Source organism: Sedimenticola hydrogenitrophicus (assembly GCF_025175675.1).
In the GTDB taxonomy this organism is placed as follows: Bacteria; Pseudomonadota; Gammaproteobacteria; order Chromatiales; family Chromatiaceae; genus Sedimenticola; species Sedimenticola hydrogenitrophicus.
This window is the reverse complement of record NZ_JANIOA010000003.1, coordinates 115,343-161,601: the sequence shown is the minus strand read 5'-3', so window position 1 is coordinate 161,601 and position 46,259 is coordinate 115,343. Positions and strand designations below refer to the sequence as shown.

The 46,259-nt window shown below is 63.4% G+C and carries 46 protein-coding genes (1 of these 46 cut by a window edge); 19 read left to right on the top strand and 27 right to left on the bottom strand.

Going from position 1 to position 46,259, the window contains the following annotated elements:
* Positions 1-166: 166 nt before the first annotated feature.
* Positions 167-379 carry a hypothetical protein gene (locus NPX02_RS03500; RefSeq protein ID WP_260291827.1) on the bottom strand — a complete coding sequence of 71 codons (213 nt, stop codon included), beginning with the start codon at positions 377-379 and terminating at the stop codon, positions 167-169.
* Positions 380-701: 322 nt separating this feature from the next.
* Between NPX02_RS03500 and NPX02_RS03495 the strand changes: the two genes are divergently transcribed.
* The 3 genes from NPX02_RS03495 to NPX02_RS03485 are packed head-to-tail and all read left to right on the top strand — an operon-like array spanning position 702 to position 3,020.
* On the top strand, positions 702-995 hold the full coding sequence (locus NPX02_RS03495) for a PepSY domain-containing protein (RefSeq protein WP_260291826.1): 294 nt from the start codon (positions 702-704) through the stop codon (positions 993-995).
* Between the two features lie 34 nt (positions 996-1,029).
* On the top strand, positions 1,030-1,698 hold the full coding sequence (locus tag NPX02_RS03490; protein ID WP_260291825.1) for a response regulator transcription factor: 669 nt from the start codon (positions 1,030-1,032) through the stop codon (positions 1,696-1,698).
* Positions 1,695-3,020 carry a sensor histidine kinase gene (locus NPX02_RS03485; protein ID WP_260291824.1) on the top strand — a complete coding sequence of 442 codons (1,326 nt, stop codon included), beginning with the start codon at positions 1,695-1,697 and terminating at the stop codon, positions 3,018-3,020. The genes NPX02_RS03490 and NPX02_RS03485 overlap by 4 nt, the downstream gene beginning before the upstream one ends.
* Before the next feature lie 105 nt (positions 3,021-3,125).
* On the opposite strand, the gene NPX02_RS03480 is transcribed toward NPX02_RS03485, so the two are convergent.
* Complete coding sequence (locus NPX02_RS03480) at positions 3,126-3,386, bottom strand: WGR domain-containing protein (protein WP_260291823.1); 261 nt, start codon at positions 3,384-3,386, stop codon at positions 3,126-3,128.
* Between the two features lie 174 nt (positions 3,387-3,560).
* Between NPX02_RS03480 and NPX02_RS03475 the strand changes: the two genes are divergently transcribed.
* Positions 3,561-4,124, top strand: a complete 564-nt coding sequence (locus NPX02_RS03475) for an EF-hand domain-containing protein (protein WP_260291822.1) — start codon at positions 3,561-3,563, stop codon at positions 4,122-4,124.
* A gap of 101 nt (positions 4,125-4,225) precedes the next feature.
* Here NPX02_RS03475 and NPX02_RS03470 read toward each other — a convergent pair whose 3' ends face one another.
* A complete protein-coding gene (locus NPX02_RS03470) occupies positions 4,226-4,912 on the bottom strand; it encodes a c-type cytochrome (protein ID WP_260291821.1) in 687 nt (228 codons plus the stop codon).
* 66 nt (positions 4,913-4,978) lie between these two features.
* Between NPX02_RS03470 and NPX02_RS03465 the strand changes: the two genes are divergently transcribed.
* Together NPX02_RS03465 and NPX02_RS03460 are read left to right on the top strand one after the other, a co-directional pair.
* Positions 4,979-5,239 (top strand): hypothetical protein, encoded by a 261-nt coding sequence (locus tag NPX02_RS03465; RefSeq protein ID WP_260291820.1) that lies wholly within the window; start codon positions 4,979-4,981, stop codon positions 5,237-5,239.
* Complete coding sequence (locus NPX02_RS03460; RefSeq protein ID WP_260291819.1) at positions 5,236-6,687, top strand: class I adenylate-forming enzyme family protein; 1,452 nt, start codon at positions 5,236-5,238, stop codon at positions 6,685-6,687. The genes NPX02_RS03465 and NPX02_RS03460 overlap by 4 nt, the downstream gene beginning before the upstream one ends.
* Positions 6,688-6,878: 191 nt before the next feature.
* On the opposite strand, the gene NPX02_RS03455 is transcribed toward NPX02_RS03460, so the two are convergent.
* The 8 genes from NPX02_RS03455 to NPX02_RS03420 form a co-directional block, all read right to left on the bottom strand.
* Entirely contained in the window at positions 6,879-7,148 is a 270-nt protein-coding gene (locus NPX02_RS03455) for a lipoyl domain-containing protein (protein WP_260291818.1), read from the bottom strand.
* Positions 7,145-7,522 (bottom strand): tautomerase family protein, encoded by a 378-nt coding sequence (locus tag NPX02_RS03450; RefSeq protein WP_260291817.1) that lies wholly within the window; start codon positions 7,520-7,522, stop codon positions 7,145-7,147. Before NPX02_RS03450 ends, NPX02_RS03455 begins: the two co-directional genes overlap by 4 nt.
* A gap of 7 nt (positions 7,523-7,529) precedes the next feature.
* Positions 7,530-8,528, bottom strand: coding sequence for a D-cysteine desulfhydrase family protein (locus tag NPX02_RS03445; protein ID WP_260291816.1), 999 nt, complete (start codon positions 8,526-8,528; stop codon positions 7,530-7,532).
* Positions 8,529-8,554: 26 nt separating this feature from the next.
* Positions 8,555-9,616 carry an o-succinylbenzoate synthase gene (menC, locus tag NPX02_RS03440; RefSeq protein WP_260291815.1) on the bottom strand — a complete coding sequence of 354 codons (1,062 nt, stop codon included), beginning with the start codon at positions 9,614-9,616 and terminating at the stop codon, positions 8,555-8,557.
* On the bottom strand, positions 9,616-10,485 hold the full coding sequence (locus NPX02_RS03435) for a 1,4-dihydroxy-2-naphthoate polyprenyltransferase (protein WP_260291814.1): 870 nt from the start codon (positions 10,483-10,485) through the stop codon (positions 9,616-9,618). The genes menC and NPX02_RS03435 overlap by 1 nt, the downstream gene beginning before the upstream one ends.
* An 18-nt stretch (positions 10,486-10,503) precedes the next feature.
* On the bottom strand, positions 10,504-11,334 hold the full coding sequence (gene menB / locus NPX02_RS03430; protein ID WP_260291813.1) for a 1,4-dihydroxy-2-naphthoyl-CoA synthase: 831 nt from the start codon (positions 11,332-11,334) through the stop codon (positions 10,504-10,506).
* Positions 11,335-11,635: 301 nt separating this feature from the next.
* Entirely contained in the window at positions 11,636-13,360 is a 1,725-nt protein-coding gene (gene menD, locus NPX02_RS03425; RefSeq protein ID WP_260291812.1) for a 2-succinyl-5-enolpyruvyl-6-hydroxy-3-cyclohexene-1-carboxylic-acid synthase, read from the bottom strand.
* Positions 13,353-14,750, bottom strand: a complete 1,398-nt coding sequence (locus NPX02_RS03420) for an isochorismate synthase (protein ID WP_260291811.1) — start codon at positions 14,748-14,750, stop codon at positions 13,353-13,355. Before NPX02_RS03420 ends, menD begins: the two co-directional genes overlap by 8 nt.
* A 365-nt stretch (positions 14,751-15,115) precedes the next feature.
* On the opposite strand from NPX02_RS03420, the gene NPX02_RS03415 reads away from it, so the two are divergent.
* From NPX02_RS03415 to NPX02_RS03400, 4 genes are all read left to right on the top strand, one after another.
* Complete coding sequence (locus tag NPX02_RS03415; protein ID WP_260291810.1) at positions 15,116-15,721, top strand: c-type cytochrome; 606 nt, start codon at positions 15,116-15,118, stop codon at positions 15,719-15,721.
* A 482-nt stretch (positions 15,722-16,203) separates the two neighbouring features.
* Positions 16,204-16,851 carry a thiol:disulfide interchange protein DsbA/DsbL gene (locus NPX02_RS03410; RefSeq protein ID WP_260291809.1) on the top strand — a complete coding sequence of 216 codons (648 nt, stop codon included), beginning with the start codon at positions 16,204-16,206 and terminating at the stop codon, positions 16,849-16,851.
* A 28-nt stretch (positions 16,852-16,879) separates the two neighbouring features.
* Positions 16,880-17,650, top strand: coding sequence for an endonuclease/exonuclease/phosphatase family protein (locus tag NPX02_RS03405; RefSeq protein ID WP_260291808.1), 771 nt, complete (start codon positions 16,880-16,882; stop codon positions 17,648-17,650).
* A 3-nt stretch (positions 17,651-17,653) separates the two neighbouring features.
* On the top strand, positions 17,654-19,219 hold the full coding sequence (locus tag NPX02_RS03400; protein WP_260291806.1) for a GGDEF domain-containing protein: 1,566 nt from the start codon (positions 17,654-17,656) through the stop codon (positions 19,217-19,219).
* A gap of 351 nt (positions 19,220-19,570) precedes the next feature.
* Here the strand turns inward: NPX02_RS03400 and NPX02_RS03395 are convergent, their stop codons facing one another.
* The gene (locus NPX02_RS03395; protein WP_260291805.1) at positions 19,571-20,155 is read right to left on the bottom strand and encodes a hypothetical protein; all 585 of its coding nucleotides are present in this window, start codon (positions 20,153-20,155) and stop codon (positions 19,571-19,573) included.
* 127 nt (positions 20,156-20,282) lie between these two features.
* On the opposite strand from NPX02_RS03395, the gene NPX02_RS03390 reads away from it, so the two are divergent.
* The 5 genes from NPX02_RS03390 to yidD are packed head-to-tail and all read left to right on the top strand — an operon-like array spanning position 20,283 to position 23,485.
* Positions 20,283-21,158, top strand: a complete 876-nt coding sequence (locus NPX02_RS03390) for a metal ABC transporter solute-binding protein, Zn/Mn family (RefSeq protein ID WP_260291804.1) — start codon at positions 20,283-20,285, stop codon at positions 21,156-21,158.
* The gene (locus NPX02_RS03385; protein ID WP_260291802.1) at positions 21,155-21,886 is read left to right on the top strand and encodes a metal ABC transporter ATP-binding protein; all 732 of its coding nucleotides are present in this window, start codon (positions 21,155-21,157) and stop codon (positions 21,884-21,886) included. Before NPX02_RS03390 ends, NPX02_RS03385 begins: the two co-directional genes overlap by 4 nt.
* Positions 21,887-21,898: 12 nt before the next feature.
* A complete protein-coding gene (locus NPX02_RS03380) occupies positions 21,899-22,753 on the top strand; it encodes a metal ABC transporter permease (protein ID WP_260291801.1) in 855 nt (284 codons plus the stop codon).
* A complete protein-coding gene (locus NPX02_RS03375) occupies positions 22,750-23,217 on the top strand; it encodes a transcriptional repressor (protein WP_260291799.1) in 468 nt (155 codons plus the stop codon). Before NPX02_RS03380 ends, NPX02_RS03375 begins: the two co-directional genes overlap by 4 nt.
* A gap of 34 nt (positions 23,218-23,251) precedes the next feature.
* Positions 23,252-23,485: a membrane protein insertion efficiency factor YidD gene (gene yidD, locus NPX02_RS03370; RefSeq protein ID WP_260291798.1), complete on the top strand. Its 234-nt coding sequence runs from the start codon at positions 23,252-23,254 to the stop codon at positions 23,483-23,485.
* 129 nt (positions 23,486-23,614) lie between these two features.
* Here yidD and NPX02_RS03365 read toward each other — a convergent pair whose 3' ends face one another.
* The gene (locus NPX02_RS03365) at positions 23,615-25,060 is read right to left on the bottom strand and encodes a glyceraldehyde-3-phosphate dehydrogenase (protein ID WP_260291796.1); all 1,446 of its coding nucleotides are present in this window, start codon (positions 25,058-25,060) and stop codon (positions 23,615-23,617) included.
* A gap of 306 nt (positions 25,061-25,366) precedes the next feature.
* Here NPX02_RS03365 and NPX02_RS03360 point away from each other — a divergent pair, with 306 nt between their 5' ends.
* Complete coding sequence (locus NPX02_RS03360) at positions 25,367-25,792, top strand: hypothetical protein (protein WP_260291795.1); 426 nt, start codon at positions 25,367-25,369, stop codon at positions 25,790-25,792.
* Positions 25,793-25,851: 59 nt separating this feature from the next.
* On the opposite strand, the gene phbB is transcribed toward NPX02_RS03360, so the two are convergent.
* The gene (gene phbB, locus NPX02_RS03355) at positions 25,852-26,574 is read right to left on the bottom strand and encodes an acetoacetyl-CoA reductase (RefSeq protein ID WP_260291794.1); all 723 of its coding nucleotides are present in this window, start codon (positions 26,572-26,574) and stop codon (positions 25,852-25,854) included.
* Between the two features lie 356 nt (positions 26,575-26,930).
* On the opposite strand from phbB, the gene NPX02_RS03350 reads away from it, so the two are divergent.
* The gene (locus NPX02_RS03350) at positions 26,931-27,623 is read left to right on the top strand and encodes a hypothetical protein (protein WP_260291793.1); all 693 of its coding nucleotides are present in this window, start codon (positions 26,931-26,933) and stop codon (positions 27,621-27,623) included.
* 249 nt (positions 27,624-27,872) lie between these two features.
* Here the strand turns inward: NPX02_RS03350 and NPX02_RS03345 are convergent, their stop codons facing one another.
* From NPX02_RS03345 to NPX02_RS03330, 4 genes are all read right to left on the bottom strand, one after another.
* Positions 27,873-28,571: an exonuclease domain-containing protein gene (locus tag NPX02_RS03345; protein ID WP_260291792.1), complete on the bottom strand. Its 699-nt coding sequence runs from the start codon at positions 28,569-28,571 to the stop codon at positions 27,873-27,875.
* A 3-nt stretch (positions 28,572-28,574) separates the two neighbouring features.
* Positions 28,575-30,431, bottom strand: coding sequence for a putative nucleotidyltransferase substrate binding domain-containing protein (locus NPX02_RS03340; protein ID WP_260291791.1), 1,857 nt, complete (start codon positions 30,429-30,431; stop codon positions 28,575-28,577).
* Positions 30,432-30,502: 71 nt separating this feature from the next.
* A complete protein-coding gene (locus tag NPX02_RS03335) occupies positions 30,503-32,248 on the bottom strand; it encodes a sodium:solute symporter family protein (protein ID WP_260291790.1) in 1,746 nt (581 codons plus the stop codon).
* 15 nt (positions 32,249-32,263) lie between these two features.
* Positions 32,264-32,527, bottom strand: coding sequence for a DUF4212 domain-containing protein (locus NPX02_RS03330; protein ID WP_260291789.1), 264 nt, complete (start codon positions 32,525-32,527; stop codon positions 32,264-32,266).
* Positions 32,528-32,892: 365 nt separating this feature from the next.
* Here NPX02_RS03330 and NPX02_RS03325 point away from each other — a divergent pair, with 365 nt between their 5' ends.
* Entirely contained in the window at positions 32,893-33,987 is a 1,095-nt protein-coding gene (locus NPX02_RS03325) for an SO_0444 family Cu/Zn efflux transporter (protein ID WP_260291788.1), read from the top strand.
* A gap of 161 nt (positions 33,988-34,148) precedes the next feature.
* Entirely contained in the window at positions 34,149-35,192 is a 1,044-nt protein-coding gene (locus NPX02_RS03320; RefSeq protein ID WP_260291787.1) for a GDP-D-glucose phosphorylase 1 family protein, read from the top strand.
* A gap of 406 nt (positions 35,193-35,598) precedes the next feature.
* On the opposite strand, the gene NPX02_RS03315 is transcribed toward NPX02_RS03320, so the two are convergent.
* The 9 genes from NPX02_RS03315 to NPX02_RS03275 all read right to left on the bottom strand — a co-directional run.
* Positions 35,599-36,939, bottom strand: coding sequence for a sigma-54-dependent transcriptional regulator (locus tag NPX02_RS03315; protein ID WP_260291786.1), 1,341 nt, complete (start codon positions 36,937-36,939; stop codon positions 35,599-35,601).
* Entirely contained in the window at positions 36,936-38,804 is a 1,869-nt protein-coding gene (locus tag NPX02_RS03310) for a sensor histidine kinase (protein ID WP_260291785.1), read from the bottom strand. Before NPX02_RS03310 ends, NPX02_RS03315 begins: the two co-directional genes overlap by 4 nt.
* A 244-nt stretch (positions 38,805-39,048) precedes the next feature.
* Positions 39,049-39,774 carry an ABC transporter ATP-binding protein gene (locus NPX02_RS03305; RefSeq protein WP_260291784.1) on the bottom strand — a complete coding sequence of 242 codons (726 nt, stop codon included), beginning with the start codon at positions 39,772-39,774 and terminating at the stop codon, positions 39,049-39,051.
* 126 nt (positions 39,775-39,900) lie between these two features.
* Complete coding sequence (locus NPX02_RS03300) at positions 39,901-40,662, bottom strand: ABC transporter ATP-binding protein (protein ID WP_260291783.1); 762 nt, start codon at positions 40,660-40,662, stop codon at positions 39,901-39,903.
* Positions 40,663-40,664: 2 nt separating this feature from the next.
* Positions 40,665-41,648 (bottom strand): branched-chain amino acid ABC transporter permease, encoded by a 984-nt coding sequence (locus tag NPX02_RS03295; protein ID WP_260291782.1) that lies wholly within the window; start codon positions 41,646-41,648, stop codon positions 40,665-40,667.
* Positions 41,649-41,670: 22 nt separating this feature from the next.
* The gene (locus NPX02_RS03290) at positions 41,671-42,537 is read right to left on the bottom strand and encodes a branched-chain amino acid ABC transporter permease (protein WP_260291781.1); all 867 of its coding nucleotides are present in this window, start codon (positions 42,535-42,537) and stop codon (positions 41,671-41,673) included.
* A gap of 83 nt (positions 42,538-42,620) precedes the next feature.
* A complete protein-coding gene (locus NPX02_RS03285) occupies positions 42,621-43,832 on the bottom strand; it encodes an ABC transporter substrate-binding protein (RefSeq protein ID WP_260291780.1) in 1,212 nt (403 codons plus the stop codon).
* Between the two features lie 399 nt (positions 43,833-44,231).
* Positions 44,232-45,794, bottom strand: coding sequence for a benzoate-CoA ligase family protein (locus NPX02_RS03280; RefSeq protein WP_260291779.1), 1,563 nt, complete (start codon positions 45,792-45,794; stop codon positions 44,232-44,234).
* Positions 45,795-46,085: 291 nt separating this feature from the next.
* A protein-coding gene (locus tag NPX02_RS03275) for a substrate-binding periplasmic protein (protein WP_260291777.1) crosses the window boundary here: on the bottom strand, positions 46,086-46,259 show its 3' portion. Its footprint extends 615 nt past the window's final position; 174 of the gene's 789 nt are visible here — the last part of the coding sequence; its start codon lies off the right edge, out of view; the stop codon is at positions 46,086-46,088.

The window sequence follows — 46,259 nt, the reverse complement described above, 5'->3', positions numbered from 1 at the left end:
GCTGGAGTCGTGCCTGTGCCTCACGATCGTTGATGCAGCCACCCCGGGCAACCGCGGAGAGTTGCCCCGGCGCCCGCCTCGGTATTGCCCGTCCACCCGGAATTCCGACTGGCCGGGGACATTACCGGCCAGCCGTCGGTTGTGGCTGAAGGACCGAACTTCGGAATCAGCGGTGATAGGAGGCCAGCTCCACCGGTTTGTGGCGCTGAATGATCTCGGTGACCTCGCTCTCTATATCATCCGGGATCATGACCTTGAGTTCGGTATGCTCGCTGTCGGCAAACATCTTCTCCCGGTCGATGCCGCTGGCCAGCAGGTCGTCCATGGTGTTGCGGATCGACTCCATGGAGGTGAATGCACCGGTAATTGTGGTTGTCATGGTTTGGCTCCTTCTCGGGGTGAGAGGGCTACATCATCGTGCTACATCGTCGGGTGATGTGCTCCGGGGTTGATCGGGGAATGCCTTATACCTTAAGTCTAGCACTCTGTCAGGGTACTCGGTGGCGCCCGGCGGGGCGGCAAGGTCGGCCGCGATAGTATCCGCTTTACCTGGAAGTAGAACCCTGCGACCCGGGCACATTTCAGCTTCAGTTCATCTTCCCCGCGTAGCCTGTATCCAGCCGGCGGGAAATCCCTCGGAAACCGGGGTGCCTGAATGAAGATTGTCTTGAGCCGGCCTTGGGTGCAGGATAAGGGTTACCATGAAAAGACATTATTTACTGCTTGTTGCGCTGCTGGTGCCGCTGCTGGTAATGGCCGAGCGTGACCACGAACGGGCGCGGGCGCTGCTGGAGTCGGGCGAGATCCTGTCGCTGGAACAGATCCTGGCCAATGTTCGCGCCGAGTATCCGGGAAGGCCGCTGGAGGTCAAGCTGGAACAGAAAAAGGGTGCCCTGATCTACGAAATCGAACTGCTGGATGACGACGGCAAGGTGTGGGAACTGAAGCTGGATGCGGTAACTGGGGAACTGCTGAAACGCGAGCGGGAAGATTAGTGCTCCGTAATTATCACATTGACGGAGCACTAGGATGCGCCTGCTGCTAGTGGAGGATGACGCCGAACTGGTGGCCCGGCTGAAGCCGGCCCTGAAGCGGGCCGGCTTTGCCGTGGATGTGGCGGATAACGGGGTCGATGGCGAATTCATGGGCGAGGTGGAACCCTACGACGTGGCGGTGCTCGACCTGGGACTGCCGCAGCGCCCCGGTCTGGAGGTGCTGGCCCACTGGCGGGCGCGGGAAAACCCGCTGCCGGTGCTGGTGCTGACGGCCCGGGATGCCTGGCATGAGCGGGTGGACGGCTTCCGCGCGGGGGCGGATGACTACCTGGGCAAACCGTTCCACGCGGAGGAGCTGGTGGCCCGATTGCTGGCGCTGGTGCGCCGCAGTGCCGGACAGCCCGCCCACGAACTGAAGCAGGGCGGGCTGCAGCTGGATGAGGACCACCAGCGGGTGATACTGGCCGATGGCCGCGCGGTGGAGCTGACCGGCACCGAGTTCCGGCTGTTGCGTTATTTCATGCTGCATCCCGGCCGCATCCTCTCCAAAACCCGACTCACCGAGCATGTCTACGAACAGAATTTTGATCGGGACAGCAACCTGATCGAGGTCTACATCCGGCGCCTGCGCGAACGCATCGGCCGGGAGCGCATCGAGACCCGACGCGGCCAGGGTTACCTGTTCCGGGGAGATGACGATTGAACTCCCTGGGTCAGCAGTTGCGTCTGGGGCTGGCTGTCGGCCTGCTGCTGTTGTTCGGGCTGGTCTGGTGGGGGGGGATCCAGGCGATCCACAGCCTGACGGAGTATTTCGTCGCCTCCCGACTGGAGCACGACGCCGAGTCGGTGCTGGCGGCAATGCGGCTGGATGACTCCGGCCGACCTCAGGTGCGCTGGCGGCGCGTCGATGCCATCTACAATCAGCCGCTCTCCGGTCACTACTACCAGATCAACTTCCGGGACGGCGAACAGGTCGCATCCCGCTCCCAGTGGGATCAGCGGCTGGAGATTCCCGCCTTCGATCCCGGCGCGCGGGGGCAGTGGCGCATGCCGGGGCCGGCGGGCCAGGAACTGCTGGTCTGGGCCGCCGGTTACAACAAGCAGGGGAAGATCTTCTCCATCGCGGTGGCGGAGGATATGACGCCGCTCAACCAGCAGCTGACGCGGTTCGAGTGGCTGTTCGTTGGGCTGATCCTGGGCGGAGCCCTGCTGCTGTTCGCCGGACAACAGCTGATCGTGCGTGCGGCCCTGGTCAGGCTGGAACGGGTGCGGGAGGAGATGGCGCGGCTGGAGCGGGGGGAGGTCAGGGCACTGACCACCCAGGTGCCGGCCGAGGTGGCGCCGCTGGTGGTACAGTTCAATCATCTGCTGGAACTGTTTCAGCAGCGCCTGGAACACTCGCGCAAGGGGCTGGGCAACCTGTCACACGCCTTCAAGGGACCGATCAATCTGCTGCAGCAGCAACTGGAGAGCGATGAGCTGGTGGCCCATCCGGAGCTGAAGGCCGCCATGCAGCAACAGCTCTCGCGCATCCGCCAGCTGATGGAAAGGGAGATGAAGCGGGCACGTCTGGCCGGTTCCGGGATTTCCGGCGGGCATTTCAATGCCGGCCGGGAGATGCCTGCGCTGTTACGCGTGCTGCGACAGATTTACCATGAAAAGCAGTTAGCCATTGAGACCAGGGTTCCGGAGGTGGGTCAGCTTGCGGTGGATCGGGAAGATATGCTGGAGCTGTTGGGTAACCTGCTGGATAACGCCTGCAAGTGGGCCCGGGGCCGGGTGCGCTGTGTCATCGCTCAGCACGATGCGGTGGTGATTGAGGTGGAAGATGACGGTCCTGGTGTATCAGCGGAGGCGCTGGCCCGGCTGACGGGGCGCGGGGTGCGGATCGACGAGTCGATGGACGGGCACGGTCTCGGGCTGGCCATCACCAAGGACATGGTGCAGCTCTATGGCGGCGAGATCGAGTTTATGCCGGCGCCGGAACTGGGCGGGCTCAAGGTCCGGGTCACTCTGCCGCTGTGATCGGCACGTCGTCCGCGCCCGGCTGTCATCTGGTTTGGGGCATCCGCGTGGGCACAAAAAACGTGCCACCCTACAAACAACAAACTGCCTAATTGCCTGATACGGCTAACTGCCTGACTCGCGCGGGGCGCCCTCGCGAAACACCACCCGGTAACCGCGCTTCAGCTGCATATCGCGTCGTTTGATCAGGGTGCGCTCGGCCTCTTCACGCCCCTCGAAGTGCTCCTTGGTCACCTGTCCACGGGTACCCTGAATGCCCGTCTCACGCACCAGACTCCAACCACCCAGCAGATCGGGCTGCAGGTGCAGGTGGTAATAGCGGAGCGGCTGCTCCGGTGAGTGCAGGGTCTGCATGTAGATGCGCATAGCGGCTGAGTTCGGCTGGCTGTGGGTTGGGTGATCGTTTGGGTGAGCCCTTTTGTAGAGCATTTGGCCGAATATTTACAGTTTTTTCAAGCTACGCGGTGATTTTCAGCCTGGTTTCAGCTGCCGGGATTACTCTTTTAATCAGGGAAAGGCAGCAGATTGAAGGAGAAGATCATGAAAACCCACAAACGCACACTGTTACTCAGCTTGGCGATCGGCGCCCTGTTGGCCGCCGGCAGCCTGCTCGCGGTCCCACCCGGACCAATCCCCTTCGCCACCTATGACAGCAACGGCGATGGCCGGGTGAGTACCGACGAGTTTTATACGGCGCGCAATGCCCGCATCGGCGAACGGGCCAAGGAGGGACGGTTGATGAGGAACTTGGGCAATGCGCCGGCCTTTGAGGCGTTTGACGGCGACCGCGACGGCTATCTCAGCGAAAACGAGTTGCTGAAAGGCCAGCTCTCCCAGACGCGGCAGCAGCAGCTGAACCGGCCGATGGCCCCCATGGGGGGTGCCAACCGGCAGGCGGCGGGCTTTGCCGAATTCGACAGCAATGGAGACGGTGTGGTAACGGCGGAAGAGTTTGCCCGGACCCGTGCCGCCCGCCAGGGTGAGAAGGCCGCGCAGGGCTCTCCCATGCGTAATGCCGGGGCGGCGCCCAGCTTCGAATCGTTCGATGCCAACGGCGACGGTCGCCTGACGCCCGACGAATTTGTACCGGGGCGGCGTTTCTGAGCGATTGTAGGGGCAACCCCCTGTGGTTGCCCGGTGTTCCCGGGACTCGGCAATCCGGGCAGGCACGGGGGCCTGCCCCTACGGGGTGGTGATGGATGATTTCAGTCGTCCATCACCGAAAGGTAGGCGAAGATATCGGTCAGCTCCTGGTCGGTGAACTCGTCCAGCAACTCACTATCGGGCGAGTCCTCGTCATGGATTCGCCGTTTGCTGCGCAGCTGTTCCACCTGGCGCCACAGGTAGCTGGTGTACTGGCCGGCCAGCATCGGCACCGCCTTCTTGTGGTCGCCCCAGCCCTCTTGGCCGTGGCAGGTGTCGCACTCCTTGTTGTAGATCTTGCCACCCCGTTCGATATCCCCTTCCGCCTTGGGAATCTGCATGATCATTTTCGATTCGAGCAGGCGGGCGTAGGCGTCAAAGTCGGGGGAGTTCTCATCCATCGGCGAAAGCCGGTTCTTGAGGGTGATTTCGGACAGGTAACGGGCTATATCGTAGATGTCCGATTCCGGCATCTGCCGATCATCGATATACTCCACCATCGCCAGGTTCTTGCGCTTGCGATCGCGGAACAGGCGCAACTGGTTTATGGTGAACTCGATCGGCTGTGAGGCAATGCGGGGATACTCACCCTCCTTGCCACCCTGTCCGAATTCGCCATGACAGCCGGCGCACAGTTCGTTGATCTCCTCGGCATTGTCGGGATCATAATCGAAGGTTTGTGCCTGCAGTGGATTGGCCAGGCAGAACAGCAAGACTGAAAACAGGGTCAAAGTGCTTGGAGGAAACATGGACATCGACATCTCGAACAAATGGTTGGGAAACAGACGGGTTCAGTAACCCGGAATTTCGCCGTATTGGAACAGAAAACAGGTTGCAGCTCTTTTGATCTTGGTCAAAGTAGCGTATTTTTCCCGATTTTGTTGGCGATGTACCAGTTAGGTGATGCCCGAGGAACGGTGCTTTTCCAAGGGGTGGATTTGGCTGCGATCTTCGCGGCGAAGCCGCGCCCACGGGTGATTAACCAAAATAAATCAACACCAATAAATAACTGGGACAGCGCCATTTTATCACTATTGAATGCCCCTTGCCGCCGCCATCACGGACCGCCACAGTGACCGATTTCCCCTCCCCGGGCGGCTGGCTTGTCGCCGCCAGCGAACGCCATCCCCGAGCCCCGGCACTGGCAGGCGTTTGTGCGCGTGACTATGGACAGCTTGTCGCCGAGGCGGACGCGTTGGGCGCCCGGCTGGCCGCGCGGGGCGTCTGCCGTGGCCAGGTGGTGGCGGCGCAGTGTCCCTCGGCCGAGGCGCTGGCCGGACTGCTCTATGCCGCCCTGCATCTGGGCGTGACCCTGTTGCCGCTGGACCCGGCCATGGAGCCGGCCCGCCGCGAGCGATTGCTGGCCGGTGTCGGCTGTGACTTTCTGGTGAGTCATCAACCCCCGACGGCTCCCGGGATGGGCTGGATTGTGCCACACGAGCTGTTCGCCGCGCCCCCGGCGGGGGTGGCCCCAGCCGGGGTGAACCCGCTGGGTGGGCGTCCCTTAAGTGGTGACCAGATCCAACTGATCATCGCCACCAGCGGTACCACCGGCGAGCCCAAGGGCGTGATGCTGAGTGCGGCCAACCTGGCCGCTGGCGTGGCCGCATCGGAACGGCGCCTGGGTTTGGGCGCGGCCGACTGCTGGCTCGCCTGTCTGCCGCTGTTTCATATCGGCGGCCTGTCGATTCTGCTGCGCTGTCTCGCCGCCGGTGCGCGGGTGCTGTTGCAGGAGGGATTCGATGCGGCCGAGGTGTGGCGACAACTCGCCGCCGGCGCGGTGACCCACCTGTCGCTGGTGCCGGCCATGCTGGAGCGGCTGCTGAGCCAGGCCGACCGTCCGCCACCGCCGGCGCTCAGGGTGGTGCTGATCGGCGGCGGGCCGCTCTCCCGTTCACTGGCGCAACGCGCCCATGCCGCCGGCTGGCCGCTCTGTGTCAGCTACGGCATGAGCGAGACCGCCTCCCAGTTCGCTACCGACTGCTCCCCGGAGGCGGGCATCACGCCCGGTCTGGTGGGCCGGCCGCTGGACGGCTACCAGGTGTCGATCGGCAGCGGCGGGCGTATCCGGGTACGCGGTCCGGCGGTGATGCGCGGCTACGCCAATCCGGCGGGGACGTCGGGCCTGGGGCTGGAGCGGGGCTGGTTCGAGACCGGTGATCTGGGGCGTCTGGACGGGCAGGGGCGGTTGACCGTGATCGGCCGCGCCGACGACCTGCTGGTCAGCGGCGGCAAGAACATTCATCCGTCCGAGGTCGAGGAGCGGTTGCTGGCCTGTCCCGGGGTGACGGCGGTGGGTGTCACCGGTCGAGTGGACCCGGTGTGGGGGGTTACCCTGGTGGCGCTGTTCAGCGGTGAGATGGCGGCCGCGGCGCTGGCCGAGTGGTCCCGCGAGCACCTGCCCGGCCACCTGCGGCCGCGGGAGTTTCTGCCGATTGAGCAACTGCCGCGCAATGCCATGGGCAAGCTCTCCCGGGCGGCGCTGCGGGAGCTGCTGGAGCGGTACCCCCTGGTCTGTAAGTGATTGGCCGGCAAGGCAGGGTCGTAGGATGCGGTGAGTGAAACGAACCGCATCAAGGCGACTGCCGTTTCCATAAAGGCTTGGTGCGGTTCGCAGGCTCACCGGCACCCTACGTCAAGGTCGCGATCTGGTAGACAGGCCGGCAGACGCATCCCTCCCTCGCGAAACTGATCCGGGTTCCCAGCCGCTTCACTTCACTCCGCCTGCAGGGTCAGCAGCAACGTGCCTGCGGTCACCTCGTCGCCCGGTTCGACATGCAGGGCGCTGACCCGGTCGGCACGCGGGGCGGGAATCTCCAGGGTGGTTTTGTCGGTCTCCAGGGAGACGATCGGGTCATCGCACCGGACCCGGTCGCCCGGATTCACCAGGATGTCGCTCACCAGCAACGCTCCGTCGGCGCAGGCGCCACAACTCTCCCAGCACTCCGGCAGCACCGGCAGGCGGACCTCGACTGGATCGCTCATGCCGTTTGCCCGCGCGCATTGGCCGGCCGCCCCTTGATACCCCAGTTCTCCAGCGCCGGTTCCTGGATCAGGATCATCACGTCCCGGGCTTCGATACCGGCGGCCTGCTGCAGGTTGTCGGTGATCTGTCGGTACAGGGCCGCCTTCTGTTCCGCCGAGCGCCCGGGGAAGGCCGCCAGCTCCACGGTGAGAAAATTCTGCGAGCAGCCCTGGGGATGGAACAGGTACTCCGGGGCGATCTCCACCAGTCGCTGATTGCGGCTGGCCTCCGGCACCCCGAGGGCATTGACCGTGGCGGCATGCACGGCGTCCATGATGGCGCGCAGATGGTGGGCGGGACGGCCCGCCCGCAGGGTGATGGTGACTATCGGCATAGCGATCTCAAGGTTGTGATTCGAGCAGGGCGTCGGCATAGGGAAACAGCGTGGGAGCCCCGCCGGTGTGCCAGAACAGCAGCGTGTCGTCCGGGCCGAAGGTCCGATCATCGATCAGCCGCAGCAGCCCACCCATGGCGCGGCCGGTATAGACCGGGTCGAGCAGGATCCCCTCGGTGCGGGCCAGCAGACCGATGGCGTTACGCTCCGCCTCTCCCACAATGCCGTAGCCCTGGCCGGTAAACCGCTCCTGGAGGGAGATGGTCTCATCATCAAAACGCTGATCGATACCGAACAGGGCCGCGGTCTGGTTGGTCAGGTCGAGCAGCTGCTCGCGATATGGGGCGTCGGCCTCCTCCTCCTTGTCGATACGGATGCCGATCACTTGGCAGTTCAACCCCGCCTGGTGGGCGCCGACGATCAACCCGGCCTGGGTGCCGCCGGAGCTGGAGGCGAACAGCATGTGGCTGATCCGCTGATCCAGGTTGTCCAGCTGGGTCTTCAGTTCGGCGGCGGCATGCACGTAGCCGAGGGCGCCGGTGGCGCTGGAGCCGCCGTAGGGGATGATATAGGGGGTACGCCCCGCGGCGCGCAGCCGGTCGGCGATCTGCGGCATCTGCTCGCCCTTGCGCTGTTTGCCAGCCCAGTGGATACGGGCACCGAGCAGCCGGTCCAGCAGCAGATTGCCCTGCGCGGTTGGCGGCGCCTCCCCGCCCAGCACCAGATGACACTCCAGGCCGGAGGCGGCCGCGGCGGTCTGGCGGCAGTGGTTGGATTGCGTGGCCCCGCCGGTGATCAGGGTGTCGCAGCCCGCGGCGATGGCCGCGCCGACCAGGTATTCCAGCTTGCGGGTCTTGTTGCCCCCCAGGGCCAGCCCGCTCTGGTCGTCCCGTTTCATCAGGATGCGCGGCCCGCCAAGGTGTTGAGAGAGTCGCTGCAGATTCATCAGCGGCGTGGGGAAAAAACCAAGGGATGCCCGGGGGTGCTGATCCAGTAGTGAATGCATCTGTGCCATCTCCTCTGTTGTGCCGGTTACGCCTTCAGTATAAAACCAGTTCCCGGTTCTGACCCAAGTGTCACATGGCCGTTGATGATGACCGGCGCGGCGCCCAGATCGCGGGCGAACCAGTCGGCGGTGGCCAGGCCGTGCACTGCCGGCGTGGTCAGTGCGTCCGCCGCGGCGGCCAGATGCAGCAGTGGCCAGAGGCCGGCGCTGCTCTCCAGGGTACTGGTGACGACGCAGGCGCTGCCTTGCCGATGCGCTTGGCGGATGAGTTCCAGCGCGGCCAGCGGCCCGCCCAGGCAGGCGGGCTTGATGATCAGGCGCCTGACCGGGAGCGGCGGCAGCCGCTGCCCGGCCTGGAGATACCCGGGCAGGGATTCGTCCAGCGCCAGATCGAAGCGGGCCAGGGCCTGCAGTTCATTGAGGATTTCACATTGCGGATCGCGCAATGGCTCCTCCAGGGATTCGATCGGCAGGTGATTCAGCCGCTCGATCAGCTGCCGGGTTTCGTCCGCCCGCCAGGCGCGGTTGGCATCCATGCGCAGCCGGACGCCGGCCGGGAGCCGTTCACAGAGCTGCTCCAGCAGCGGCAGTTCAACCGCCATCGGGGCGCTGCCCAACTTCAGTTTGAGGATGTTGAAGCCGGCGGCAATGGCCGCCGCCACTCGCTCGCCCGACGATTCGTTGAGGGCGCCGAGGGCGGCGTTGAGCCGCACCGTGTGCCCCGGTTCCCCACCCAGCAGCCGATACAGCGGCAGACCCTGCTGTTTCCCCTGCAGATCCAGCAATGCGGTCTCCAGGCCACAACGGGCGGCGGGGTGGCCGGACCCCGGGGAGAGGGTCCGGCACGCCGGCTCGGGGGAGAGGCCGATCATCCTGGGGAGCCGCTCCTCCAGCCAGGCGCGGCTCTCGGGGGCGGTCTCGGTGCCGGCGGCCGGCAGCGGGGCGGCATCGCCGTAGCCGCAGCGACCGGAGCGGTCGCGGATGCGTACCAGCCAGCCCCGGCGCTCGGTCAGGTGGCCGGTGGCGGAGATCCAGGGAGTCGCAAAGGGGAGCCGATAGGCCATCAGCTCGGCAGAGACAATCCGCATCAGAGCAACAGCCCGAGACTCAGCAGCACGCCGTAGGCCAGTTGCAGTTTGGCGGTATCGGCGAGGATGGCGTTGAACACCCGCCCCGGCGGCTCCCGGCTGAAACGTTGCAGCAGCCAGAGGGCAAACGGCAGGCAGAGCACCACCAGCCAGCTGCCGTCGAAGCGGTTGTTGAACGCCACCGGCAGGGCAAAGGGCAGGATCAGCAGCAGTACGTAGAGCTGGCGCGCCCGCTCCCGGCCCAGGTAGTGGACCAGGGTCAGTTTGGCCGCCCGTTCGTCGGTCTCCAGGTCGCGGTAGTTGTTCACCAGCAGCACCGCGGCGGCGAGCAGGCCGATGGCGGTGGCACAGAACAGGGTCTCCAGGGAGAGGCTGCCGGTCTGCAGGTAGTAGCTGCCGCCGACCGCCAGCAGGCCGAAGAAGATGAACACGAACAGCTCGCCGCCGGCGCTGTAGGCGATGGGGCGCGGGCCGCCGGTATAGGCGTAGCCGGCCAGCAGGGAGAGCAGGCCGATGATCACGATCGGCCAGCCGCCGACCCAGGCGAGGTAGATGCCGAGGGCGAAGGCGCCGGCGAAGCTCAGCAGGGCCGCCCGTTTCACCTGGCGGGCGCTGAACCAGCCCTGGGCGGTGGCCCGCTCCGGGCCGAGGCGATCGGGGGTGTCGGCGCCGCGCTCGAAATCGGCGGCGTCGTTATACAGGTTGGTACCGATCTGGATCAGCATTGCCGCCAGCAGGGCCGTCAGCGCCGGCAGCCACAGCAGCCGGCCCAGCTCGGCCCAGGCCAGGGCGCTGCCCACCAGCACCGGCACCACCGAGATACCCAGGGTCTTGGGGCGGACGGCGAGCAGCCACTGTTGTATCTGCATATCGAGTGCGTACCTGGATCAGGGGCGGCGCGGGAATTTGTTGAAATCGGCCGGCCGCTTCTCCACGAAGGCGTCGCGCCCCTCCTGGGCCTCGGGGGTCAGGTAGAACAGCCCGGTGGCGTTGCCCGCCAGCTCCTGGATACCGGCCAGGCCGTCGGTCTCGGCATTGAACGAGGCCTTGAGCATGCGCAGGGCGGTGGGGGAGAGCTGCAGCATCTCGCGACACCACTGCACGGTCTCCTCCTCCAGTCGGTCCAGCGGCACCACGGTGTTGACCAGCCCCATCTCCAGCGCCTGTTGGGCGTCGTACTGGCGGCACAGGAACCAGATCTCCTTGGCCTTCTTCATACCCACGGTGCGGGCCAGCAGGCCGGCCCCGAGACCACCGTCGAAGCTGCCCACGCGTGGGCCGGTCTGGCCGAAGCGGGCGTTGTCGGCGGCGATGCTGAGGTCGCAGATCAGGTGCAGCACCTGGCCACCGCCGATGGCGTAGCCGGCCACCATGGCCACCACCGGTTTCGGCAGGGTGCGTATCTGGCGCTGCAGCTCCAGCACGTTCAGGTGCTCGACCCCGCTGCTGTCCCGATAGCCGCCGTCACCACGGACGGTCTGGTCGCCGCCGGAGCAGAACGCCCGCTCGCCCGCGCCGGTGAGGATGATGGCGCCGATGCCGGGGTCCAGGTGGGCGTGACGGAAGGCCTGGATCAGCTCCATCACCGTCTCCGGGCGGAAGGCGTTGTGCACCCGGGGCCGGTTGATGGTGATCCTGGCGATCCCCTCGGCCTGGTGATAGAGGATGTCGCTGTATGCCGTCCCCTCGGGAACCTGCCATTCGATGCTGCTGGCCATGACTACTCCACTGGTCTGATCACTGTAGCCGGGCATTTTAAACAAAACGCCGCGGGTGAGTATAAATAATGCCCATTGGTATCGTTCGTCGGAGCTAAGCCGTACCCGGTCCAACGCTTTGGGTATAGGGCGCCCCGTGGGCGCCGTCGGCGGGTACGGCCCGCCTTCTGGGTGGTGCCGAGGTGACGCGGGAACAGCGCGACCGCGCCTGTCCAAACCACGGATTCACACGGATGGACACAGATGGGTTCACCTTCCAGCCAGGCACGTGTAGGCTCGTTCGCACGGCCGACCACTGCACCTATTCGGCAAGGGCCTCGGCCACGGCCTGGCGGTAGTGGCGGTGGCGGGCGATGCTGAACTCCCGCTCGATCATCACCTCGATCAGCTGTGGTCCGCCGGCATCGATCGCCTGCTCCAGCGCCGGCTGGAAGGCCGACTGGCGGGTCACCCGCTGATAAGCCAACCCGTAGAGCGCCGCGCTGTGTTGGAAATCCAAATGGGTGGCGGTATTCCAGTAACGCTGGTAACTCCCCAGCGTCGCCTGGGGCAGGTAGCCGAAGATGCCGCCACCGCCGTTGTTGAGCAGGATGATCACCAGGTCCCGACCGGCCGCCGCCAGCAGCCCGTTCATGTCGTGGTAGAAGGCGAGATCCCCCAGCAGCGCGACCGCCAACGGATGGTCGCCCTCGGCCAGGCCGATGAAGGTGGAGAGGTTGCCGTCGATGCCGCTCACTCCGCGGTTGGCGTGGATATGCAGGCGTTTCGCCGCCGCGCCGCTCCAGCTGTCCAGTTGGCGGATCGGCATGGAGTTGCCGCTGAACAGCAGGCTGCCGTCGGGCAGGCGTTCCAGCAGCTGCCGGATCAGGCAGCCCTCGAACGGTCGGTCGTCACGGGTCTCCGCCGACATCCGCTGTTGACTGATCCGCTCGAACCGCCGGAACCGCTCCCGCCAATCGGCCGGGCCCGGTGTAGGGGCACGGGCGCCAAGGGCGGTGCACAGCAGGGCCGGGTCGGCCGCCAGGGTGAGTTCGGTGTGGGGCGCGGCAACCGGCCACTGCCGGTAGGGATCGCACAGGATCACCGGGGCGTCGCTGCTCTCCATGTGCCGTAGCAGCGGCTTGGAGACCGGCAGGGCGCCGAAGCGCAGGATCCAGCGGGGTTTCAGGGTCGCGCCGCCAGCATCGGGAAAGGCATCGAGAAAGGCGTCGTAGCGACAGATCAGTGCCGTTTGGTCGTGCCTGCCGAAGCGCAGGTTGCTCAGGGGGTCGGCGAGGATTGGGCACTGCAGTTGTGCCGCCAGCCGGGTCACGGCCGCGGCGAAGGGGGCGCCCAGATCCGTGGCGCCACAGATGATCAACCCCGGTTGTCCGGAGATCAGGGCCAGGGCCGCCTCCAGCAGGTCCGTTTCAGGCACCGGCCGCGGCCGTTGGGCCGCTGTTACCGCCGTTGGGAGCGGCAGTTCGACCGGCGATTCGGGGAGCAGCGGCTCGCGCAACGGCAGGTTGATCTGCACCGGCCCGGGGCGCGGCTGCAGCGCCTGCCGGGTGGCGCGGCCGCCCAGCTGCCGCAGCCGCTCCCTGGCATCGGCATCGGCATCGGCCGGGCCGGGATCGTGGAAGGCGCGCAGGTGGCTGCCGAACAGCCGTTGCTGGTCGGTGGTCTGGTTGGCGCCCCAGCCGTGCAGTTCGGGGGGGCGGTCGGCGCTCAGCAGGATTAGCGGGATGTTGCTGTGGCTCGCCTCGATTACCGCCGGATACCAGTGGGCGGGGGCGCTGCCGGAGGTGGCGATCAGGATCACCGGGCGGCCGCCGCCGCGGGCCAGTCCCAGGGCCAGGAAGGCGGCGCAACGCTCATCCACCTGCACGCTGATCTCAATGGCCGGGTGGGCGTCACAGGCCAGCACCAGCGGGGTGGAACGGGAGCCGGGAGAGATCACCGCCCGGGTTACCCCGGCGCCGGCCAGGCCGTCGATCAGCGCGTAGGCCCACAGCAGGTTGCCGGCTCCCGGGCGCTGCTCAGGCATGCTCCAGCGCCTCCAGCATGGTGCCGAACTTCAGCTCGGTCTCCTGGAATTCGGCGATCGGACAGGATTCGCTGGTCACCCCGGCCCCGGCAAAGAGCTCGGCGCGCTCACCGTTCAGCAGGGCACAGCGCAGCAGCACCGCCAGCTCGCCATCGCCCTGATGATCCAGCCAGCCGGCCGCGCCGGTGTACCATCCCCGGGCCGCGTTCTGGTGATCGCTCAACCAGCGCCCGGCATTGGCACTGGGGAAGCCGCTCACGGCCGCGGTCGGGTGCAGGTCATCGGCAATGCGCAGCAGGGTGGCGTCACCTCGCAGCTCGCCGTTGATGCCGGTCCAGAGGTGCTGCAGTTTGCGCAAGCGTTTCAGGGTGGGGTGGGGCGGGGCGCTCAGGTCGGCGCAGTGGGCCTTGAGACTGGCCAGGATGCCTTGCACCACCAGGGCGTGTTCGTGACGGGATTTGCGATCGTTCAGCAGTTGCCGCCCCAGTTGAAGGTCCTCGCCCCGCTCTTGGGCGCGGCGGATGGTACCGCCGATGGCGTCGCAGCTGATCAACCGCTGCTTGCGGCTAATCAGCCGTTCCGGGGTGGCCGCCGCAAACGTGCTGCCGTCCAGGCGGATCGAGAACAGCAGGCTGCTGGGATAGAGGTCATCCAGCGAGGCCATCAGGCGAGACGGATCGAGCGGGTGCTCGGCACGTACGCTGATGCGCCGGAACGGTACCACCTTGTCCAGGCTGCCCTGGCGGATCTGCTGGGTCGCCTCACTGACCTGGAGTAGCCATTCATCATCGGAGGGCATGGTGCCGGTCCGGGAGATCCGGTTGCGGTCGGAATGGGGCTGCGGGTCCCGCAGCAGGGCGTCGGTCAGCTCCTGCAACAGATGCCGGCTGCGCAGCCGGGCGCGCTGCCGGGAGCCGTGACAGAAGCTGAAGGTCAGTGCGCAACGGTCGGGGGTCTGGTGCAGCAGCAGTTCGGGGAAGAAGATGGCGGCATTCGGCAGCCCGGACCAATTCTGTCGCATCGGATCATCCGGGTCGAAGGCAAACCCGGTAAAGGCGGTGGCGCGGAACCCCGATTCATCCGGATCCACATGGTGCCAGGCGGCACGCTGCTGTTCGAACTGATCGGACAGCCGGCGCAGTCGCTGTTCACCGGTGGCGGTGAGGCGCCGCGCTTCACCGATGCCGAGCAGATAGCGTTGCCGGCTCGGCTCGCCCCAGTAAAACCAGTTGCCATTCAACGGCGGCAGTCGATGCAGGTGCAACTCCGGGGTTGCCAGGGTGATGCTGACCAGTCTCCCTGCTGGCCCATCTGTTGTCGACGATAGCGCGGCCAGGGCGCTTTCGAGGCGGCCCAGTATCGTCTGGATCGGTGATGGCCGATGGGGCATGTGGCTTTGCCACCTCATGGTGTGAATGGACAGGGCTGATCATACTGCATTGCGCTGGCGTGAGGCATTTCATCAGCTGTTGTTTTTGCTGCATATGACAATTATCAAGCGGCATGATCGATTATCGAAAGTCGCTGGCCGGCCGCCCCAATGCATGGCGGTTGCGCATGCTTTTTATGGGTTTGCATAAGCCTGGTGAATTTGACCCGGTGCGGCGGCATCTGGTATACATGCACGGCTTTTTTCGGTCCCCGGGCGATTTGTTGATCGATACCGGGGTTTGATTTCCGGGGGGTAATCGAATGTTGCCGGCCGGGGGGTTTATTAACGACTGAGGTGAGTCAGTCGACACAGCAGGTTTGACCATGAATAAATGGCTAGTTTCAGTTTCCATCCTTTTGGCTATGGCGGTCGGTAGTGCTCAGGCAGCAGGCGACGCCGAGGCCGGCAAGACCAAATCCGCCACCTGTCTCGCCTGTCACGGTGTAGATGGTAATAGCCCCAACCCGGCGTGGCCGAAACTGGCGGGACAGCACCCCAGCTATATAAAGAAACAGTTGCGCGAGTTCAAGGGTGGTGTGCGCAAGAATGACCTGATGTCGCCGATGGCCATGCCGCTCACCGAGCAGGACATGGATAACCTGGCGGCCTACTTCAGCAGCCAGGACCAGACGCCCGGCAGCGCCGCGGCCGACAAGGTCGAGTTGGGCGAGACCATTTACCGGGGCGGTAACGCGGCCACCGATGTGGCCGCCTGCATGGCCTGTCATGGTCCTTCCGGCATGGGTAACCCGGCGGCCAAATTCCCCCGCATCTCCGGGCAGCATGCCGCCTATCTTGAAAAGATGCTGAAGGATTTCCGCTCCGGTGATCGCAGCAACGACAACGCCAAGATGATGCGCAATGTGGTTGCCCGTATGACCGACAAGGAGATCGCCGCGGTCGCCCAATACGTGCAGGGGCTGCGCTGATCCGATCCGTAGGGGCAGGCCCCTGTGCCTGCCCTGATCTATCGATACCGTCTCACCCGGCGGGCAACCACGGAGTTGCCCCTACGTGGTATCAAAAACAGCCACCGCCCGTTCCGTAGGGGCAGGCCCCTGTGCCTGCCCTGATCTATCGACACCGCCTCACCCGGCGGGCAACCACGGGGGGTGCTACGTGGTATCAAAAACAACCACCGCCCGATCCGTAGGGGCAAGCCCCTGTGCCTGCCCCGATCTATCGACACCACCTCACCGGCGGGCAACCACGGGGGTGCCCCTACACCCATCATCAGGAAGGCGTCGTCGCCGACGGTCATGGGGTGTTACGATCCCTGTTCGAGCGCCGGGTTGTTGAACCCCGGGCCTATTGTCGGGTCGGAGGGAGGCAGTAGTTTTGCCGGTTTTACCGGAACGCTACTCAATAAATCAGCCGATTGGCCGCTTAATACCCCCACAGAGGTATAAATATGAAGAAACTAACGCTTATCCGGGTGCTGTCTCTGTTTGTCTTTATGTTCCTGGCGGCAGGCGCGCCGGCCCAGACCCCCTTTGAGGAGGAGGTACACTACTTCTCCATCATCCCTGAACAGCCCGGCGCGGAGGGGGACAAGGTACAGGTGGTGGAGTTTTTCTGGTACGCCTGCCCCCACTGCTACAAGCTGGAGCCGCATATCGGTCAATGGCTGGAGCGCAAGCCTGATGCCGTCGAGTTTGTGCGTATCCCGGCCATGTTCAAGCGGGCGGATGTGGTGCTGCATGCCAAGACCTTCTATGCCCTGACCCTGATGGGAGTTGAGGATGAGTTGAACGCGGCGATCTTTGACGAGATTCATGTGCGGAAGAATCGCCTCGCCACCGCCGAGGATATGGAAGCGCTTCTGGCCGACAAGGGGGTGGATGTCGAGGCCTACCGCAAGGCGATGAAATCCTTCGCCGTGCAGACCCAGTCGCGGCGTGCCGAGGTATTGGCAGGCCGGTTTGATATACGCGGCGTGCCGGCCTTCGTGGTGGACGGCAAGTATCGCACCAGCGGGCTTGAGGGCGATCTGCAGATGCAGGCGATTGATTATCTTATTGATAAGGTAATCGCTGAAAAGCGTGCAAAAAAGCAGTAGACTTGCAATAGTGCACCGGGGGGCTCCAATGGATGACAGTGGTGATCCGCAGCGTCTGAAACTGCTCAGCTACAACATACAGTCCGGAATAGACACGCAACGTTACCGGCAGTACCTGACCCAGAGCTGGAAACAGGTCCTTCCGCACCGGGAGCGTCTGCTCAACCTTGATCGCATCGCCGCGGTAATCCACGGTTACGATATCGTGGGACTCCAGGAGGTGGATTCCGGTAGCCTGCGTAGCGGTTTCGTGGATCAGACCCAGTACCTGGCCCGGCAGGCGGCATTCCCCTACTGGTACCGGCAGGTCAATCGGAGCCTCGGGAAACTGGCGCAGAACAGTAACGGTCTGGTGTCACGATTGCGCCCGTCGGATGTGACCGAGTACAAACTGCCCGGTCTGCCTGGCCGGGGGGTGATCGTTTGCAACTTCGGCGGAACTAGCGGACTGACCGTCTGTATCATGCATCTGGCCCTCGGGCGCAGGGCCAGGTTGCGTCAGGTGGCATTCATCCGCGAGTTGGTGTCCAATCTGCCCCATGTGGTGGTAATGGGCGACCTCAACTTCGGCTGTGACTCCGAGGAGATGCGCGTGTTGACCGAGAGCGGCAGGCTCACCCAGCCGGCGTGCCAGATGAACACCTTTCCCAGTTGGCGTCCGATCCGCAAGATTGACCACATCCTGGTCTCCGATTCGCTCCAGGTGGAGAATGCCAAGGTAGTGGAGTACCCGCTGTCGGATCACCTGCCGATCGGGATCGATGTCATTATCCCCTCCAGCATGCGGCTGGCGGCCTGATCCGTGAGCGAGCAAGAGACAACCGCCACCCCGGACTGGAAGATCCAGTACCTGGATCTGGCGCAACAGCAGGCCGAGGAAAAGTCCGCCGCGGCCGACACGGAAAAACTGCTCTGCCGCATCATCATCCGCCTGACCCTGGCCACCAGTGGCCTGGATCCCGCTATCGACCCCCATCTTTCGGCACTGCGTAACGCGGTCAGAAAGGGCGTGCAGCCCGACATGACGGATCGGCTGGCGGCCATCTCGGAGGCGCTGATCCGGGCCAATGATGAACCCGCCCCCGTCACCGCTAGCGAGACCGACCTGCTCCCCCGGTTGATCAGCCGCTCCGGGGTGACCGGTCGCAATGCCGGCAAGCTGCGCAAGCTGGCCGAGCAGTTGGTGGCGGAGGGCGATGCCGCCTCGGATCAGCAGATCGACCGGTTTCTGCGGCTGCTGACCCAGGGGGATAACCCGGGTTCGGCCGCCGGGTTCCTGCGCCGTTTTTTCCCCTCCTCCGGGGCGTCCGGCGCCTCTGCCGATGCAGTGGTTACCCCGAATCAACAGCTGTTGCGGTTGCTCGAAGGGCTGGATTGGCCGGCCCAGCTCAGTCTGGATATCCGCCGTCTGGAACTGGAGCTGGTCGGACAGCAGGACAGCGCGGTCTGGGTCGAGGTGCTCTCCTCGCTGTGTGCTCTGCTCTCCAAGTCGGTCGGCGAGGTGCAGACGGAGATCCAGGATACCCGTGGTTTCCTCAAGGAGTTGACCCAGCGCCTGGTGGAGATCGACAAGCATGTCAGCAGCAGCAAGGCGCTGCGGCAGAAATCGATGGTCGAGGGGCAGGCGCTGGGGTTGGCGATGCGCCAGCGGGTGGGGGGTATGCGTAATAATATGGACCAGGCCACCACGCTGCAGCAGTTGCGCCTGGAGATAGCCGAGCAACTGGATGCAATCGAGACCCATGTCGGGAAGTTTGTGGCCAGCGAGGGGGAGCGGCATAAGCAGGCGGCCCTGCTGGAAGACCAGTTGCGCAAGCGTCTGGAAGAGGTGCAGAGCGAGGGTCGCGAGCTGCGCGCCAAGATGATCGAGGCGCACCGCCAGGCGGCGACCGATACCGTGACCGGGCTGCCCAATCGCCTGGCCTACGACGACCGGCTGGAGCAGGAGTATGCTCGCTGGAAACGCTTTGGTGAGCCGCTCACCCTGCTGGTCTGGGATGTCGATGACTTCAAACGGATCAATGACCGCTTCGGTCATCTCGCCGGCGACAAGGCGCTGCGCATTATCGGCCAGAGCCTGCTGCTGGGCCTGCGCGAAACCGACTTCGTCGCCCGCTATGGTGGTGAGGAGTTCGTCATGCTGCTCACCGGCAGCAACTGTGAGGATGCCATGAATGTCGCCGAGACCGTGCGCCGGGAGGTGAAAGAGAGCGGTATCCATTCGGTGGGCAATCGGGTGGAGGTCACCATCTCCTGCGGGATGAGCGGATTTGCCCCGGGGGATACGCCGGCCGATGTCTTTACCCGGGCGGATCGGGCGCTGTATGAGGCCAAGCGGGCGGGAAAGGACCGTATCATCGTCCACTGATCCTTAGATAAAGCTAACTACTCACGGGGTGATTGGCCTGCCTTGCTGACCTCACACGATGGCTTGCCTCCTCGAATCCGGCCCCTTTTTCAGCGCCTGCCCAAACTCGCTTCGCTCAAACAAGGGCAGGCTTGAATCTGAAAAACGGACCAGATTCGAGGCGCCATCAAGATCGGTCAACAAGGCAGGCCAAACACTCACAGACCGGGTGAGTAGTTACTGATAAAGTGCTTTTGTAGTGTGGATAAGCGACAGCGCATCCACCATGAATCGGATGGCGGTGAGGAGTGGTACAGGGATGTACCGTTTACGGACCGGAGAATGGCATGCGCAAGCTTATGCACCCGATACTCAGAATCCCGGCATCTCCGCCCCTTTCGGCCATATCCGCGGTTGCTGGACATAAAAATAACCCCACTCGCTCCCCTCCTGCCGTAGCGTCTGCATCAGTCCGGCGGTGGGTACCGCCTCGCCGGGGAACACCTGGGAAATGGCGATGAACAGCCGGGCGACCCCGCCCATCTGCCGCCAGTCGAGATCCCGTAAACCACTCTCCCGACCACACCCCGGACAGCGGATGCCGCTGTTCGCAGTGCCGATTTGGCTGCGCCAGTCGGGCAACGGATGCCGGCAGGCGCGACAGCGCGGCGGCCGGCAGTTCTCGCCGGTTATCAGTACCGCCGAGGGGAAGGGACCGAGCAGGCGTATGGTGCACAGCGCCTCCCCCGGGTGCTGATCGGTGTCCAGCGGCAGGTTGGGCGAACAGCCCAGGAAGGTGAGGCGCTGCAGGAAATCCGCGCCGGCGCGAAAGCAATCTGGCGTGTCCGGCACCACCTGGCCGATGAGACCGGTTTCCACCAGGCGCGCCAGCAAGGGTGAAATTTCCGGCAACGGTTGGTCCGTGGCGGGATGAAGTATCAGATAACCGGGATTCATCGGTTGTAGCGACCCCTGATAGTGCGTTAATTAACTGCATGGTAACGGATATTGGGCCTCGGGTGTCCCCATTACTTATGTTATGTGATAACATAACACTTCTATTCAACTGCCCCCTGTCTCGTCCATGCATTTGACCATACGAAGCCTGCTGCTGCCGCTGTTGTTTATCTTCGCCACGGCGGTCTGCGCCGAACCCCTGTCGGTTTATGTCAGTATCCTGCCGCAGAAATTTATCGCGGAGCGACTCGGTGGAGAACATGTGCGGGTTTCGGTACTGGTGGGGCCGGGCCAGAGCGCGGAAACCTACGAGCCGTTGCCCAGGCAGATGGCGGGGCTCTCGCGGGCGGCGCTGTTTTATCGCATTGGTGTCCCGTTTGAGGATGTGCTGATCGACAGTATCAAGAGTGCCAATCCGCAGATGGCCCTGCTGGATGCCCGGGAAGGGGTGGCCCTGCGCGAGATGGAGTCGGCCGGTGAACATCATGCTGATGCGGATCATGGGCATGCGGAAGACGGGGATGATCCGCATATCTGGCTCGCGCCGGCCAATGTGCGGATCATGATCGGGCATCTGCGGGACCGGCTGATTGCACTGGATCCGGCGCACGCCGACCGCTACCGGGAGAATCACGCCCGCTTCGATCAGGAGCTGATCGCCCTTGAGCAGGAGATCCGGGAGCTGTTGGGTCCGCTGAATGGGCGCCGCTTCATGGTGTTCCACCCCTCCTGGGGCTACTTTGCCGACGCCTTTGGCCTGCAGCAGCTGCCCATCGAGAGTGAGGGCAAGGAGCCGGGCGCGCGTACCCTGAAACGTCTGGTCGATCAGGCCCGGGCCGAGGAGATCAAGGTGATCTTTGTCCAGCAGCAGTTCGCCCAGAGTCAGGCCGCGGCGCTGGCCGCCGCCATCGGCGGGCGGCTGGTGACCCTGGATCCGCTGGCCGAGTCCTATCTGGATAACCTGCGGCAGGTCGCCAGGGCTATCGACGAGGCATATCGATGAGCGCCCCGTCGGTGGTATCGCTTAGCAATGTCTCGTTCTCCTACGGGGGACCCCGCGTGCTGGACGGCGTGAACCTGGAGGTCGAAGAGCATGAGTTTCTCGGCATCGTCGGCCCCAACGCGGGAGGCAAGAGCACCCTGCTGAAGCTGATGCTGGGTCTGCTGGAGCCGCTCAGGGGCGAGGTGCGGGTACTGGGTAAGCCGCCCCAGCGCAGTCGCACCCAGGTCGGCTATGTGCCCCAGTACCCCCAGTTCAGCCGCGACTTCCCGATCACCGTGGAACAGACGGTGATGATGGGCCGGCTGGGCATGTCGGGCCTGTTCGGCAACTACCGCCGCCACGATCGCGCGGTGGCGCGCCAGGCGATGGCCGAGACCGAGGTGCTGGATCTGGCCGCCCGCCAGCTCTGCACCCTGTCGGGAGGGCAGTTGCAGCGGGTGCTGGTGGCGCGCGCCCTGGCCTGCGAACCGCGCATCCTGATGCTGGATGAGCCGACGGCGAATATCGATATGCGTGTCGAGACCGAGATTTTCGACCTGCTGAAGCGCTTCAACAAGCGCATGACCATTATCGTGGTCTCCCACGATATCGGTTTCATCTCCGGCTACGTGAACCGGGTTGCCTGCCTCAACCGTACCCTGATCTGCCACCACACCGCCGCCATCGACGGCGACACCATCCGCTCGCTCTACGATGCCGATGTGAAGATGGTGGAGCACCGGCACTGAAGGGGGCGACTCATGATGGAATTTTTTAGCGCACTCTGGGAACACCCCTTTCTGCAGCACGCGCTGATCGGTGGCCTGCTGGCGAGTATCGGCTGCGGCATCATCGGCAGCTATGTGGTGGTCAAGCGGATCGGTTTCCTGGCGGGGGGGATCTCCCACAGCGTCCTGGGCGGCATGGGGGCCGCCTTTTTCCTCGGCATGAGCCCGCTGGGTGGGGCGCTGGTCGCCGCCGTGGTCGCGGCACTGCTGATCGGCTGGGTGCGGCTCACCTGGCATGAACAGGAAGATACCCTGATCGGTGCCCTGTGGGCGGTCGGCATGGCGATCGGTATCCTGTTCATCTCCAAGACGCCGGGCTACAGCGTCAGCCTGATGAGCTATCTTTTTGGTAATATCCTGATGGTGAATCCGGCCGATATCTGGATGATGGCGGGTATCGATCTGCTCATCCTGTTGACGGTTGCGCTCTGCTACCAGCAGTTTCTCGCCGTCTCCTTCGATGAAGAGTTTGCCCGGCTGCGCGGCGTGCCGGTCACCTTTTTCTATCTGCTGCTGCTCTGCATGGTGGCGGTGACCGTGGTGTTGCTGATTCAGGTGGTGGGGCTGATCCTGGTGATTGCGCTGTTGACGCTGCCGGCGGCGATTGCCGCGCATTATGTGCGCAGCCTCGGTAAAATGATGTTGTTGGCGACCCTGCTGGGCGCCCTGTTCACCGTGCTGGGCCTGGGCATCTCCTATGCGCCGGATCTGCCGGCCGGTGCGACGATTATCCTGGTGGCCGGGACCAGCTATCTGGTCTCGCTGTTGTTTACCACGGCCAGGAAGCGCAGGGAGCTGCGCAGACAGCTGCTACGGGCGGTGCAATGAAACCGGGTTCATGTCATACCGAGTGTCAACAGGTGCTGCATCTGGCCGAGCGGCTCTGCGAGGGGCGTGGCGCGCGCCTGACGCCGCAGCGCCGCCAAGTCCTGGAGATCCTCTGCGCCAGCCCGAAACCGCTGGGGGCCTACGATATCCTGGATCTGTTGAAGCAGGGTGTGCCGGCCGCCAAACCACCGACGGTCTATCGGGCGCTGGAGTTCCTGTTGCAACAGGGCCTGGTGCACCGCATCGAATCGCTCAACGCCTATGTCGGCTGCATACATCCGGACCATCCCCACGCCAGCCAGTTTCTGATCTGCCGTGACTGTGGCGAGGTGCGGGAGCTGGAGAGCCGGAGTGTCGAGCGCACCCTGGGAAGCGCCCTGCGGGCGTGCGGTTTCAAGGCCGACTCCCGGGTGGTCGAGGTGACCGGCCGCTGCCTGCGCTGCAGCGAGCAGGGGACGCCATGAACCTGAAAAACGCTGTTGAAGTGCGGAATTTTGGATGAAGCGCCTGGTGCTGCAACTGCTCAAGGGCTACAGCTATCTGATCAGCCCGCTGCTGGGCAACAACTGCCGCTACTACCCCAGTTGCTCGGCCTACACCCGCGAGGCGGTGGAGCTCCACGGCGTGCTGCGCGGCCTGTGGCTGGGCACCCGGCGCATCCTGCGCTGCCACCCGTTCCACGAGGGGGGCTACGACCCGGTGCCCGACTCGGAGTGCCGGCACAAGCACTGATACCGATCGGCAACATGGGCAACCACGGGGGTTGCCCCTATGCCCGTCCCTGGCCCCTCCGGCATAACCCCCTCCCTGGACAAAAAAAGCCGGCCACGGGGGCCGGCTCGGGTTGCCTGAAGCGGGGGATCAGGCGGGTAAATTGATCAGCTTGAGTCCGGTCATCTCCTGCATCACCCGGATCACCTGGTTGCTGTAGCCGGCCTCGTTGTCGTACCAGACATAGAGCACGGCGCGGTTGCCTTCGACGATGGTGGCGGCGGAGTCGACGATGCCGGCCTCGGTGGAGCCGACCAGGTCGCTGGAAACCAGCTCGGTGGAGGTGGTGTAGCCGATCTGCTCGCGCAGCCCGGAGTTCAGCGACGCATCCCGCAGCAGGCCATTCAGCTCCGCCACGCTGATCTCGCGGCCCAGGTTCAGGTTCATCAGCGCCATGGAGACGTTGGGGGTGGGCACGCGTATGGCGTTGCCGGTCAGCTTGCCGGACAGCTCCGGCAGTGCCTTGGCCACCGCCTTGGCGGCACCGGTGGAGGTGATCACCATGTTGAGCGGGGCGCTGCGACCGCGCCGTTCCGCCTTGTGGTAGTTGTCGATCAGGTTCTGGTCGTTGGTGTAGGCGTGGATGGTCTCCAGGTGGCCGTTGTTGATGCCCAGGGTGTCGTTGAGCACCTTGAGCACCGGCACAATGGCGTTGGTGGTACAGGAGGCGGCGCAGAGGATTTTATCGTCCGGGCTGATCTCGTCGTGGTTCACGCCGTAGACGATGTTTTTGATCTCGCCCTTGGCCGGTGCGGTCAGCAGCACCTTGGCGGTGCCTTTCGATTTGAGGTGCAGCCCCAGGCCGGCCTCGTCCTTCCAGATGCCGGTGTTGTCGACCACCAGGGCGTTGTTGATGCCGTAGCGGGTGTAGTCGATGGAATCGGGGGAATCGGCGTAGATCACCTGGATGTAGTTGCCGTTGGCGATGATCGCGTTGTTCGCTTCGTCGATGACGATGGAGCCGTTGAACGGGCCGTGTACCGAGTCGCGGCGCAGCAGGCTGGCGCGCTTCTTCAAGTCGCCCTCGCGGCCGCCGCGCACCACGATGGCACGCAGGCGCATCTTGTTGCCGGCGCCGGTGCGTTCGATCAGCAGGCGGGCGAGCAGCCGGCCGATGCGACCGAAGCCGTACAGCACTACGTCCTGCGGGCCGGGCAGGGGGCTCTTCCTGCCGGTGTTGATGTCGCTCAGCTGCTGCTCCAGGAACGCCGACATGCCGAGGCGATCCGCCTGTTCCAGGTAGGCGCTGCAGAGTTTGCCGAGGTCCAGGCGGGCCGGCGCCAGGTCCATGCCGGCAATCGCTTCGAGCATTTCGAAGGACTTGGCGATGTCCAGCTCCGCGCCGACCATCTGGCGGGCGTAGCGATGAGCCTTGAGGATGTCGATGGTGGTGGCGTTCATCAGGCGCCGGCCGTACATCAGGATCACCAGGCCCTGGTCACGATACAGTTTCCCCACCAGTGGAATCATCTGCTCGGCCAGATTCTGGCGCTCTTTCCACTCATTCAGGTACTGCTCACTTGCATTCAAGCTCATATTTCTACCCCGTCTCTAGGAGTCCGTTTTTTTAGATAAAAGAAGAGTTTACTGCCTGGTAACAACTGCGGTGTGCGCGGATCATAGCAGAAAATGCGTGCTTTGTGCGGTGCAAAAGAAAAAATATGAGAAAATAATTGGATGTTTGTACTAATTCTCTCATTTTCCTCTATATACTGTTGCGGGGAGGCGTGCCGCCGCGGTTTTCCCGGTTTGGTCTATGCTTGGATAACCTGTGTATGCTGAATTACTGGAGTGGGGTCCGGGTTCAGGTGCCGGTTCCTCACTGGAGGGATGAAAATGGGTATGTTGGATAGATGGTTTGGTGGGATGAAGGAGTACCCGCCACTGGCCGCGGACAGTGAGGCGCAACACCACCTGGAGGAAATCAGTCCGCAACTGGAGGGGCTGGTCGGCGAAGTGCGGGACCCGCTGGAGGTGGTTCCGGCTGACCACGAGGCATTCGTCTTTATCGGCAAGCCGCCGAAGCGCTTCGGACTCGCCTGGATTCATGACGGCAAGGTGAGCAGTTTCCAGAATCTGGTCGAAGAACGGCACCTGACACCGGAAAAGAGCGAACAGATGATCGAAGAGCTCCGGGATGCCTATGAGCGTGCCGCTGAGGCACGCCGTTATAGCGCCAAGGTGGGCAAACGCAAGATCACGGTCACACCCTCACCGGTGCTGGAGCAAGCCGTGCATGAGATCATAGATCACACCAGGTCGCCGTAGCGGAGGGTGTGTCCACGGGCGTCTGGATCCGCCAGGCGCCCGTGGGAGACTCCCGGAGGTCAGTACATGTGCTGGCCGCCATTGATGGAGAGGGTTGAGCCGGTAACGAAACCGGCGGCGTCCGAGACCAGGAACAGTACCGCGCGTGCGATGTCCTCCGGCTGCCCCAGCCGGCCGACCGGGATGGTGCGGATGATCTTCTGCAGCACCTCTTCCGGCACGGCCCGGACCATGTCGGTTTCGACGTAGCCGGGTGCGATGGCATTGACGGTAATCCCCTTGGTCGCGCCCTCCAGGGCCAGCGCCTTGGTGAAGCCGTGGATGCCGGATTTGGCGGCGGCATAGTTGACCTGTCCGTACTGGCCCGCCTGGCCGTTCACCGAACCGATATTGACAATGCGTCCGAAATTGCGCTGACGCATGCCTTCAATCACACAGCGGCAGGTGTTGAAGCAGGAGGCGAGATTGGTCTGTATCACCCTGTCCCACTGCTCAAAGCTCATCTTGTGCAGGGTGCCGTCGCGGGTAATGCCCGCGTTGTTGACCAGCACCTCGACCGGGCCGGTAGAGGACTCGATCGCGCGGATGCCACTGGCCACCTGATCGAAGTCGCTCACATCGAACTTGAAGGCCGGTATGCCGGTGCGCTCGGTGAATCCGGCGGCGGCCTGTTCGTTGCCGCCATAGTTGGCCACCACCTGATAGCCGTGCTCTTTCATGGCGACACAGATTGCCTCACCTATGCCTCTGGTGCCGCCCGTTACCAATGCTACTCGCCCCATGATTTACTCCTTGTCGATACTATTGGATTGTCAGATGCCGCTACTCCTGAGGCATCACGCGCCCATCGCGATCCCTGCGGCCTTCAGAACTGTGCCCCTGCCTCGGTTTACACCCATTCTGTTAAATCGTGCCGGTTATCGGTTGGGGTTAGGGTGATGGTTATCTCGACACGACTCACTAACAATACTAACGAAAAATCCGCGCTTGTGAACGACGATCAAAATAGTAGCGTATTCTAATATATAGTTATTGATCCAGTAGTTGCCATTTGCGGGTAAATCACGTGAAATAGCCCGCTTGGCCAAGCCCGACAGGCGCCTGGCCCAACCATAAAATCAGCGGACCGCACAACTCAATGAAATTTCTCTCCCTCTTTCATATCGCGTTGGTCATTATCTTCGCCGCCCTCAACGGCATCATGCTCTATCTGTTCATGCTGCAGCTCCCCTATGGCGTGGACCCGTTCCTGTTCAGCATCGCTTCCTGGGACAAACTGAGTCCGCAGATCGTTTATGTCTCCGTGATCTGTGCCGTGATCGCGGTGGCCGGGGCGGTGCTGGTGCAGCGCTTGCCGGAGGCGTGGAAGAATCGCCTGCTGTATGCGCGCAAGCTCTATCCCCATCCCGCCAGCGACGTCTTTCTGACCAGCCGGAAGCAGCCCTTTGAGTCGCGCGATCTGCAGGCCAGGTTTCCGCGGGTCAAGGATTCCGGCTTTAGCCGTAAGGTGCAGACCGAGGTGTGGTTCGAGACCTACCGGCGGCATAACGCCAAGCCGGTGGTGCTGAATACCCGGATTCATTGGGACATGCTGCGGGACGTCTATATCCTCAGCATCTATTTTCTTGGCTTCTTCCTGATCGGCTGGATCATCAACATGGGTGTTCCGTTTCAGATAGTTTCCATCTACCTGTTCCTGTACGGCACCCAGACCCTGTTTCTGCTGTTTGCCGCGCGTCGCACCGGCTTCCGCATGGTCGATAACGTGCTGGCAGTGGAGTTGGGGATGGAGGAGGAACGCGGTAAGCCGCTGGGAAAAGGGCGTAATTGATGACCTTGCTATGGCCAGCCGTAGGGGCAGGCCCCTGTGCCTGCCCTGGCTGATCGGCGGCCCGTCGATCCGGGCAACCACGGGGGGTTGCCCCTACGCCCTTCTTGATATTGTCCGTCCATCCGAAATTCCGCGTCCTGATTGACCCTGGCGTGCTTGGCGTTTCGGCGAGTGTAATGCAGCTTTCCCGGGCCGGGGCTGGGAAGCGCGCAGGATGCAGTCCGGCCCACTTATGGGTAAAGGGTAGACCTAGCTAACGACGATCAGATCCTTCAGTCGCGGCGGTTTGCGGCTGCTGCGATAGGCCACCTGGGCCAGAAACAGCTCCCCCGCCGCCAGGGCGTCGGTCAGGGCGTTATGCGCGGGATAGCGCGGCAGCCCGTAGCGGGCTCGCGCCTTGGCCAGGCGCAGGTCGCCTGAGCGGATCGCCTGGTCGCGCATCCTGAACTGCCGCACCTCCAGTGCCAGGGTATCCACCACCGGGCAGAGAAACGGGTACCCATAAAGATTGCGGCAGGCGTGATTGAGGAACTCGTACTCGATGGCGGCGTGATGGGCCAGCAGCGCCTTGCCCTTGAGGGCACGCAGAATCACCGGCAACACCTCCTCCAGCGGCTGCGCCTCGGCGGCCTCGTCGTCCAGGATGCCGTGCACCACGGCCGAGGCCTCGGGGATGTCCACGGTGGGTCTGATCAGGATGTGCGTGGCATCGCCCAACACCAGGCGGTCGCCCCTGACGGTGGCGTAGCCGACACTCAGGATCTGGTCCTGGCTGGCCTCAAGTCCAGTGGTTTCGAAATCGATCGCCAGGTAGTCCGCCTGGCGCCAGTCGATATCCCGGTCGGGAAAGGGGGTTTCGTAATAGTCGCGCAACGGGCCATCCGGCATCTTGCGGGTCCACCAGTTTCTGCGCTCCTCCAGGTTGAAGAGGTACTTCCAGATCGACACCGACTACCTCAGGTATCGCTGGCTGAGGACACTCTGCATGGTGCGGACGACCGAAAAGGCGTCCTTCAGATGGCTGCGCTCGAAGTGGGAGAGGTCGTCGGGTGACATATAGTGGTTGGGGGCCTCGCCCGCCTTGATCTGCCGGGCCTGATGACGGATCCGCAGGGAGCTGACGAACTCCAGGGCGTCGCGCAGGTCATGGGCCCCGCCGTGGGAGACCTCGCCGCCGCTGGCGACCTCCTTGAGCCGGTCCTGGGTGTTGATGGCGTGGCTGCCGGCGGCCAGGGCGTAGACCCGGGCCAGATCGACAATGGGTACGATGCCGTTGTGTTTCAGGTCGAAGGTGTGGTCATGTTCGCCGCCACTGATCAGGACGAAATTGCGGAAGAATCCCAGGGGTGGCTTGAAGCTCAGGGCGTTGCCGGCCATGTAGGCCAGGAAGATCTGGTTGCCCCGGGTCTTGGCGAGGAGGTACTCGCGCAGTTGGCGGAACAGGTTTTTTTCGCCATGGATGCAGCGCAGGTCGAAAAAGACGCAGGTCAGCATCAGCGCCTTCGGTTCCGGCTGCTCGATCCAGTGGTTGAAGTAACGCTTCCAGCCGGCCAGGGGCTGGCGCCACTTGTCGGTGACGGCCATCATCTCGCCCGGACAATAGATATAGCCGCAGGCATTGAGGCCGTCGCAGACAAAGCCGGCCAGCGCCTTGAAATACTCGCCGTGCGCCCTTGAGTCATAGGCGTCATCCATTACCAGGCAGTTGTCCTGGTCGGATTTCGCGGTCTGTTCGCTGCGTGCCTGGGAACCGGCGGCAACCCAGGCATAGGGCACCGGCGGCGGGCCGAACCGCTCCTCCGCCAGCTGCAGCAGGCGCACGGTGATGGCGTCGACCACCGCGGTGATGACGTGACCGATACTGTTGGCGGTGGCGTCGGCGGCGGCGAGATTCTGTAGCAGTTGGGGGATTCGGCCACTGATGGCGGCCAGTCCCTGCACCTCGTGCTGCTTGTAGACGGAGCTGACCAGATAGACCGCCGAGGTGGTATGGCGCTCGGCAAAATCGGTGGCGGTCAGCATGCCGGCCACCTTGCCCTGGCGCAGTATCGGCAGGTGATGGAAATTGTTCCGGGCCATGTGCAGCATGGCCTCGAAGGCGTAATTGTTGGCCTCCAGGGTATGCGGATCGGTGGTCATGATGTGGCTGATCGGCAGGCTGGTGTCGAGGCCCTTGGCCACCACGCGGCGTCGCAGGTCGCGGTCGGTGACAATGCCCACCAGCTGCTCCCCCTCGGTGATCATGATCGAGGAGACCCGTTCATCGGACATCACCGTGGCGGTATCCCGGATCGATGCATCGGGCGGCATGCTGATCGGCGCACGGCTGATCATGTCGCCGATCTGGGTGGTCATCAGGCCGAGGTGGGAGCTGCCGTCCTCACCGGTGTTGCTGATGGCATCGCGCAGGCGGCCGCCGCCGGCCGGCTCGAAGAAGTAGGAGAACTGCGGCTGCTCCTTGCAGAGCCGGTCCACCTCCGCGGCCGGCAGCAGATAGACCAGGCTGTCCTCCATGGCGGTGCCCTGGAACTCCGCATGCCCCTCCATGTGCGAGGCGCGGTAACCGAACAGGTCGCCTTCACCCAGCCGGGCCAGCAGTTCGTCCTGGGTGCCGTGGATCTCCACCGCGCCGCTGCGCACCAGATAGAGATAATCATCGATACTGCCGGCGTCGGGAATGATCGAGCCGCGCCGGAAATAGCGCACCTGCAGCAGCGCCGGCACCTGATTGATCGCCGGTTCCGGGAGTTGGTTGAAGGGGTGATGGGCGGAGAGGAAGTCCCGTATCTCTATCAGTTCGATTTCCATGTTCTGTTCCAGGACAAAAAAAGGGCCTGCACGAGGCAGGCCCTATCTTACATCACATTTAACTTATGTGATTAGTGGTCGGTAGCGGCACCTGCGCCCCGGGGGGTACGGATGTCCTCGACCATGTGCTGGATATGCTCGGGTGGTTCCGCGGTCACCTTGGATACCAGGATCGCCGAGGCGAAGTTCAGCATGGCACCGACGGCACCGAACGCCTCCGGTGAGATGCCGAGGAACCAGTTGTCCGCGGTGTTGGCCGCCATGGCGGTGCCCGGGACGAAGAACCAGCCCTTGAACCAGAAGATATAGATCAGGGTGCTACCCAGACCGACCAGCATGCCCGTGACCGCGCCGACGTTATTAACGCGCTTGTTGAAGATACCCATCATCAACGCCGGGAAGATCGACGAGGCGGCCAGACCGAAGGCCAGTGCCACCACCTGGGCCGCGAAGCCGGGGGGGTGCAGGCCGAAGTAACCGGCCACGCCGATGGCGCCCGCCATCGCGACACGCGCCGCCATCAGCTCGCCCTTCTCCGTGATGTTGGGGTTGAAAATACCCTTCAACAGGTCATGGGAAATGGAGGAGGCGATGGCCAGCAACAGGCCGGCCGCGGTGGAGAGCGCCGCCGCCAGACCACCGGCTGCCACCAGGGCGATTACCCAGTTCGGCAGACCAGCGATCTCGGGGTTGGCCAGTACCATGATGTCGCGGTCAACCGTCAGCTCGTTTGCGGTACCCGCAAACTTGGGACCACGATACTCGACGCGGCCGTTGCTGTTCTTGTCCTCGAACTTCAGCAAGCCGGTCTTCTCCCAGTTCTTGAACCACTGCGGACGCGCCTCGTACTCCAGGGAGCCGTCAGCCGCCGCCACCGAGCCGGGCTGTACCGTGTTGGCCAGGTTCAGCATGGCCATGGAACCGACCGCCGGAGCGGTGGTATAGAGGATGCTGATGAACACCAGCGCCCAGCCAGCGGATGAGCGGGCATCCTTGACCCGGGGTACGGTGAAGAAGCGGATGATGACGTGGGGCAGGCCCGCGGTACCGATCATCAGGGAGAAGGTGTAGAGCACCATGTTCAGGGTATTGGTCTTCTGCGCGGTGTATTGCGTAAAGCCGAGGTCCACGATGGTCTGGTCCAGCTTCATCAGCAACGGGGTACCGTCGGCCACGGTGCTGCTGAACATGCCCAACTGTGGAATCGGGTTACCGGTCAACTGCAGCGAGATGAAGATAGCGGGGATGGTGTAGGCCATGATCAGCACGCAGTACTGGGCGATCTGGGTATAGGTGATACCCTTCATGCCGCCAAGCACCGCGTAGAAGAAGACGATCGCCATGCCCGTGAACAGGCCGGTGGCGAAGTCCACTTCGAGGAAGCGGGAGAAGGCCACGCCGATACCCTTCATCTGGCCGATTACGTAGGTCAGTGAAGCCACGATCAGACAGATCACCGCCACGATGCGCGCGGTCTGGGAGTAGTAGCGGTCACCGATGAACTCCGGCACGGTGAACTTGCCGAACTTACGCAGGTAAGGGGCCAGCAGCATGGCCAGCAGCACGTAGCCACCGGTCCAGCCCATGAGGAACAGGGAGGCGTCATAGCCCTGGAAGGCGATCAGGCCCGCCATGGAGATGAACGAGGCGGCCGACATCCAGTCCGCGGCGGTGGCCATGCCGTTGGCGACCGGGTGGACGCCGCGGCCGGCCGCGTAGAATTCACCGGTTGTACTTGCGCGTGCCCATATGGCGATGCCGATATAGAGTGCGAAGGTCAGACCGACGACGATAAAAGTTAATGTTTGCAGTTCCATTAATCGAACCCCTTATTAGTCTTCGTGAACGTCAAACTGACGGTCCAGCTGATTCATTTTGTAGGCGTAGAAGAAGATCAACACCAGGAATACGATCATGGAACCCTGTTGTGCGAACCAGAATCCAAGGTCAGTGCCACCGATCTTGATGCCGGACAGTGCGGGGCGAAGGATGATACCGAAACCGTACGAACATACGGCCCAGATCACCAGAGAGATCGAGATGAGTCTGACGTTGGCCTTCCAGTAGGCCATGCCAGACGTGGTTTCTGTACTCATTGTTTAAGTCCTCCGGATTATTAATTTAGTACGCGCTCGCTCGACACCCATGACCCGGTCAACTACGGATGCATCCCGACCGTGGCACGATGAGTCGAATTCCATCTGATTTACAGAACTGGGAATCCTCCCCTGGCGACCGCGCTTCATTCTGCATGATTTAAGCCAGAAAATACAATTCCTATTTTTATCAATTGGATAGTGGCGGCAGGGTAATTGGCGATGCCCTCGAAAAGCGGTTTTCTGTTACCTCAGGTAGCGTTCCTGCGTGGTGTCTGGGGTGTTACCTGTTACTGAAGGTAACACTCGGTGGGGTATCACGCTGGTACTGTCCCGGGCGGGCAACGGGGTTATAATCCAGCGTAATGAGTAGCTTTTTCGATAACAGCCTGGCCCTGGCCCTGGAGTCCGCTCCCTGGCTCCTGTTCGGCCTGATTGCCGCCGGGTTGATTCGTGCCTGGCTGCCGGTGCACCTGGCGGGGCGGGTGTTGGGCGGCCGGGGGCTTGCCCCGGTCCTGCGCGCGGCCTTGGTGGGTGCCCCCTTGCCCCTCTGCTCCTGCAGTACCCTGCCGGCGGCGATGTCGCTGCGCCGGGCCGGTGCGTCCAAGGCATCCACCACCTCCTTTCTAATCGCCACCCCCGAGACGGGTGTCGATTCGGTGGCCCTCTCCTGGGTGCTGCTCGGTCCCGTGCTGGCGATCATCCGGCCGCTGGCGGCGATTGTTTCGGCGGTGGCCGCCGGACTGCTGGTGGGTCGTCTGGAGGGCGCGGACAGCCAGGCGCCAATCCCGCCCACCGCGGCGGCGCCTGCCTGCTGCGGCTGTAGCGTCGAACCGGACCCGGCCGGGGAGCCGCTCACGCCGCCGCGGGATGGGGCCTGGCGGCGGACCCTTGAGGGATTGCGCTATGCCTTCACCGACCTGCTGGACGATCTGGCACTGTGGCTGTTGCTGGGGCTGCTGGCGGCCGGCCTGGTGGTGACCCTGGTGCCGCCCAATCTGTTGAGCGGATGGGGCAGCGGCTTCTTCGCCATGCTGCTGATCCTGCTGATTTCGGTGCCGATGTATGTCTGCGCCACCGCCAGTACCCCGCTGGCCCACGCCATGCTGTTTGCCGGGGTCTCCCCCGGTACCGTACTGGTGTTCCTGTTGGCCGGGCCGGCCAGTAATATAGCCGGACTGGTGCTGGTGCGGCGTGAGCTGGGCGGCAAGGCCCTGGCGGCCTACCTGTTCGGGATCGGCGGTATCAGCATCCTGCTCGGGTTGACGCTGGATGCGGCGGTGGCCGGGCTGGGGGTCGATCTGCTCTCCGGACTGGCGCGGGTGGGTGAGGGCGAAGATACCGTTCCGCTGACCCTCTCCATGCCGAGTCTGCTGATTCTGCTGATGCTGTCGATCCGGCCGCTACGCCGTTACCTGGCGCGCGGCAAGGTGCGGGAAGACGGTAGCTGCTGCGGTTAGTTTTATCCCAGCTGTCGATGCCGGCTGTGGGAAATCGCCGGCCGCCAATGAGCGCGGATAAACGCGCCGGAAATAAGGGCCAGGGCTTTGTTCGATCCCTTCCAGGGGCCTTCACCGGGCCACCCGCTTGGCGGGTGGCTGATAATTTTTGATGGAGTGTGATGAGTAACGCTTTTTTTGCCACGTCCAGGGACTACCAGGCGGCCTTCAGCAGCGGCCTGCGGGAGATGCTTAGCGGCTACGATGAACTGGGTGTGTTCATCCTGGTGCAGGCCAATGCCATGATCGATCCGCTGATTTGGGACGAGTTGTCCGGGCCGCTGCGACAGAAGTTTGAACGGCTCTCCGCCCTGCATACCGATTCCCGGCAGGGGGGCTTCCTGGATGATGCGAAGGATGACCGGCGGGTGTTTTCGCGGTTGATGGAGATCGGGTTCGATGCGATAACGCCGATCCGGCTGCGCCGCGAGGGGTCCTGGGAGCTGCAGCTCAATCCGCTGCGTGCGTTGCGCCCGCCGCGTATGACAGAGCGTCGGGTGGCGGGGCCCTCGGCCCCGTTCAATCCCGACGACTTCCATTTCGCCAAACCCTTTCTGCGCAAGGAGATCTTCTGGCGCGGTGCGTTGGAGGGGCGGGATGTGTCACTGCTTTACAACAAATTCCCCTTTGTCCGGCTGTTGGGCCTGCTGGTGCCGGAGGCGCGTGCGGGACGGCCGCAGTTCCTGCAACAGGCCGACCATGAATACATCTGGCGGGTGGCGGCCGCGCTGCGGCCGGGGCTGCCCGGGGTCGGGATCGGCTACAACAGTTACGGTGCCTGCGCCTCGGTCAATCATCTCCATTTTCACCTGTTCGTGCGCGACGAGGCGTTGCCGATCGCAGCCGCTCACTGGTCGCATAACGGTGGCCGGGAGGACTATCCGGCGACCTGCGCCCGGTTCGATGACGCGCAGGAGGCGTGGCGCTATATTCGGGAGCTGCACGGGCGCAAGGTCCCCTACAACCTGATCGCCTATCCCGGTACGCTCTACTGCCTGCCGCGCGCCCCCCAGGGGGGCCGGGAGCTGCCGGAATGGAGCGGCGGCTATGGCTGGTACGAAATGGCCGGCGGCTGCGTGCCGCTGGGCGAGGCGCATTACCGGCAGCTCGATGAACGGCAACTGAGCGATGAGCTGCGGGCGGTCCGGAGTACTATTTCAATATGATAACGTACTTTTGTCGGGTGATGGGTAAGCGACAGCGCATGCCATCCCCAGGTAGGTAAACGGTATATGGCATCCTCGGCTCCGTAAACGGTACATCCTTGTACCACTCCTCAGCGCGGCAATGGTGGATGCGCCTACCGGCTTATCCACCCTACCAAACCCAATAGTTGCATTAATCATGGCCCAATGATTTATTTCACCCTGTTATCCGCCGGATGAAATAGACATGTTGCATGGTTTCCTGGAATGTACCGTTGGTGAAGTCCGGAATTGCACCCGTAGGAGCGGCGCCCCGCCGCGATTCCGGCCCGGGGGCAGGCCTCCTACAGGTCGATTTTTGCAATGATTGGGTGAACGGTTGCGATGCAGAGATCCGTGTTTATCCGTGTGCATCCGTGGTTCACTCCTAGGGCACCTCGATACCGTAACTCCGGATCCGGGCATTCAGCGTGGGCCGGGATATGTTCAGGATCTGCGCCGCCCGTTTCTTTTCATAACCGGTAAAGTGGAGGATGTTTTCGATGTGCTCCTTCTCCACCTCCTGGATACTCTTGATCAGCAGCGGCAGCCGTTTCTGCGGTGAACTCTCCTCCAGCTGCAGGGTCTCCGGCAGCAGGATGTCACTGGGGGAGAGCAGCACCGCCCGGCGCAGGGCGTTTTCCAGTTCGCGCACATTGCCCGGCCAGGGGTAACGCTTCAACTGCTGCATGGTCTCTTCCGGGATCATCTCCACCGAGCGCCCCAGCTCGCGGCGGATCTTCTCCAGGAAATACTGCACCAGCAGCGGGATATCCTCCTGGCGCTCGCGCAGGGTGGGCAGCTCGATGGTCACCACCTTGAGCCGGTAGTAGAGATCCTGGCGGAACGCGCCCTGACTGACCAGGGCCGCCAGGTCCTTGTTGCTGGCGGTGATGATGCGCACATCGGCCTTGATGGTCTCATTGCCGCCCACCCGTTCAAATTCACGCTCCTGCAGGAAGCGCAGCAGCTTGAGCTGGATGTCCGGCGAGATCTCCGAGATCTCATCCAGGAACAGGGTACCGCCCTGGGCCAGTTCGAACTTGCCCAGCTTCTGCTTGATGGCGCCGGTGAAGGCCCCCTTTTCGTGCCCGAACAGCTCGCTCTCCAGGACGTTGGGGGCGAGCGAGGAGCAGACCAGGGGGATGAACGGGTGGTTGCGGTACTGGCCGTTGAAATGGATCGCCCGGGCCACCATCTCCTTGCCGGTGCCGCTCTCGCCATACAGCAGTACCGAGGCGCGGTTGTCGGCCACCGCACCGATGGTCTTGTAGACCGCCTTCATGCTCTTGCTGCGGCCGACGATGACGTTGGGCTGAAAGGCGCACTCGGTGGTGTCGCAGAAGGGAATGCCGCTCTTCGCCAGGCTGGCCATGTCGCTGATCTTGGTGATCACCTCGTCCAGTTGGTCCAGATCCAGCGGTTTGCCCAGGTGATCGATGGCCCCCAGCCGGATCGCCTCGATGGCGGTATGCATATCGTCATAGGCGGTGATCATCACCACCGGCAGGCCCGGCTTCTTGCGCTTGATCTGCTGCAGCGCCTCGAAACCGTCCAGTTTCGGCAGCCGCAGGTCGAGCAGCACCATATCCACCGGTTCCTGCAGCGCCAGCTCCACGCCGCGCAGGCCGTCCTCCGCCGTCAGCACCTCGAAACCCTCCTCGATCAGGTGCAGTTCCAGGGTGCGGCGGATAGCGCGGTCATCGTCCACTATCAGGGCTTTTTTCATCTCACAGTCTCGTTTTGCTCGCGTGGGCCATGCTCATGTGGACCACGCTCATGTGGGCCATCCAGGGGCAACAACAGGGTAAAGCAGGTCTTCTCGCCGGGTGCGCTATCCACGGTGATGCTCCCCTGGTGGCGCAGCACGATACCCTGCAGGGTCGGCAGCCCCAGGCCGCCACCGGAGACCTTGGTGGTGTAGAAGGGGTCGAAAATCTTGTCCACGTCGGCAGCGGCGATCCCCTGGCCGTTATCGATCACCTGCAGTGACAGGAAGGGGCGGTGGCGGCGCAGGATCAGGGTCAGTTCGCGGAAACCGTCGCACTCCTCCAGCGCCTCGATGGCATTGGAGACCAGGTTCAGGATCACCTGCTCGATCTGCTCCGGGTCACAGACCACTGTGAGTTCCTCCCTGAGCTGCAGTTCGGTGCGGATCCCGGCCTCCCTGAAGCGCTGGGCGAACAGCTGCATCACCCGCTGGATGATCGGGTTGAGGCTGGTCTGTTCCAGTCGCAGGGGGCGGGCGCGGGCGAAATCCATAACATCGTTGACCAGCCGGTTGAGGCGCAGAATCTCCTCCTCGACAATGCTGAAATGCTCCTGCAGCGGCCCCTCCGGCCGGGTGCGCTTGCGAATCATCTGGATGTTCATGCGGATGGCCGAGAGGGGATTGCGGATCTCGTGGGCCAGGCCGAGCGCCAGGTGGCCGACCGCGGCCAGTTTCTGCGACGAGAGCAGTTCGTCAAAGGTCGACTCCAGCCGCCCGCGCGCGTCGGCCAGGTCCTGGGTGCGGCGGTCCACCTGGATCGCCAGGATGTGGTTCCACGAGAGCAGGGCGCTGAGCAGGATGAAGGTGCCGGTGAAAATGATCACCACCAGGGTGCCGGAGTAGCGCTTCTGCTGCTGCATGAAGGAGGAGAGCAGGGCCTCCACCTCCCGGGTCGGGGTGGCCACGCCGAGGGTCCAAAGGCGGTCCTCGATGCGCACCGGCTGATAGCCTACCAGCTTGCTGACCGACTTGTTGGGATCCGCCGGGTCGACGAAATCGTAGCTGCCGGTCCCCGGTTGGCCATCCTGCATGGAGAGCAGCAGGTTGTAGAGTTTCGGCCAGCGCGGCAGGAAGGTCTCCTCGAAGCCTTTGTCGGTGACCCGGCCCAGCGGGTCCACCAGCACCGACTGCTGATTGTTGTCCACCAGCCAGGCAAAGCCGTGTTCGCCGATGGTGACCGACAGTACCTGGCGCTGGGCCAGCTTGTCGAAGTTCAGGGTGAACATGGCGACGCCGTTGAAGGTGCCGCGGCTGCTGTAGATCCCCTGGGCCACGATCAGCGCCTTGTCGCCCCGGTTCTGTCCCCCTTCCAGGCGCATGAAGGGCGACAGGTACATCTTGCCCGGCCGGCCCTCGTCCCGCGCCCAGCGGAAGTAGTTGCGCCAGGCGTAATTGCGCCCCAGGGTGTATTCATCGGCGGGGCTGATGGCGACCACCGTGCCCGACTCGTCGAACACCACCAGGTCGATGATATCGGTCTCCTGCAGGCTCTCGTACATCCGCACCAGGCTGCCACTCAGCAGTTGCGCCCGCTCCCGGGTGACCCCGTCCTCCTCGAACAGGCTGGCCACCAGGCTCAGGTTGCGGCGGAAGGTGGCGAAGGTCTCCTCGATGGAGTGGGCCGCCTGCTCGGCCAGGATCAGCTGCTGGTGGTTGTACTGTTCGAAGAAGCGCTGCTGCGCCTCCTGGCGGACTGCATTGGTGGTCTGCAGGATGCCGATCAGGGCGGCGGTGCTGACCCCCACCAGCAGGCAGATGGCCACCCACAGCCAGAACGGCTTGCGCAGGGTGATGGTGGAGAAGAGTCGGCTGATCGGGTGCATAGCGGTACCGCCATTCTACACAGATTGTTTTTTGCCGCGCCAGCTAACCGCTTCCAAGCTATTCGCCTGGGGTCGGCCGCTTGATCACCTCCAGGTACTTGTTTGAACGCTACGCCCGGGGATCGCCAGGGGTCGGAGTCGGGCCGTCCTGGCGATTCGGCAATACCCCGGCCGGTGCACGGCCCGACTCCGACCCCTTTTTCGAGTGAAACGAACCGCATCACACGCGCCGCCGGCCCTTGGTTCACACCCCCAGGTACTGCTTGTGCAGCTCGGGATTCTCCATCAGCTCCCGCGAGCGACCGTGATACACCACCTCGCCTTTGCTGATGATGTAGTTGCGGTCGCAGATCGGCAGCAGGGCGTTGATGTCCTTGTCGACGATGATGGAGGCGATCCCGGTCGACTTGATATGGCGAATCACCACCCAGATCTCCAGGCGGATCAGCGGCGCCAGTCCCTCGGTGGCCTCGTCGAGGATGATCAGATCCGGGTTGGTCATCAGGGCGCGGGCGATGGTCAGCATCTGCTGCTCGCCGCCGGAGAGCTGGTTACCCATGTGGGTGAGCCGCTGGCCGAGGCGCGGAAACAGCTCCAGGACCCGCTTCAGGGTCCATTCGTCGCGACCGTCCGGGCCGCTGCGCGCCGCCATGGTGAGGTTCTCCAGCACGCTCAGGTTGGGGAAGATGCCGCGGTCCTCGGGTACGAAGGCGATCCCCTGACGGATGATCTGGTGCGGTTTGAGCCGGGTGGCCTCCCGGCCGCGGATGCGGATGCGTCCCTCCCGCGGCGGCGTCAGGCCGATCAGCGAGCGCAGGGTGGTGGTCTTGCCCATGCCGTTGCGTCCCATCAGACTGACCGTCTCCCCCGCCTCGATACGGAGGTCGATACCGCGCAGGATATGGCTGTCGCCGTAATAGGTGTGCAGCCCCTCGGCCTGCAGCAGCGGTGTTGTGGAGCCTGTGTTCATCCTGAAAACCTCGGTTGGATGCGGCGGAGTGTGCGCACCGCCAACGTGAAGCTGGACGTGGCTGGAAATGCGATCAATAACATGAGCTTTGATCCTGTGTGTAGCGGTTAACCGAGGTTTTCAGGATCATGCCACCTCCTCGTCGGCATGGCCGAGATAGGCGTCCTGTACCGCCTGACTGTTGCGTATCTGTTCGACGCTGCCGGTCTCCAGTTCGGCCCCGTCCACCATCACCGTGATCCGGTCGGCCAGTGAGAACACCGCGTCCATGTCGTGCTCGATCAGGATCAGGGTCTGCTCTCTGGCCAGCTCCCTGAGCAGCGCGGTCACCTGTTGCGACTCCTCGCTCCCCATGCCGGCCAAAGGCTCATCCAGCAGCAGCAGTTCCGGCTCGGTGGCCAGCATCATGGCGATCTCCAGCTGGCGCTGCTCGCCGTAACTCATGGTGCCGGCGATCTGGTTGCGCTTGCCGGCGAGACCGCACAGCTGCAGCGCGTGATCGGCCCGCCGGTGCACCATGCGCAGGTGCCTGGCCGGGCGGAAGAAGCGCATCGAGGTGATCAGGCAGGACTGGGCGCCGATCCAGCAGTTCTGGAAACAGGAGAATCCCGGCAGGATATTGGTCTTCTGGAAGCTGCGGCCGATGCCGATCCGCGAGATCTTCTCCGGCCGCGCATCGGTGATGTCATAGCCCTTGAAACTGATGCGCCCGCTGCTCGGCTGCAGTTCGCCGGAGAGCAGGTTGATCAGGGTGGTCTTGCCGGCACCATTGGGACCGAGAATGGCGTGCACCTTGCCGCGCTCGAACTCCAGCGAGACATCGTCGGTCGCCTTGAGGCCGCCGAAATTTTTGCACAGGTGCTCGGTGCGCAGAATGATCTCAGGCATGGTTATCCCTCCCTCCCGCCGGGCGCTCTGGAGGAGAAGCGGTTGCTGATGCTGAAAATGAGTCCGGCGATACCGTTGGGCAGGAACAGCACCACAAAGATGATGATGGCGCCCATGATCAGCTTCCAGTGTTCGGTGAACTCGGGCAGGAAATCCTGCAGCAGCACCACGATGAAGGTGCCGATCACCGGCCCGAACAGGGTCCCCATGCCACCGAGGATGACCATCATGATGGCCATGCCCGACTCGTGCCAGCCCAGGTAGGCGGGGGTGACGAAGTTGGTGTGCGCCGCCTCCAGGAAGCCCGCCAGCCCGGCGATGGTGCCGGCGATGACGAAGCTGACCAGTTTGTAGTGGGGGGTGGAGTAGCCGAGTGCCCGGACCCGTTGCTCGTTGGCCTTGATGGCGATCAGCACATGGCCGAACGGGGCGCGCAGGATCATGCTGAGGAACAGGTAGACCCCCACCAGCCAGGCCAGCACGAAGTAGTAGAAGTGGTGCTCGTTGTCCAGATCCACCAGTTGCCGGGTGGCTAGGGTGATCTGCGGCTTGTTGAGCATGAAGATGCCGTCATCCCCGCCGAAATGGGGCGACTCGAAGAAGAAGTAGAAGAACATCTGGGCAAAGGCCAGGGTCAGCATGATGAAGTAGACGCCGGAGGTGCGGATGCAGAGCCAGCCCACCAGCAAGGCGGCCACTCCGGTCAGCGACAGGGTCAGGGTCAGTGACCACCAGTAGTTGATCTGCTCCAGATTGCCGAACAGGATTGCCAGCAGATAGGCGCCGATGCCGAAAAAGGCGGCGTGGCCGAAACTCACCAGGCCGGTGAAGCCGATCAGCAGATCCAGGCTGATGGTGAAGATCGAGAGGATCATGATCTTGGTTACCAGGCCGGTGTAGAACGAGCTGCCGACCACCGGGAACAGCAGCAACAGCAGCAGACAGAGGCAGAGAAAAACAATAATGGGGCGGGTAACGGTATGCATGGATGACCTCGTTGACGGAGCACTAGACCTTGCCGAACAGCCCCTGCGGGCGCCAGAACAGAACCGCGGCCATCAGGGCGTAGACCACCATGCTTGCCATCTCAGGTAACAGCACCTTGCCGAAGGTGTCGGCCAGGCCGATCAGCAGGGCACCGATAAACGCCCCCTTGATGGAGCCGATGCCGCCGATCACCACCACCACGAAGGAGATGATCAGGATGTTGTCGCCGATGCCCGGATAGACGCTGTTCACCGGCGCCGCCAGCATGCCGGCAAAGGCGGCCAGGGTGGCACCCAGGCTGAAGACGATGGCGAACAGCCAGTTGATGTTGATGCCCAGGGCCTGCACCATCTCGCGGTTGCTGGCACCGGCGCGGATGGTCATGCCCAGGCGGGTCTTTTGGATCACCCAGTACATGGCCACCGCCAGGGTGATGCAGGCGCCGGAGATGAATAGTCGGTAGACCGGGTAGGCCTGGTTCGCGGTCAGCTGGATCGAGCCGCGCAGCAGCTCGGGGATCGGCACGCTGTGCACATCGTTGCCCCAGAAGATGCTCTGCAGTTCATTGGCGATCAGGATCAGCGCGTAAGTGAGCAGCACCTGGTAGAGGTGGTCGCGCCGGTACAGATAGGAGATGGCCAGTCGTTCGACCGCGTAACCGAACAGGATGCTCAGCGGGATCGCCAGCAGGATGCCGGTGAACAGGTTGCCGGTGATACCGGTCAGCCAGTAACAGAGATAGGCGCCGATCATGTAGAAGGCGCCGTGGGCCAGGTTGATGATCCCCATGATACCGAAGATCAGGGTCAGTCCGCTGGCCATGAGAAACAGCAGGAAGCCGTACTGAATCCCGTTCAGCAGCTGGATGAGATAGAAAGAGATCTCCATGGGGCCTCTGGTGGTTAGGGGAGGTGGAACATGCCTGGCGGCAGTGGTTGCCGCCAGGCATCGGGTTACCGACTCGAGGCCAATCAGCCCATCTTGCACCCCTCGGCCGGGTCCTCCACCGCCTTCTGCACGGTACGGATCACCTGGTTCTGGCCGTTGACCACTTCCCGCAGGTAGATGTCCTGGATCGGGTTGTGTGCCTTGGAGAAGGTGAACTTGCCGCGCGGGCTGTCGATGGTGGCGCTCTCCATCGCCTTGATCATCTCCGCCTTGGCGCGGACATCGCCCTCCACCGCGGCCATGCCCTGCACCAGCAGATCGCCGGCGTCATAGCCCTGTACCGCATACACGTCCGCCTGGTTGCCGGTGGTCTTGAGGAACGCCTCGCGGAAGCGGATGTTGGCCGGCAGATCCAGGGTGTCGGCATAGTGCAGGGTGGTGCGGATACCCTCGGCGGCCTCGCCCTGGGCGCCGGTGACCCCCTCGGTGAGGAAGCCGGCCCCGTACAGCGGGATGCTCTTGTGCAGGCCCGCCGCGGCGTAGTCCTTGACGAATTTTACCGCGCCGCCGCCGGCGTAGAAGGTGAACACCGCATCCGGTTTCAGCGCCGCCACCTCGGTCAGGTAGGCCTGGAACTCCACCTTGGGGAAGGGGGTGGGGATCTCCTTGACGATGTTGCCGCCGCCGGCCAGGAAAGACTCCTTGAAGGCCGCCGCGGTCTCCTTGCCGAAGCCGTAGTTCCAGTACATCAGCACCACGTTCTTGTGACCGTCCTCCAGCATCGCCGTGCCGCCCGGGAAGCCGGGCTGGTAGCTGGAGAAGGAGGTGCGGAAGATGTTGGGCGCGCACAGCGAGCCGGTCAGGCCATTGGCGCCGGCGTTGGGGATCACCGCGATCACGTCGGCGTTGCGCGCCAGCTTGACCATCGCCATGCCCACCACCGAGTGAACCGGCCCGATGAGGAAGTCCACCTGCTCCTTCTTCAGCAGCTTGTTGGTCAGCTCGGGGGCCTTGGGGGGCGCCGCCTCGCTGTCGATATTGATATACTCCACCTCGCGTCCGCCCAGCTTGCCGCCGGCCTCGTTGATGCGCAACTGCAGGGCGTCCTTGATGTTGCTGCCGAGCTTGGCGTAGGTGCCGGTATAGGGCAGCAGGATGCCCACCTTCACCTTGGCGGTGTTGCCGATGGCAAACCGGGTGGGGATGAGGCTGGAGGCTGTCACCAGCCCGGCGGCCGCCGCGCCGCCCTTGATAATGTCGCGCCGGCTGATGCCGGGTTTTTTCTGATCGCTCATCTGCTTCTCCTCTCTATGGTTAGGGCCTGTCAATAAATAACGGTCCATCTTGCTGGTCTTTTCGTCCGCCTTCGGCGTTACGGCAAGACTTACATAGAACGACTATGCGCGCCTTGCCGTGCCTTGAAGGCAAACGAAAATCCGGCGCAATCTGTGACCGTTATTTCTTTCCAGGCCCTTATCATCAGCGCAAAAGTGGCTTTTGTGCTTGTGTTTGACGTGCCGGAGTGGTTCCGGAAACGTCCTGTCACGCGGTGTGTTCAGTGCTTGTTAATCCACAGGGGTCGGAGTCAAGCCACTCGGCCATTTACCTTTTTACTCTGCCATGGCATGGCTTGACTCCGACCCCTACCTGACCGCTTGACTCCTACCCCTATCTGACCCGAAATCATCGGTAAGTTACGAGTCCCCCAGCTTTCTCAGCTCGAAGCGCTTGATCTTGCCGGTGGCGGTCTTCGGCAGTTCGTCGATGAACTCCAGCCAGCGCGGGTATTTGTAGGGGGCGAGGGTGTTCTTCACATACAGCTTGATCTCCTCGGCCAGCTGGTCGCTCTCCTGCTGGCCGCTCTTGAGCACCACGTAGGCCTTGGGTTTGACCAGGTCCTCCGCGTCGGTGGCGGCCACCACGGCGCACTCCAGCACCGCCGGGTGGGAGATGATGCAGGCCTCGACCTCGATCGGCGAGAGCCAGATGCCGCCCACCTTGAGCATGTCGTCGGTGCGCCCGGCGTAGAAGTACAGCCCCTGCTCATCCATGAAGAACTTGTCGCCGGTATTGAGCCAGGGGCCGAGCATGGTCTGGCGGGTCTTCTCCCGCTTGTTCCAGTAATAAGCGGCGGCGCTGCCGCTGTTGACCAGCAAGGTGCCGACCTCGCCCTGAGGCACCTCTTGCATGTTTTCATCAACGATCTTCGCTTCATGGCCGGGCACCAGCCGCCCGGTGCTGCCGGGGTTGATATCGCCCGGGTAGTTGGAGATGAAGATGTGCACCAGCTCGGTGGAGCCGATGCCGTCGAGGATGTCGACGCCGAAGCGTTCGCGCCAGCGTTTCAGGATGTCGGCCGGCAGCGCCTCGCCGGCGGAGACGCAGATGCGCACGCCTTCCAGCGACCCCTCGGCCTCCAGCATCGAGGCGTACAGGGTGGGCACACCGTAGAAAATGGTCGGCCGCTGCTCCTGGATGGTGCGGTAGACCGCCTCCGGGGTGGGCCGCTCCGGGAGATAGATCGCAGTGGCGCCGACGCTGAACGGGAAGTAGAGCCCGTTGCCCAGGCCGTAGGCGAAAAACAGCTTGGCGGCGGAGAAGCAGACATCCCCCTCCTTCACCCCCAGCACCTGCTTGCCGTAGGTCTCGCAGGAGTAGACCATGTCGCGCTGCAGGTGCACGGTGCCCTTGGGCTGTCCGGTGGAGCCGGAGCTGTAGAGCCAGAAACAGGCGTCGTCCGGGGTGGTGGGGGCGGCCTCCAGCTGCTCCGGCTGGTCCGCCCACAGGTCGTCGAGGGCCAGGTCCCCGGCCGGCGCCTCGCCGTTAACCACGATCACGTGCTCGACGAAGTGCAGCTTGCCGCGGATCGGCTCCAGGCTCGGCAACAGGTGGGCGTCGATCACCAGTACCCGGGCGCGGCTGTCGTTAAGGAAGTATTCGTAGTCCTTGGGGCGCATCAGGGTGTTGAGGCAGACTGGAACGGCGCCCAGCTTGATCGTGCCGAAGAACGCCTGGGGATAGAGGCCGGTGTCCAGCATCAGCAGGGCGACGCGCTCCTCCATGCGCACCCCGAGACTGTCCAGGGTGTTGCCGAAGCGGTTGACGCCCGCCTGGATCTCGGCATAGCTGAGGCGGCTGTCGCCGCAGCGCACAGCGACCTTGTCGCCCCGGCCCTCGCGTACATTTCTGTCCACAAAATAGTCCGCGGCATTGAAGGTCCCAGGCAAATCGAGTTCCAAATCGAGTTCAAGCGGCATTGCATCTCTCCGTCACTGAATAGGGATAGACTTCCGGTCTGTGGAGTGTAGGTGTTATTCCACCAGCGGCAGGGGCGACCGGTTTATCACCATATGGTTACAAGGGTTGTGCCAATCTGGTGCGGTTGCGGCGGATTTTGGAATATTGTTGACAAGTTCATGATATAGCGATGAAAAATCGTCGCCGAGTCGAGCCGGCGGCGGGACCTGCGGGAGTTCAATCGGGGGTCTGGTGTAAAAAAAGCGCTTTCGGTGTAAAGAAACGCCGATGGCGCGATTGGCGGATGGGAATCAGTTGCGCAGGTAACGATCCATGATGCGCCGGTAGGTGCCGTCCTGCTGCATGGCGTTGAAAGTGTCCCGGTAGTCCTGCCGAAGCGCGGCCGGGAACTCCCGGGAGAGGGCGATATAGACGCTACCCGAGGTGATGGGGTCGCTGTAGCTGATGGGTTCCGTGACGAACTG

Coding starts and splice junctions, on each gene's coding strand:
- NPX02_RS03435 (WP_260291814.1), bottom strand. CDS start 10,485: ATGCAGATACAACAGTGGCTGCTCGCCGTCCGCCCCAAGACCCTGGGT.
- NPX02_RS03325 (WP_260291788.1), top strand. CDS start 32,893: ATGAGTAGCTTTTTCGATAACAGCCTGGCCCTGGCCCTGGAGTCCGCT.
- phbB (WP_260291794.1), bottom strand. CDS start 26,574: ATGGGGCGAGTAGCATTGGTAACGGGCGGCACCAGAGGCATAGGTGAG.
- NPX02_RS03305 (WP_260291784.1), bottom strand. CDS start 39,774: ATGAACACAGGCTCCACAACACCGCTGCTGCAGGCCGAGGGGCTGCAC.
- NPX02_RS03380 (WP_260291801.1), top strand. CDS start 21,899: ATGATGGAATTTTTTAGCGCACTCTGGGAACACCCCTTTCTGCAGCAC.
- NPX02_RS03350 (WP_260291793.1), top strand. CDS start 26,931: ATGAAATTTCTCTCCCTCTTTCATATCGCGTTGGTCATTATCTTCGCC.
- NPX02_RS03390 (WP_260291804.1), top strand. CDS start 20,283: ATGCATTTGACCATACGAAGCCTGCTGCTGCCGCTGTTGTTTATCTTC.
- NPX02_RS03295 (WP_260291782.1), bottom strand. CDS start 41,648: ATGCATACCGTTACCCGCCCCATTATTGTTTTTCTCTGCCTCTGTCTG.
- NPX02_RS03450 (WP_260291817.1), bottom strand. CDS start 7,522: ATGCCGATAGTCACCATCACCCTGCGGGCGGGCCGTCCCGCCCACCAT.
- NPX02_RS03490 (WP_260291825.1), top strand. CDS start 1,030: ATGCGCCTGCTGCTAGTGGAGGATGACGCCGAACTGGTGGCCCGGCTG.
- NPX02_RS03480 (WP_260291823.1), bottom strand. CDS start 3,386: ATGCGCATCTACATGCAGACCCTGCACTCACCGGAGCAGCCGCTCCGC.
- NPX02_RS03290 (WP_260291781.1), bottom strand. CDS start 42,537: ATGGAGATCTCTTTCTATCTCATCCAGCTGCTGAACGGGATTCAGTAC.
- NPX02_RS03500 (WP_260291827.1), bottom strand. CDS start 379: ATGACAACCACAATTACCGGTGCATTCACCTCCATGGAGTCGATCCGC.
- NPX02_RS03340 (WP_260291791.1), bottom strand. CDS start 30,431: ATGGAAATCGAACTGATAGAGATACGGGACTTCCTCTCCGCCCATCAC.
- menD (WP_260291812.1), bottom strand. CDS start 13,360: ATGCCTGAGCAGCGCCCGGGAGCCGGCAACCTGCTGTGGGCCTACGCG.
- NPX02_RS03285 (WP_260291780.1), bottom strand. CDS start 43,832: ATGAGCGATCAGAAAAAACCCGGCATCAGCCGGCGCGACATTATCAAG.
- NPX02_RS03300 (WP_260291783.1), bottom strand. CDS start 40,662: ATGCCTGAGATCATTCTGCGCACCGAGCACCTGTGCAAAAATTTCGGC.
- NPX02_RS03470 (WP_260291821.1), bottom strand. CDS start 4,912: ATGTTTCCTCCAAGCACTTTGACCCTGTTTTCAGTCTTGCTGTTCTGC.
- NPX02_RS03495 (WP_260291826.1), top strand. CDS start 702: ATGAAAAGACATTATTTACTGCTTGTTGCGCTGCTGGTGCCGCTGCTG.
- NPX02_RS03330 (WP_260291789.1), bottom strand. CDS start 32,527: ATGAGTACAGAAACCACGTCTGGCATGGCCTACTGGAAGGCCAACGTC.
- NPX02_RS03475 (WP_260291822.1), top strand. CDS start 3,561: ATGAAAACCCACAAACGCACACTGTTACTCAGCTTGGCGATCGGCGCC.
- NPX02_RS03385 (WP_260291802.1), top strand. CDS start 21,155: ATGAGCGCCCCGTCGGTGGTATCGCTTAGCAATGTCTCGTTCTCCTAC.
- menC (WP_260291815.1), bottom strand. CDS start 9,616: ATGCGGATTGTCTCTGCCGAGCTGATGGCCTATCGGCTCCCCTTTGCG.
- NPX02_RS03395 (WP_260291805.1), bottom strand. CDS start 20,155: ATGAATCCCGGTTATCTGATACTTCATCCCGCCACGGACCAACCGTTG.
- NPX02_RS03405 (WP_260291808.1), top strand. CDS start 16,880: ATGGATGACAGTGGTGATCCGCAGCGTCTGAAACTGCTCAGCTACAAC.
- NPX02_RS03360 (WP_260291795.1), top strand. CDS start 25,367: ATGTTGGATAGATGGTTTGGTGGGATGAAGGAGTACCCGCCACTGGCC.
- NPX02_RS03315 (WP_260291786.1), bottom strand. CDS start 36,939: ATGAAAAAAGCCCTGATAGTGGACGATGACCGCGCTATCCGCCGCACC.
- NPX02_RS03415 (WP_260291810.1), top strand. CDS start 15,116: ATGAATAAATGGCTAGTTTCAGTTTCCATCCTTTTGGCTATGGCGGTC.
- yidD (WP_260291798.1), top strand. CDS start 23,252: ATGAAGCGCCTGGTGCTGCAACTGCTCAAGGGCTACAGCTATCTGATC.
- NPX02_RS03420 (WP_260291811.1), bottom strand. CDS start 14,750: ATGCCCCATCGGCCATCACCGATCCAGACGATACTGGGCCGCCTCGAA.
- NPX02_RS03335 (WP_260291790.1), bottom strand. CDS start 32,248: ATGGAACTGCAAACATTAACTTTTATCGTCGTCGGTCTGACCTTCGCA.
- NPX02_RS03445 (WP_260291816.1), bottom strand. CDS start 8,528: ATGCATTCACTACTGGATCAGCACCCCCGGGCATCCCTTGGTTTTTTC.
- NPX02_RS03455 (WP_260291818.1), bottom strand. CDS start 7,148: ATGAGCGATCCAGTCGAGGTCCGCCTGCCGGTGCTGCCGGAGTGCTGG.
- NPX02_RS03280 (WP_260291779.1), bottom strand. CDS start 45,794: ATGCCGCTTGAACTCGATTTGGAACTCGATTTGCCTGGGACCTTCAAT.
- menB (WP_260291813.1), bottom strand. CDS start 11,334: ATGGCCAGCAGCATCGAATGGCAGGTTCCCGAGGGGACGGCATACAGC.
- NPX02_RS03365 (WP_260291796.1), bottom strand. CDS start 25,060: ATGAGCTTGAATGCAAGTGAGCAGTACCTGAATGAGTGGAAAGAGCGC.
- NPX02_RS03375 (WP_260291799.1), top strand. CDS start 22,750: ATGAAACCGGGTTCATGTCATACCGAGTGTCAACAGGTGCTGCATCTG.
- NPX02_RS03410 (WP_260291809.1), top strand. CDS start 16,204: ATGAAGAAACTAACGCTTATCCGGGTGCTGTCTCTGTTTGTCTTTATG.
- NPX02_RS03320 (WP_260291787.1), top strand. CDS start 34,149: ATGAGTAACGCTTTTTTTGCCACGTCCAGGGACTACCAGGCGGCCTTC.
- NPX02_RS03310 (WP_260291785.1), bottom strand. CDS start 38,804: ATGCACCCGATCAGCCGACTCTTCTCCACCATCACCCTGCGCAAGCCG.